56 protein-coding genes and 2 other annotated features (1 of these 58 only partly in view) are annotated in these 57,671 nt (G+C 49.5%); of the genes, 53 read left to right on the top strand and 3 right to left on the bottom strand.

Annotated elements, in window-relative coordinates; genetic code table 11:
- The 10 genes from lon to J7I83_RS01070 form a co-directional block, all read left to right on the top strand.
- Positions 1–824, top strand: partial view of an endopeptidase La gene (gene lon, locus J7I83_RS01115; RefSeq protein WP_215098840.1) — the 3' portion only. The gene continues 1,504 nt to the left of window position 1, outside the view; only the last 824 of its 2,328 coding nucleotides appear in the window; its start codon lies off the left edge, out of view; it ends in the stop codon at positions 822–824.
- Positions 821–1,405 carry a ribosome biogenesis GTP-binding protein YihA/YsxC gene (yihA, locus tag J7I83_RS01110; RefSeq protein WP_215098839.1) on the top strand — a complete coding sequence of 195 codons (585 nt, stop codon included), beginning with the start codon at positions 821–823 and terminating at the stop codon, positions 1,403–1,405. Before lon ends, yihA begins: the two co-directional genes overlap by 4 nt.
- 405 nt (positions 1,406–1,810) lie before the next feature.
- Positions 1,811–3,184: a glutamyl-tRNA reductase gene (gene hemA, locus J7I83_RS01105; RefSeq protein ID WP_215098838.1), complete on the top strand. Its 1,374-nt coding sequence runs from the start codon at positions 1,811–1,813 to the stop codon at positions 3,182–3,184.
- A gap of 84 nt (positions 3,185–3,268) precedes the next feature.
- Entirely contained in the window at positions 3,269–4,099 is an 831-nt protein-coding gene (ccsA, locus tag J7I83_RS01100) for a cytochrome c biogenesis protein CcsA (RefSeq protein ID WP_215098837.1), read from the top strand.
- A 17-nt stretch (positions 4,100–4,116) separates the two neighbouring features.
- Positions 4,117–5,046, top strand: coding sequence for a hydroxymethylbilane synthase (gene hemC / locus J7I83_RS01095; RefSeq protein WP_215098836.1), 930 nt, complete (start codon positions 4,117–4,119; stop codon positions 5,044–5,046).
- Complete coding sequence (locus J7I83_RS01090) at positions 5,039–5,740, top strand: uroporphyrinogen-III synthase (RefSeq protein WP_215098835.1); 702 nt, start codon at positions 5,039–5,041, stop codon at positions 5,738–5,740. Before hemC ends, J7I83_RS01090 begins: the two co-directional genes overlap by 8 nt.
- Positions 5,737–6,720: a porphobilinogen synthase gene (gene hemB, locus J7I83_RS01085; RefSeq protein ID WP_215098834.1), complete on the top strand. Its 984-nt coding sequence runs from the start codon at positions 5,737–5,739 to the stop codon at positions 6,718–6,720. Before J7I83_RS01090 ends, hemB begins: the two co-directional genes overlap by 4 nt.
- The gene (gene hemL / locus J7I83_RS01080) at positions 6,717–8,003 is read left to right on the top strand and encodes a glutamate-1-semialdehyde 2,1-aminomutase (RefSeq protein WP_215098833.1); all 1,287 of its coding nucleotides are present in this window, start codon (positions 6,717–6,719) and stop codon (positions 8,001–8,003) included. Before hemB ends, hemL begins: the two co-directional genes overlap by 4 nt.
- A 307-nt stretch (positions 8,004–8,310) precedes the next feature.
- Positions 8,311–9,354 (top strand): AbrB family transcriptional regulator, encoded by a 1,044-nt coding sequence (locus tag J7I83_RS01075; RefSeq protein ID WP_215098832.1) that lies wholly within the window; start codon positions 8,311–8,313, stop codon positions 9,352–9,354.
- Positions 9,355–9,381: 27 nt separating this feature from the next.
- Positions 9,382–9,603, top strand: a binding site (T-box leader).
- A 50-nt stretch (positions 9,604–9,653) separates the two neighbouring features.
- Positions 9,654–12,287, top strand: coding sequence for a valine--tRNA ligase (locus J7I83_RS01070; protein ID WP_251047372.1), 2,634 nt, complete (start codon positions 9,654–9,656; stop codon positions 12,285–12,287).
- A 243-nt stretch (positions 12,288–12,530) separates the two neighbouring features.
- Here J7I83_RS01070 and J7I83_RS01065 read toward each other — a convergent pair whose 3' ends face one another.
- Together J7I83_RS01065 and J7I83_RS01060 are read right to left on the bottom strand one after the other, a co-directional pair.
- Positions 12,531–13,328 (bottom strand): ATP-grasp domain-containing protein, encoded by a 798-nt coding sequence (locus J7I83_RS01065; RefSeq protein WP_215098831.1) that lies wholly within the window; start codon positions 13,326–13,328, stop codon positions 12,531–12,533.
- Positions 13,325–14,188 carry an ATP-grasp domain-containing protein gene (locus J7I83_RS01060; protein ID WP_215098830.1) on the bottom strand — a complete coding sequence of 288 codons (864 nt, stop codon included), beginning with the start codon at positions 14,186–14,188 and terminating at the stop codon, positions 13,325–13,327. The genes J7I83_RS01065 and J7I83_RS01060 overlap by 4 nt, the downstream gene beginning before the upstream one ends.
- A gap of 71 nt (positions 14,189–14,259) precedes the next feature.
- Here J7I83_RS01060 and J7I83_RS01055 point away from each other — a divergent pair, with 71 nt between their 5' ends.
- The 30 genes from J7I83_RS01055 (at position 14,260) to pheA (ending at position 41,722) form a co-directional block, all read left to right on the top strand.
- Positions 14,260–15,447 carry a bifunctional folylpolyglutamate synthase/dihydrofolate synthase gene (locus J7I83_RS01055; protein ID WP_215098829.1) on the top strand — a complete coding sequence of 396 codons (1,188 nt, stop codon included), beginning with the start codon at positions 14,260–14,262 and terminating at the stop codon, positions 15,445–15,447.
- 49 nt (positions 15,448–15,496) lie between these two features.
- A complete protein-coding gene (locus J7I83_RS01050; protein WP_215098828.1) occupies positions 15,497–17,200 on the top strand; it encodes a sensor domain-containing diguanylate cyclase in 1,704 nt (567 codons plus the stop codon).
- Between the two features lie 218 nt (positions 17,201–17,418).
- Positions 17,419–18,018 (top strand): type IV pilus modification PilV family protein, encoded by a 600-nt coding sequence (locus tag J7I83_RS01045; protein WP_215098827.1) that lies wholly within the window; start codon positions 17,419–17,421, stop codon positions 18,016–18,018.
- Between the two features lies 1 nt (position 18,019).
- A complete protein-coding gene (locus J7I83_RS01040) occupies positions 18,020–18,499 on the top strand; it encodes a type II secretion system protein (RefSeq protein ID WP_215098826.1) in 480 nt (159 codons plus the stop codon).
- 13 nt (positions 18,500–18,512) lie between these two features.
- On the top strand, positions 18,513–20,042 hold the full coding sequence (locus tag J7I83_RS01035; protein ID WP_215098825.1) for a hypothetical protein: 1,530 nt from the start codon (positions 18,513–18,515) through the stop codon (positions 20,040–20,042).
- Positions 20,043–20,070: 28 nt separating this feature from the next.
- On the top strand, positions 20,071–20,481 hold the full coding sequence (locus J7I83_RS01030) for a hypothetical protein (protein ID WP_215098824.1): 411 nt from the start codon (positions 20,071–20,073) through the stop codon (positions 20,479–20,481).
- Positions 20,471–22,057, top strand: coding sequence for a VanW family protein (locus tag J7I83_RS18045; protein WP_215098823.1), 1,587 nt, complete (start codon positions 20,471–20,473; stop codon positions 22,055–22,057). The genes J7I83_RS01030 and J7I83_RS18045 overlap by 11 nt, the downstream gene beginning before the upstream one ends.
- A gap of 22 nt (positions 22,058–22,079) precedes the next feature.
- Entirely contained in the window at positions 22,080–23,738 is a 1,659-nt protein-coding gene (locus J7I83_RS01020) for a GspE/PulE family protein (protein ID WP_215098822.1), read from the top strand.
- Positions 23,739–23,741: 3 nt separating this feature from the next.
- Entirely contained in the window at positions 23,742–24,785 is a 1,044-nt protein-coding gene (locus J7I83_RS01015) for a type IV pilus twitching motility protein PilT (RefSeq protein ID WP_215098821.1), read from the top strand.
- Between the two features lies 1 nt (position 24,786).
- On the top strand, positions 24,787–25,998 hold the full coding sequence (locus tag J7I83_RS01010) for a type II secretion system F family protein (protein ID WP_215098820.1): 1,212 nt from the start codon (positions 24,787–24,789) through the stop codon (positions 25,996–25,998).
- A 133-nt stretch (positions 25,999–26,131) separates the two neighbouring features.
- A complete protein-coding gene (locus J7I83_RS17935; protein WP_285228655.1) occupies positions 26,132–26,638 on the top strand; it encodes a prepilin-type N-terminal cleavage/methylation domain-containing protein in 507 nt (168 codons plus the stop codon).
- Positions 26,639–26,680: 42 nt separating this feature from the next.
- The gene (gene pilM / locus J7I83_RS01000; protein ID WP_215098819.1) at positions 26,681–27,619 is read left to right on the top strand and encodes a type IV pilus biogenesis protein PilM; all 939 of its coding nucleotides are present in this window, start codon (positions 26,681–26,683) and stop codon (positions 27,617–27,619) included.
- A 6-nt stretch (positions 27,620–27,625) separates the two neighbouring features.
- Positions 27,626–28,399, top strand: a complete 774-nt coding sequence (locus tag J7I83_RS00995; protein ID WP_215098818.1) for a PilN domain-containing protein — start codon at positions 27,626–27,628, stop codon at positions 28,397–28,399.
- Positions 28,396–29,154, top strand: coding sequence for a pilus assembly protein PilO (locus J7I83_RS00990; RefSeq protein ID WP_215098817.1), 759 nt, complete (start codon positions 28,396–28,398; stop codon positions 29,152–29,154). The genes J7I83_RS00995 and J7I83_RS00990 overlap by 4 nt, the downstream gene beginning before the upstream one ends.
- 454 nt (positions 29,155–29,608) lie before the next feature.
- Complete coding sequence (locus J7I83_RS00985) at positions 29,609–30,364, top strand: prepilin peptidase (protein WP_215098816.1); 756 nt, start codon at positions 29,609–29,611, stop codon at positions 30,362–30,364.
- Between the two features lie 464 nt (positions 30,365–30,828).
- On the top strand, positions 30,829–31,437 hold the full coding sequence (locus J7I83_RS00980) for a Maf family protein (protein ID WP_215098815.1): 609 nt from the start codon (positions 30,829–30,831) through the stop codon (positions 31,435–31,437).
- Complete coding sequence (gene radC, locus J7I83_RS00975; protein ID WP_285228654.1) at positions 31,431–32,123, top strand: RadC family protein; 693 nt, start codon at positions 31,431–31,433, stop codon at positions 32,121–32,123. Before J7I83_RS00980 ends, radC begins: the two co-directional genes overlap by 7 nt.
- Positions 32,124–32,217: 94 nt before the next feature.
- Positions 32,218–33,246: a rod shape-determining protein gene (locus tag J7I83_RS00970; protein WP_215098814.1), complete on the top strand. Its 1,029-nt coding sequence runs from the start codon at positions 32,218–32,220 to the stop codon at positions 33,244–33,246.
- Positions 33,247–33,259: 13 nt separating this feature from the next.
- Positions 33,260–34,144, top strand: a complete 885-nt coding sequence (gene mreC / locus J7I83_RS00965) for a rod shape-determining protein MreC (RefSeq protein WP_215098813.1) — start codon at positions 33,260–33,262, stop codon at positions 34,142–34,144.
- Positions 34,141–34,671: a rod shape-determining protein MreD gene (gene mreD, locus J7I83_RS00960; protein WP_215098812.1), complete on the top strand. Its 531-nt coding sequence runs from the start codon at positions 34,141–34,143 to the stop codon at positions 34,669–34,671. The genes mreC and mreD overlap by 4 nt, the downstream gene beginning before the upstream one ends.
- Complete coding sequence (gene minC, locus J7I83_RS00955; RefSeq protein WP_215098811.1) at positions 34,671–35,360, top strand: septum site-determining protein MinC; 690 nt, start codon at positions 34,671–34,673, stop codon at positions 35,358–35,360. The genes mreD and minC overlap by 1 nt, the downstream gene beginning before the upstream one ends.
- A gap of 1 nt (position 35,361) precedes the next feature.
- Positions 35,362–36,162: a septum site-determining protein MinD gene (gene minD, locus J7I83_RS00950; RefSeq protein ID WP_215098810.1), complete on the top strand. Its 801-nt coding sequence runs from the start codon at positions 35,362–35,364 to the stop codon at positions 36,160–36,162.
- Positions 36,163–36,207: 45 nt separating this feature from the next.
- The gene (locus J7I83_RS00945) at positions 36,208–37,161 is read left to right on the top strand and encodes a nuclease-related domain-containing protein (protein WP_251047371.1); all 954 of its coding nucleotides are present in this window, start codon (positions 36,208–36,210) and stop codon (positions 37,159–37,161) included.
- A 220-nt stretch (positions 37,162–37,381) separates the two neighbouring features.
- Positions 37,382–37,463 (top strand) — a sequence feature (ribosomal protein L21 leader region).
- Between the two features lie 14 nt (positions 37,464–37,477).
- The gene (rplU, locus tag J7I83_RS00940) at positions 37,478–37,786 is read left to right on the top strand and encodes a 50S ribosomal protein L21 (protein ID WP_215098809.1); all 309 of its coding nucleotides are present in this window, start codon (positions 37,478–37,480) and stop codon (positions 37,784–37,786) included.
- 2 nt (positions 37,787–37,788) lie between these two features.
- Complete coding sequence (locus tag J7I83_RS00935; protein ID WP_215098808.1) at positions 37,789–38,118, top strand: ribosomal-processing cysteine protease Prp; 330 nt, start codon at positions 37,789–37,791, stop codon at positions 38,116–38,118.
- A gap of 13 nt (positions 38,119–38,131) precedes the next feature.
- Positions 38,132–38,422, top strand: a complete 291-nt coding sequence (gene rpmA, locus J7I83_RS00930) for a 50S ribosomal protein L27 (RefSeq protein WP_006828764.1) — start codon at positions 38,132–38,134, stop codon at positions 38,420–38,422.
- A 145-nt stretch (positions 38,423–38,567) separates the two neighbouring features.
- Positions 38,568–39,083, top strand: a complete 516-nt coding sequence (locus tag J7I83_RS00925; protein ID WP_215098807.1) for a Spo0B domain-containing protein — start codon at positions 38,568–38,570, stop codon at positions 39,081–39,083.
- 1 nt (position 39,084) lies between these two features.
- Complete coding sequence (obgE, locus tag J7I83_RS00920) at positions 39,085–40,374, top strand: GTPase ObgE (RefSeq protein WP_215098806.1); 1,290 nt, start codon at positions 39,085–39,087, stop codon at positions 40,372–40,374.
- A gap of 16 nt (positions 40,375–40,390) precedes the next feature.
- Positions 40,391–40,843 carry an ACT domain-containing protein gene (locus J7I83_RS00915; protein WP_251047370.1) on the top strand — a complete coding sequence of 151 codons (453 nt, stop codon included), beginning with the start codon at positions 40,391–40,393 and terminating at the stop codon, positions 40,841–40,843.
- 15 nt (positions 40,844–40,858) lie between these two features.
- Positions 40,859–41,722, top strand: a complete 864-nt coding sequence (gene pheA, locus J7I83_RS00910) for a prephenate dehydratase (RefSeq protein ID WP_215098805.1) — start codon at positions 40,859–40,861, stop codon at positions 41,720–41,722.
- Between the two features lie 235 nt (positions 41,723–41,957).
- On the opposite strand, the gene J7I83_RS00905 is transcribed toward pheA, so the two are convergent.
- Complete coding sequence (locus J7I83_RS00905; protein ID WP_215098804.1) at positions 41,958–42,491, bottom strand: transcription repressor NadR; 534 nt, start codon at positions 42,489–42,491, stop codon at positions 41,958–41,960.
- 125 nt (positions 42,492–42,616) lie between these two features.
- Between J7I83_RS00905 and ruvA the strand changes: the two genes are divergently transcribed.
- From ruvA to J7I83_RS00840, 13 genes are all read left to right on the top strand, one after another.
- Positions 42,617–43,213 carry a Holliday junction branch migration protein RuvA gene (gene ruvA, locus J7I83_RS00900; protein ID WP_215098803.1) on the top strand — a complete coding sequence of 199 codons (597 nt, stop codon included), beginning with the start codon at positions 42,617–42,619 and terminating at the stop codon, positions 43,211–43,213.
- Between the two features lie 18 nt (positions 43,214–43,231).
- Positions 43,232–44,230 (top strand): Holliday junction branch migration DNA helicase RuvB, encoded by a 999-nt coding sequence (gene ruvB, locus J7I83_RS00895; RefSeq protein WP_215098802.1) that lies wholly within the window; start codon positions 43,232–43,234, stop codon positions 44,228–44,230.
- Complete coding sequence (gene queA / locus J7I83_RS00890; protein ID WP_215098801.1) at positions 44,227–45,309, top strand: tRNA preQ1(34) S-adenosylmethionine ribosyltransferase-isomerase QueA; 1,083 nt, start codon at positions 44,227–44,229, stop codon at positions 45,307–45,309. The genes ruvB and queA overlap by 4 nt, the downstream gene beginning before the upstream one ends.
- Positions 45,306–46,448 (top strand): tRNA guanosine(34) transglycosylase Tgt, encoded by a 1,143-nt coding sequence (gene tgt / locus J7I83_RS00885; protein ID WP_215098800.1) that lies wholly within the window; start codon positions 45,306–45,308, stop codon positions 46,446–46,448. The genes queA and tgt overlap by 4 nt, the downstream gene beginning before the upstream one ends.
- A 42-nt stretch (positions 46,449–46,490) precedes the next feature.
- Positions 46,491–46,766 (top strand): preprotein translocase subunit YajC, encoded by a 276-nt coding sequence (yajC, locus tag J7I83_RS00880; RefSeq protein WP_142827736.1) that lies wholly within the window; start codon positions 46,491–46,493, stop codon positions 46,764–46,766.
- Positions 46,767–46,884: 118 nt separating this feature from the next.
- Entirely contained in the window at positions 46,885–47,199 is a 315-nt protein-coding gene (locus J7I83_RS00875; RefSeq protein ID WP_215098799.1) for a post-transcriptional regulator, read from the top strand.
- A 361-nt stretch (positions 47,200–47,560) separates the two neighbouring features.
- Positions 47,561–49,837: a protein translocase subunit SecDF gene (secDF, locus tag J7I83_RS00870; RefSeq protein WP_215098798.1), complete on the top strand. Its 2,277-nt coding sequence runs from the start codon at positions 47,561–47,563 to the stop codon at positions 49,835–49,837.
- Positions 49,838–49,913: 76 nt separating this feature from the next.
- Positions 49,914–50,267: a LapA family protein gene (locus J7I83_RS00865; protein ID WP_215098797.1), complete on the top strand. Its 354-nt coding sequence runs from the start codon at positions 49,914–49,916 to the stop codon at positions 50,265–50,267.
- An 85-nt stretch (positions 50,268–50,352) separates the two neighbouring features.
- The gene (gene recJ, locus J7I83_RS00860) at positions 50,353–52,695 is read left to right on the top strand and encodes a single-stranded-DNA-specific exonuclease RecJ (RefSeq protein ID WP_215098796.1); all 2,343 of its coding nucleotides are present in this window, start codon (positions 50,353–50,355) and stop codon (positions 52,693–52,695) included.
- On the top strand, positions 52,686–53,198 hold the full coding sequence (locus J7I83_RS00855; protein WP_215098795.1) for an adenine phosphoribosyltransferase: 513 nt from the start codon (positions 52,686–52,688) through the stop codon (positions 53,196–53,198). Before recJ ends, J7I83_RS00855 begins: the two co-directional genes overlap by 10 nt.
- A 66-nt stretch (positions 53,199–53,264) precedes the next feature.
- Positions 53,265–54,845 carry a glycoside hydrolase family 55 protein gene (locus J7I83_RS00850; RefSeq protein WP_251047369.1) on the top strand — a complete coding sequence of 527 codons (1,581 nt, stop codon included), beginning with the start codon at positions 53,265–53,267 and terminating at the stop codon, positions 54,843–54,845.
- Between the two features lie 23 nt (positions 54,846–54,868).
- Complete coding sequence (locus J7I83_RS00845; protein WP_215098794.1) at positions 54,869–55,393, top strand: type 1 glutamine amidotransferase domain-containing protein; 525 nt, start codon at positions 54,869–54,871, stop codon at positions 55,391–55,393.
- An 80-nt stretch (positions 55,394–55,473) separates the two neighbouring features.
- Entirely contained in the window at positions 55,474–57,666 is a 2,193-nt protein-coding gene (locus tag J7I83_RS00840; protein WP_215098793.1) for a RelA/SpoT family protein, read from the top strand.
- Positions 57,667–57,671: the final 5 nt, after the last annotated feature.

Raw genomic sequence — 57,671 nt, 5'->3', positions numbered from 1 at the left:
CGAAAAACCATTTAGCGCCGAAGCAATTGAAGGAACACGGATTAACGGAAGAACAGCTGCAGTTTGAAGACGAAGCCTTACTCAATATCGTCCGCTACTATACGCGTGAAGCCGGTGTCCGTGGACTGGAACGCCAGATCGCTTCTATCTGCCGCAAGGTGACCAAACAGATCATTTCGAAAGAAAAAGAGCATGTGGCTGTCGGAGCAGCGGAAGTCGAGTCTTATCTTGGCAAACGCAAATTCCGTTACGGCATGGCAGAGACAGAAAACCAGATCGGCGTTGCGACAGGACTTGCCTATACAACGGTCGGGGGAGATACACTTCAAATCGAAGTTTCGCTGTCTGCCGGTAAAGGAAAACTGCAATTAACAGGTAAATTGGGTGACGTCATGAAGGAATCCGCACAGACGGCGTTGTCGTTTGTCCGTGCCCGTGCTGAATCCCTGGGAATCGATCCGAATTTCCATGAGTCGCACGATATCCACATTCACGTTCCAGAAGGCGCTGTTCCAAAAGACGGCCCTTCAGCGGGTATTACCATTGCAACAGCATTGGTTTCCGCTTTGACCAAACGCCCGATCCGCCGTGAAGTCGGTATGACAGGTGAAATCACACTTCGCGGCCGTGTGTTGCCGATTGGCGGAATCAAAGAGAAAACCTTGAGCGCCCACCGTGCAGGCCTGAAGACCATCATCCTGCCGCTTGATAACGAGCGGGACCTGGAAGATATCCCAGAATCAATCCGCGAAGAACTGACCTTTAAACTGGTTTCTCAAGCGGACGAGGCATTGGAAATTGCCTTAGAAGGAGAAAATGAATGAAAGTTAATAATGTAGAGCTAGTAATCAGTGCCGTCCGCCCGGATCAGTATCCGGAAGACGGCCTGCCGGAATTCGCTTTAGCCGGACGGTCAAACGTCGGCAAATCGTCTTTTATCAATAAAATGATCGGCCGCAAAAGCATGGCCCGCATTTCATCCAAACCCGGCAAGACACAGACCTTGAACTTCTACAAAATCGAAGAAAAACTTTTTTATGTCGATGTTCCTGGATATGGTTATGCCAAAGTATCGAAAAGCGAACGCGAAGCATGGGGCAAGATGATCGAACGCTATATCACGGACCGCGAGCCATTGCGCGCAGTCATCCAGATCGTCGATTTGCGCCATCCGCCAAGCCGAGACGATATCGCCATGTATGACTTTATGAAGCATTTTGAGATTCCATGCATCGTCATCGCGACCAAAGCGGACAAAATTCCTAGAGGCAAATGGGACAAGCACAAGAAGATTGTCCGCACAACTTTGGACATGGACAAATCCGACCCGCTGATCATCTTTTCATCCGAAACCGGACTTGGCAAAGACGAAGCGTGGCAGGAAATTGAAAGCAGAATGGAATAAATTCCAAGCGCAGCCTCCGGGTTGCGCTTTTTTTTGTGAAGAGGGAATTTGATTCTAAATAGGCTATTCCGCTAGTTTGTTACATCTCTTATATAGGGAAATAAGAAGATATGACTTTTTATTAGAAGAATGAGCAGCAAAGAGAAGAGAGCGGCTGAAGCCGTTCCCCCGGAAAGCGTCCACCTGGAGCGAATTCTCTACCCTACGATACCTGGAGTTAACAGGTAATTCTGACTAAGAGCGTTATACTTGTCGATGCGAAATACCTTTGCTAGTATTAGTTTATAATAATTATAAAGAAGCACTATATTCATGTCTTGTTCACAATTTCAAAAGCATATTAAAGCTGATAAGTGTTATACTAAGTTCATATGAAATATTGAACGTGAAAGGTGTTTTGTACCCATGCATACAATAGTCGTTGGGGTGAATTATCGTTCTGCACCCGTGGAAATCCGTGAAAAGCTATCATTTATCGAAAATGAGCTGCCACAGGCGATGCAGGCGTTAAAAGAACAAAAAAGCATATTGGAGAACGTCATCGTTTCCACCTGCAACCGGACGGAAATCTATGCGGTCGTGGATCAGCTTCACACAGGAAAGTATTATGTGAAGCAGTTTCTTGCCGATTATTTTGGCCTCCCGCAAGAAGCGATTTCGCAGTACTTATTTGTCCATGAGCAGGATCAGGCAGTTGAGCACTTATTCCGTGTAACGGCCGGCATCGATTCGATGGTTCTGGGCGAAACGCAGATTCTGGGCCAAGTAAAAAGCAGCTTTCTTGCAGGCCAGGAACACGGAACGACCGGGACAGTGTTCAATCAACTGTTCAAACAAGCCGTAACCTTGGCGAAAAGAGCTCATTCTGAGACAGCCATCGGCGAAAATGCAGTATCTGTATCGTACGCAGCGGTTGAACTTGGCAAGAAGATTTTTGGCACGCTTAAAAACAAGCATGTTGTCATCCTTGGCGCCGGAAAAATGGGCGAATTGGCGATCAAAAACCTGCAAGGCAGCGGCGCTGACCGTGTAACGGTCATTAACCGGACCTTCGAGAAGGCTGAACTGCTCGCCGGCAAATTCGGCGGCAACGCAAAACCTTTAAACCAATTGCAATGCGCATTGCTTGAAGCGGATATCCTGATTTCATCAACGGGATCGGCTGACTTTGTCATCGATCTTGAATTGATGCAGTTTGTGGAGAAGCTTCGCAAAGGCAAGCCCTTGTTTATGGTGGATATAGCAGTACCGCGTGATATGGATCCGCGCATCGGCGATTTGCCGAATGTCTTCTTATATGACATCGATGACATGCAGGGAATTGTGGAAGCGAATTTGGCAGAGCGTGAACGCGCAGCTGGCCAAATCATGACCATGATCGACCAGGAAGCCATTCAGTTTAACGACTGGCTGACAACGCTTGGCGTTGTACCGGTAATTTCTGCGCTTCGCCAAAAAGCACTTGGCATACAGGCTGAGACGATGGCGAGCATTGAAAACAAAATGCCGGATTTAACTGAACGTGAAAAGAAAATTCTCAACAAACATACCAAATCGATCATCAATCAATTACTGAAGGATCCGATTCTGCAGGCGAAGGAAATGGGCGGAGCGCCTAAATCACGTGAGCAATTGGAATTATTCATGCAAATCTTTGGAATCGAAGATGAAGTTGAACAGGAAATTGAAAAACAATCGAAAGCACCACAACAGAAAACGGATAAAGCCGTTCTTCAAACCCAGCAATCAACAACTGAAACTCCCGGATATTCATTTTAAGATTTCTTAAAGAGGCGTTTTCGAATCTATATGTTAAAATGTAGATACGGAACGCCTTTAACTATGGAAACGAAGGGGAATGGGATGGCTGATATAACAATGGCAAGGCTGCACGAAGCTATGGTTATTCTATATGCTGTCAGCCTTGTTTTTTATTTTATAGATTACTTATATAAAGAGAAGAAAGCCAGTCGGATTGCGATGACGCTGCTCGGCATTGTCTGGGTACTGCAAACCATATTCCTGAGCTTATACATTATTGAAACCCAGCGATTCCCGATATTGACCTTGTTTGAAGGCATTTATTTCTATGCCTGGCTGCTGGTGACATTGTCGCTCGTCCTGAGGATTTTTTACCGTTTTGACTTTGCTGTATTTTTCATCAATATCATCGGGTTCATCTTTATGACGATTCATACATTTGCGCCGGTCCAGATCGAACGCTCACCTATCGGGGAAGCACTGGTGTCGGAATTACTGTTTATCCACATCAGCTTCGCGATTTTGTCCTATGTGGCTTTTTCTTTGTCGTTCGTCTTTTCGGTGCTTCATATGATCCTGTACAGGATGTTGAAGCAGAAGAAATGGACAAAACAATGGAGCAGTCTGCCGTCACTCGGCCAAACCCAGCAATTCATGACGATTTCAATTCTTGTCGGCATTTCGCTGCTGTTCGTGTCATTGGTGCTGGGGCTGCAATGGGCGTATATTTCACTTGCTGATTTTTCGTTATTCGACATGAAAATCGTCGGGTCGTTCATCCTGCTGGTGGTATACAGCTTTATACTGTGGTGGCATCGCAAGGGCTCTTTGAACGGCATGAATTATGCCTTGGCCCATGCTTATGCATTTTTATTGCTGCTGATCAATTTCTTTTTGGGCAGCCGATTATCTGAATTTCATTTTTGGTATTAAGGAAAGGTAGGATTCATTTGAGAAAAATTATTGTAGGTTCAAGAAGAAGCAAGCTGGCGTTGACACAAACCAACCAGTTTATCGAGAAACTAAAAGCGGCAGGAGCGCCTTTTGAATTTGAAATCAAGGAAATCGTCACTAAAGGCGACCGCATCGTCGACGTAACGCTATCGAAAGTCGGCGGCAAGGGCTTATTCGTCAAAGAAATCGAACAGGCGCTTGTTGACCATGAAATCGATTTTGCTGTCCACAGCATGAAGGATATGCCATCTGCATTGCCTGAAGGCCTAGCAATCGGCTGTATACCAGATCGTGAAGATCCACGTGACGCATATATTGCAAACGGCCATGTAAAATTAATGGAGCTTCCGGTTGGAGCGGTTGTTGGAACCAGCAGCCTGCGCCGCAGTTCACAACTCCTACTGCTGCGTCCGGACCTTGACATTCAATGGATCCGCGGCAACATCGATACGCGCCTTTCAAAACTGGGAGCGGGCGATTTTGACGCCATCATTTTAGCGGCAGCCGGTTTGAAACGGATGGGTTGGAAAGATGACTTGGTTACCGAATTCATGGAAGTTGATGCATGCCTGCCGGCTATCGGTCAAGGTGCTTTGGCAATCGAATGCCGTGAAGAAGACACGGAACTTTTGGCTGAACTGGCTAAAGTCAATGATGAAAACACCGCATTGGCAGTCAGCGCAGAACGCAAATTCCTTCGGGATATGGATGGCAGCTGCCAAGTGCCGATTGCGGGCTATGCGACGGTCAACGATGGAGAAATCACCTTTACTGGACTGATTTCTTCACCAGAAGCCGATCAAGTATTCAAGGAAATGTCCATCAGCCGAGACCCGATCGAAGCTGGCCGTGTAGTAGCTGAGAAAATCACTGCACAAGGTGGCTATGACCTGATCCAGCGCGTCAAAGCCGAGAGCAATGTCTAAGGAAAAACAGTTGCTCGCAGGCGAAACAATCGTTTTCACCGGCTCCAGAGAACCGGTGGAAGCGTTTCGCCATGCGCAATCGCTGGGAGCGGAAACGCTTTACCTGCCACTTGTTACAACTTCAATCCGCCAGTCGGAAAAGCCCGATTTTAATGGTTACGACTGGCTGATTTTCACGAGCCGCACCAGCGCACAGGCGTTTTGCCAGCTTCATGAAACCATACAGGCGAAAATTGCGGCGGTTGGGGACCAGACAGCTGCTGTTCTGCAGCAGCATGGCTACACCCCCGAGTTTATTCCGCAGATTTTCAGCGCCGACCATTTTATTCAGGAATTTCCTGCTATTGCTGGAAATGCCAAATGCCTCTTCATCAAAGGATCCATGGCGAAAAATACCATCGCCTCGATGCCGATGCAGGTGGATGAATGGACGGTCTACGACACGGTCCTGAATCTGGAAAACGCCGAAAAACTGGTGGGGCTGGAAAACATCATCATTCTTTTTGCCAGCCCTTCTGCTGTGTCGGCTTACCGTCAGGCAGGGGGCAACTGGTCGAATATCCGCACCGCTGCAATTGGCCATGTCACGAAACAAGCCATTTTAGCAAACGGTGGAACGGTGGATTTTACTCCTGAAAAATATACTTATATAGAAGTCATCAACGAAATAGCGAAAGGAAGTTTGTCGAAATGAAAGAATTGAATTTTAACCGTCACCGCCGTTTGCGCGGTTCAGCCAATATCCGGTCAATGGTCCGCGAAACGAGCTTGCATAAAGAGGATTTCATTTATCCGATTTTTGTTGTCGAAGGCGAGAACATCAAACATGAGATTTCGTCGATGCCGGGTGTTTTCCATTTTTCACTGGATAAATTGGGCGAAGAACTGGACGAAGTCGTTGATCTTGGAATTCCTTCCGTCATTCTTTTCGGCGTACCGAACGACAAAGACGCACTCGGCACGCAGGCTTACCACGACCACGGCATCACCCAGGAAGCGATCCGATTCGCAAAAGAACGCCATCCTGAATTGCTGGTCATCGCTGATACCTGCCTATGCCAATACACCGATCACGGCCATTGCGGCGTAATCGAAAACGGCGTCATCCTGAACGACGAATCGCTTGATCTATTGGCGCGCACGGCCGTGTCCCAGGCAAAAGCCGGGGCTGACATCATCGCACCATCGAATATGATGGACGGTTTTGTGGCAGCGATCCGTTACGGACTGGACCAGGCCGGATTTGAAAATACGCCGATCATGTCTTATGGCGTCAAGTATTCATCCGCTTATTACGGACCATTCCGTGAAGCGGCTCACAGCACGCCTCAATTCGGCGACCGCAAAACTTATCAGATGGATCCGGCAAACCGCATGGAAGCCTTGCGTGAAGCAACTTCCGATGTCCAGGAAGGCGCAGATTTCATGATTGTCAAACCGGCGCTGTCGTATTTGGACATCATCCGCGAAGTCCGCGATAATTTCGATATTCCGATTGTCGCCTACAACGTATCAGGCGAGTATGCCATGGTCAAAGCAGCTGCAGCAAACGGCTGGATCGACGAAGAGAAAATCGTTTTGGAAACGCTACTTAGCATGAAGCGCGCAGGAGCGGATATCGTCATGACGTATCACGCAAAAGATGCAGCACGCTGGTTGGAGGGAACCAAATGACATACGAAAAATCATTGGCAGCATTCACTGAAGCAAAAACATTAATGCCGGGCGGCGTCAACAGCCCGGTCCGTGCCTTTAAATCGGTCAATATGGACCCGATTTTCATGCAATCCGGCAGCGGAGCAACCATTACCGACATTGACGGCAACACGTACATCGATTACGTCCTGTCATGGGGGCCGCTGATTTTGGGCCATGCCCATCCGGAAGTGGTGGAAGCGATTCAGGAAACAGCAGCACTCGGCACGTCATTCGGCGCACCGACTGTCCTGGAAAACACCATGGCGAAACTTGTCATGGAACGCGTGCCATCGATTGAAATGGTCCGCATGGTATCGTCCGGAACAGAAGCGACGATGAGCGCATTGCGCGTGGCGCGCGGCTATACCGGACGCGACAAAATCCTGAAATTCGAAGGCTGCTACCACGGCCACGGCGACAGCCTGTTGATCAAAGCAGGTTCAGGCGTTGCGACTTTAGGTTTGCCGGATTCACCGGGCGTTCCAGAGTCGATTGCCAAAAACACCATTACGGTTCCGTACAACGACCTCGAAAGCCTGCGACTGGCTTTCAAGGAATTCGGCGACGACTTGGCTGCAGTTATTGTTGAGCCGGTGGCCGGCAATATGGGCGTTGTGCCGCCAAACGAAGGCTTCTTGCAGGAGCTGCGCAATCTGACAAAAGAAAACGGCACGATTCTGATTTTTGATGAAGTCATGACCGGTTTCCGCGTTGGCTTTAATTGTGCACAGGGCTATTTCGGCGTTACACCGGACATGACTTGCCTCGGCAAAGTTATCGGTGGCGGTTTGCCGGTCGGCGCGTTCGGCGGCAAGCGTGAAATCATGCAGCAGGTCGCACCAAGCGGTTCGATCTACCAGGCAGGCACTTTGTCCGGCAATCCGCTGGCGATGCGCGCAGGTTTTGAAACTTTGTCCCGCTTGACGGAAGAAAGCTACGAATTCTTTATCGAACGCGGCGATCAGCTTGAAAAAGGCTTCCGGGAAGCGGCGACGAAATACAATATCCCGCATACCGTCAACCGTGCCGGTTCGATGATTGGTTTCTTCTTCACCAACAAAGACGTGGTCGATTTTGAAACAGCAAAAACTTCGGACACTGATCTGTTCGCGGATTATTACCGCTTGATGGCGGAAGAAGGCATCTTCCTGCCGCCGTCCCAGTTTGAAGGCATGTTCTTATCGACTGCCCATACGGAAGAGCATATTGCGAAAACCGTGGAAGCATTCCATACCGTGTTTGCTAAATTGGCACGCTAATAAAGTTTAATAGTATTCGTTATTTACGGATATTCCGCTGTGTTGCTCCATATCTTTTATGTAGAAGTAATAAAAGATAGGCTGGCTTCACGGAATAGTTTATGATTTTTCTATAATAGGGAATTTTTTTAATTTAATATATTCAAAAACGCTGAAGCGTCTGGATAATCCGGATGCTTCAGCGTTTTTTTTATTTTCGGGAATTTTTAATGGAATGACTGCATCAAGAAAACGTCCACCGCCCACGCATCCCTTTATTTCGTGTAACATAGAAAGCATCGAGGACACGTGGAAAAGAGGGATGATGATGAGGCCATTAGGAGCGACCGCAATCATTGCGGCTGCAGCGGGAGCGCTGTTTGAAGCGATCGGCATGTTCCTGCCGTGGCTGCTGGGGCCGATGTTCGTCCTGCTGTTGGTCAATCAATTCACCAACATCCCTTTGCACTGGCCCAAAATATTGCGGACAGCGGGTTTGGTGATGCTGGGCATTCAGATCGGGTCGTCGTTTACGCGGGATGCGGTGTTATTGATGGCGGTGGATTTGCCGTATATGGCGTTCATGACGGTTTCGGTCGTGGCGCTGTCGATTGGGCTGGGGCTGTTGTTCAAGCGCATGGTCCATGAAAGCCTGGCGACCAGCCTGCTCGGGTCGATTCCCGGTGGCTTGGCACAGATGGTGGTCCTTGCCGAAGACATCCCTTCAGCGAACATTACCGTCGTGACAATGATGCAGACCATCCGGATTTTCATGGTGGTGACAATTGTGCCGTTCTTGACGATTTTTCTGAACGGCAGAAGCGCAGGGGAAATGGAACAGCGGATATTCGTGTTTTCGCCCTTGTTGTTCCTGTTGGCGTTCGTTGTAGGGATAGTGCTATTCACTGGAATGAAACGGATCGGCTTTCCGGCGGCTGAACTGCTGGCGCCAATTTTGACGCTGGCCGTTGTCCAGACGGTGTCGGGAGATGTCCTGATCGACATGCCGTACTGGCTCATTGCCATCGCGCAAGTTTTCATCGGTGCAAGCCTGGGCCTTCAGATGGAAGGGATCGGCGACAAGCTGACGTTCCGGCTGGGCGCTGCGATTGTCTTGAACAATGTGCTGCTCATCGGGTTTACCGTACTGATTGCGATGGTCCTTGCACAGTGGCTGCCTGAATACCTATTCCTTGATTTTTTCCTGAGCGCAGCACCCGGCGGCATTGCCGAAATGGCGATTACGGCGTTGGCGGTCGGAGGCGATGTGGCACTCATCACCGGCTTCCAGCTGTTCCGCCTGTTTTTCATCTTGCTGGTGGCGGCGCCGGTCGTCGCGTACGTTGTAAAAAAGCTTGACGCTAAAACCTGATATTGAGTACAATGGGAGTAATTAGATATTCATGCGTTGAAGAGGATAGTAGGGTGTGCGTGCATTTCAGAGAGAAGACCGAGTGGTGAGAGGTTTTCATGAACACACATTTGAATGTCACCTCGGAGCAGTTGCCGTGAAACGAGTAGCGGGAACCGGATTTAACATCCGTTATGAAACTTGAGAGCCAGGTGTGCAAGTGGACCTGTGTATAAAGGTGGTACCGCGAAAAACTCCTTCGTCCTTTACAGACGATAGGAGTTTTTTGCGTTTTGCCAGAAATTAGAGGAGGAATTCCAATGACTGAACAAATGTCGACCAAGTATGATCCGCAATCGATTGAAAAAGGGCGTTATGAGTGGTGGGTCAACAACAAATTCTTCGAAGCAAAACCGGAAAGCGGAAAAACGCCGTATACCATTGTGATTCCGCCGCCGAACGTTACCGGCAAGCTGCATTTAGGGCATGCTTGGGACACGACTTTGCAGGACATTATGACACGCATGAAACGCATGCAGGGCTTTGACGCGCTATGGCTTCCAGGGATGGACCATGCCGGCATTGCAACGCAGGCGAAAGTGGAAGGCAAGCTGAAAGAAGAAGGGCGTTCACGCTATGACTTAGGCCGTGAAGCGTTTCTTGAAGAATCATGGAAATGGAAAGACCAGTACGCGGGCCATATCCGTGAGCAATGGGCAAAACTGGGCCTTGGGCTAGACTACTCCCGTGAGCGTTTTACCTTAGATGACGGTTTGTCAAAAGCAGTGCGCGAAGTGTTCGTGAAACTGTATGAGAAAAAACTGATTTACCGCGGCAAATACATCATCAACTGGGATCCGAATACCAAAACCGCCATTTCCGATATTGAAGTTATCTACAAAGACGTACAAGGTGCGTTTTACCATATGCGCTACCCGCTAGCAGACGGCAGCGGGCATATCGAAATCGCGACGACCCGCCCCGAAACGATGCTAGGCGATACAGCGGTTGCGGTACACCCGAAAGACGAGCGCTACCAACATTTGATCGGCAAAAAAGTCATCCTGCCGATTATCGGCCGCGAAATGGAAATTGTTGCGGACGATTACGTGGACATGGAATTCGGAAGCGGCGCCGTGAAAATCACGCCGGCACACGACCCGAATGACTTTGAAATCGGCAATCGCCACAACCTGGAACGCGTATTGATCATGCACGAAGACGGTTCGATGAACGAAAACGCCGGCAAATACGAAGGGCTTGACCGTTTCGAATGCCGCAAACAAATCGTCAAAGACCTGCAGGACATGGATGTTTTGTTCAAAATCGAAGAACACCTGCATTCGGTTGGCCATTCTGAGCGCAGCGGGGCAGTTGTTGAGCCTTACCTGTCCACGCAATGGTTTGTTGACATGAAGCCGCTTGCTGCCGCTTCGGTGGAAGCACAGAAAACGGATGCGGGTGTTAATTTTGTACCGGACCGTTTCGAGAAAACTTACCTGCACTGGATGGAAAACATCCGCGACTGGTGTATTTCACGCCAGCTTTGGTGGGGGCATCAAATTCCGGCCTGGTACCATAACGAAACGGGTGAAATCTACGTAGGCCACGAAGCGCCGGCTGACGCTGAAAACTGGACGCAGGACGAAGACGTTCTCGATACGTGGTTCTCCTCTGCCCTATGGCCGTTCTCGACACTCGGCTGGCCGGAAGAAAACGATGACCTGAGCCGCTACTACCCGACCGATGCGTTGGTGACAGGCTATGACATCATCAATTTCTGGGTATCCCGGATGATTTTCCAGGCACTTGAATTTACGGGTGAAAAACCGTTCAAAGACGTCTTGATCCACGGACTCGTGCGCGACGCAGAAGGACGCAAAATGTCCAAATCGCTCGGCAACGGCGTCGATCCGATGGATGTTATTTCCGAGTACGGAGCGGATTCCCTGCGTTACTTCCTGGCGACGGCTTCGTCTCCTGGACAGGATCTTCGCTACGCGAACGACAAAGTCGAGTCTGTCTGGAACTTTGCCAATAAAATCTGGAATGCTTCCCGTTTTGCGTTGATGAACATGGAAGGCATGACTTACGACCAAATCGATCTTTCCGGCAAAAAATCCGTAGCCGATTCATGGATCCTGACCCGTTTGAATGAAACCATCGAACAGGTGACTGATCTTGCAGAACGCTACGAATTTGGTGAAGTTGGGCGCTCGCTTTATAACTTTATCTGGGATGATTTCTGTGACTGGTACATCGAAATGTCGAAACTGCCATTATACGGTGAAGATGAAGAAGCGAAGAAAATGACGCGTTCGGTTCTTGCGTATGTACTTGATAACACGATGCGTTTGTTGCACCCGTTCATGCCGTTCATCACGGAAGAAATCTGGCAGAATCTGCCGCACCAAGGCGAATCCATTACCATTGCGGCATGGCCGACAGTGGATGATTCTTTGACCGACCAAAGCCAGTCTACGAGCATGAAGCTGTTGATGGACGTGATCCGTTCTGTGCGGACCATCCGCGCAGAAGTGCAGTCGCCGATGAGCAAAAAAGTGCCATTGACGATTTCAGCAAAAGACGCGGGTACGCATGCCGTGCTTGAAGCGAACGCAGCGTATATCGAACGTTTCTGCAACCCCGAAACCTTGACAATCGGCCAAAACATCGAAGCTCCTGAAAAGTCGATGTCTGCTGTTGTGTCCGGTGCTGAATTGTTCATGCCGCTTGAAGGCTTGATCGACATTGATGCAGAGCTTGCGCGTCTGCAGAAAGAACTGGAAAAATGGGCGAAAGAAGTCCAGCTCGTCAGCGGCAAATTGTCGAACGAACGCTTTGTTTCCAAAGCACCAGAAGCCGTTGTTGCAGAAGAACGTGCGAAACAGGCCGATTACGTGGAAAAACACGCAACGGTTGAAAAACGCATTGAAGAATTGCAGAACCTGTAATAGATGCAAAAAACCGCTTTCCCAAATGGGAGAGCGGTTTTTTCGGTTTATAGTGTTTTACAAGCCATTAAGTTGAAGTTAAGAATTATACATGCTACACACCGCTTCGGCCGCTTTGGGCATAGCTCCCGCAAGAAGCCAGGCAAAGAACGCCAGTCTTCTTGCTTCGCTTAGCCCCTGGACGCGCCGGCGCTATGTTGCAGAATATTTACAGGTAAAAAAATCACAAAACTTATCCACGTGTTACTTGGGCCGATCTTCTCTTCGAAATGGTGCGTGTTTTTCCAGCTTACGTACATGCGCCAAGAGCAGTTCTGCAATATTTTCTTCATGTGTTTCGTAAAACGAGCGGGCGCCGACGGGATCTTCGATTTCGTTGAATAGGTGCTGTCCGTCTTCTAGCAGCAGAAAGTCGATGCCGATATAGTCGCTGTTTAAAGCGCGCGCAATCCGCAGGACGTCTTTTTCCTGTGCAGCGGTCAGGACGTATTTCTCGATGCTTCCGCCGAGCGAATAATTGGCTTTGAAAGAGCCATTGGCGCTGCGTTTGACGGCACCTACGATTTCCGTGCCGATCACATAAGCACGAACATCCGCCTGGTGCTGGACAACCGGCTGGAAAATCAGTGGGGAAGAGGTTTCTGGAATTTCTTCAGCACAACCAATAATCCACACTTCAGATCCGCCGTGGCCATCCGCCGTTTTGGCAATGCACGGGAATTCCGTTGCTTCCCGGTAGGTCGGGATGGCCGGAACGCCCAGCAGCAGAAATAGCTTATAGCTTTGCCATTTGTCGTTGGCGATTCGATTGACTTCAGCACGGTTCACGAGGCGGATGCCGCGGTCTTCCAAATGGCGGGCAGCTTCAGGGCGGCGTGCGCGGAACAGGACGCTTTGACCGGCCAGTTTATCGACAAGCGACTCGAGCCCCTGTTCGCTCCAGTCGTCCCACTTAATCAGCTCGAAATCCCCAAAGCGCTGCAGCTCATCGATAAAGCCGCGGTTGCGCTTGGCGTCCGCCGCTTCATAAAGAAGTTTCATGACAAGTCCTCCAATATATAAGCGATCATGGCATCAGCGACATTAACTCCCGTGACATTCAGGATATTGCGGATGTGGGCAGCCGCATTTACTTCGCACACTAAGGGCTGATTGTTTTCGCCGAACAGCAAATCGACTCCGGCAAACCTTGCGCCCACGGCATGAGCGGCAGCCAATGCCAGCTGTTCTTGAGCAAGTGTCAGTTCGATCGGAGAAGCGACACCGCCATTGGTGATGTTGGCGCGAAAATCCGTTTCCGACTGGCGGTACATGGCTGCAACAATCCGGTCGCCGACAATGTTGACGCGAATGTCACGTCCGCGGCTGGTGGCGATAAATTCCTGAAACACAAAATCGACGCCTCGGAGGCTATCGACTTTTTCATAGAACTGCTCTTCGGTTTCGATCAAATAAACCTTCATGCCGAACGAGCCATGGCCTTCTTTGATGATCATCGGCAGGCCCAGCCGGTGGATGACCTCTTCGAAATAACCGGAATCTGCTATAGAGAAATTCGGGTAGACTTTCGGTGCGACGATGGTCCGCGGCATCGGCAAGCCTTGTGCGGCCAATTGGACATATTGTGTGGCTTTGTTGTCGCATAAGTCGATGACGGCGGGATCGTTGTAAACCGGTACGCCTCGGCTTTTCAAAAAATATCCAAGCAAGATGTCTTTATCCAATAATATTGCAAAATCAGGTATACTTAAATTGACTGATAAATCCATCACAGTCTCGTAGTTTTTCAGGATTGTTACGGCGATGCCGGCTCTTTCAGCCGCTTCGGCGACAAGCCTGGCTTGGTCTGCAAATTTATCGGAAACTAGGCTTCCGTTGTAAATAACCCAACAACTCATCATATCCATTCCACCTTCGTGCTATAATCATACTCAAAAAGTGTATCATGTTTACTGGGGAAAAGAGGTTTCTTATGATAATTGGACTTGAACAATACAAAAACAAATGGAATATACATACAGACTCAGCCATCCATCCGGGCTTGGAAGCGATCACAGCTGCCCTGGAGGAGCTTGGGAACCCGCATCAGGGCGGCAGGTTCGTTCACCTGGCCGGAACCAACGGCAAAGGTTCCACGGCTGCTTTTCTGTCGGCCATCCTGCAGGCACATGGCCGAAGCGTCGGAAATTTCTATTCGCCGTGCATTGAGGACCTCCATGACCAAATCCAGCTCGACGGAAAACCCGTCGGTCCGCAAGAGCTCGGATGGGCCATGAAACAATTGAGTAGTGTGGAAACGCCGTTGACTGATTTTGAACTTTTGACTGCTGCGGCATTTGTCATTTTCCAAAAACGCGCCCCTGACTTTGCCATCATTGAAGCGGGTATGGGAGGAGCGCTTGACAGCACTAATGTCATCAGTCCCGATATTGCCATCATTCCTTCCATCTCCATTGACCATACCCATTTCCTCGGAGGGACAATAGAAGAAATCGCCCGGCATAAAGCGGGGATCATCAAGAGATGGAAGCCGGTCGTCGTCGGCGAACTGCCTCAAGAGGCGATGAACATCGTTCAGGAAACTGCGAACCGGCTCCATGCCGAAGTGATCGAGCCGGACGGGCTGATAGGCGCACCATTGAAATTGAAAGGGCTGCATCAGCAAAAAAATGCCAGCCTGGCGCTGGAAGCCGCCAAAGAATTGCTGGGCCTGGATTTCAGCGAAGAAAAGGCGCATGCTGGCCTGGCATCCGCCACACTCGCTTACCGCTTTGAAAGAGTGCTGCCGAGGGTCATTTTTGACGGCGCCCACAACAAAGCGAGCGCCGATGCACTGGTTGCTACCATAAAAGAGACATTTCCTGGACAGCCGATCCACATCGTCATGGGAATTTTCAAGGACAAGGACTATGTATACATCCTGCGCCAGCTGGAAACCGTCAGTGACCACTTTACCTTTGTGGACTTTGACAATGCACGCGCGCTGCCGGCCGAGGTATTATTTAATGAAAGCAGAAGCAAAAGAAAGACAATTACAAATTTATGTGATATATTACCTGTATCTGGTAAAAGGGAAGAGACTATAGTCATGGGTTCACTTTACCTTTTGGCTGTTTTGCGAAACTCTGCGCATTCATTTTTTCAACATTATCAGTCTTGAATACCGTTAATTTCGCAATAGATTCCGTTGTCTGGAAAGGGAAGATGTTATGGGGGAAAAAATCACACGCAAAATGATTCTTTGGGGCTTGTGGACATTGATTGTTCCGGCAGGCTTAATGCTCATCTTTAGGTTTTTTCCACCCACTGTAGCAGATCCCTGGAACTTAGTGGCCTATGTCCTATTTTTTGTCTTAATGAGCCTGATGCCTATGAGCATCAATGGCGCGTCGACATTTTTGGTGCAATGGGTGACGGTGGCGCTGTTCCTGAAATACGGCATCTTTATCGAGATGCTCGTTTCTCAGTTGAGCATGCTGATTGTGCTTTACCGAAGCCGCACGAATGAAGCACAGTCGTTGCGGATTCCCTTCAACTCACTGATGCTTTTCATGGTTTCGCTGTTTGCCGGGCTGGCTTTTCTGGCGGCTGGCGGTGAGATCGGCTCGCTGGAGCTGTCCCATGTTATTTTCTATGGCCTGATTTTTCAGGTGATGTCGGTTTTCAGCAACCAGATCATCTATCAGTTTTATGATTATACGACAGGCAACCGCAACAAGTTTTTCTCAATCGATGCCGTTTGGGATTTTGTGCTGATGCTGGTAATCTTTCCGTATGCCATTGCATTGTATATTTTTGAATCCTATATTGGCATTACAGCACTGGTCCTGCTGGGAGTTCCGTTTTTCATCATGACCGCTGTGCTGAAAATGTACAACAACTCCGAGCAGGTCAATATCGACTTGAAAAAAGCGGGGGCGATCGGCCATCAGCTTGCCACTCGATTAGAACCAGGAGAAGTGCTCGACCAATTTGTCGTGCAGGTCGCCAAGATGTTCAAAGTCGAATACGCTTACGTCATCGATTACCGGGACGAACAACAGCAAATACTGCGCATCTATGAAAACAATAAACTGCAGCCCCGTGAAATTGCATCAATTCCGTACAATAAAGGAATTGCCGGGAAAGTCATCGTCACCAACAGCTCCTATATCTACGATGAAAAAAGCCAGTGGCAGGATTTGGTCACCGGCAACCTTCCAAAAGGCACGGAAAGCCTGATGGCGACCCCGATCGCCCGCAACAACAAAACAGAAGGGGTACTGGTGCTGGCATCGAAAAAGAAGTACGCTTTCGCCAAACACCAGCTGCAGATTTTGGAAATCCTCAGCACCTATTTTGCCGTATCGCTGGAAAAAGCCGGCTATATGCAGAAAGTCATCGCGAAAAGTGAGCGCTGCGGATTGACCAAATTGTACAATTACCGCTATTTGGAAGAAAGCCTGGAAAGTTGCATCGAAGAAATGAACAGAGGGCGTCTAGAAAAATTGTCGCTGATCATGATGGATATCGATCATTTCAAGGGCATCAATGACCGTTACGGGCACCAAAGCGGCAACGACATCCTCGTTCAGTTGGCGGATATCCTCCGGCAAGAAATCGGCGACGAAGGAACCATCGCCCGCTATGGCGGTGAAGAATTTGTCGTGCTGCTTCCGGATTACAGCAAGGACCTGGCCATGCTGCTTGCAGAAAACCTGCGCAAGCACATCGAAAAACATGAGTTCCTGATCGAAAGCGACCTGGCCGCCGACCGGGAGCAACAAATTGTCCACATTACCATGAGCATCGGCGTGTCAACCGCGCCGGAAGACAGCGATGAAGGCATGTCGCTAATCCGCAATGCGGACCGCGCTTTGTATATCGGAGCAAAACAGGCAGGGCGCAACAAAGTTGCAGCATATTCAAAATGAGACTACAGGAGGGCTAATGCCAAACTGTAGTCTTTTTTCCTATTTCAAAATAGGAATTAGTGAAATTTTAGCAAAAAACATTCATCTTCATGAAAAAACACTGTTCAGAGGGACAAGAAGAGTGTAATAATGTAGCTAAGTTAAATTTTAGATAAAAAGATATTTTTAATAGGAATAAAAAGGAATATATTCATGTATGTTTAAGGGGGCAGAAGCTGATGAGCATGAATGACAGAGGATTGACCCTGGTCGAGGTACTGGCTGCAGTGGTTATTTTGGGCATCCTGTTTATCGGCATCATGTCCATCTTCCCTCAAATGACCGCGTTCAATGCCAAGACAGAAACAAAGCTGGACACCATGAACCTGGCCCGGCAGGAAATGGCGGAAATAGTGGCTGCAGATAAATGGAAAAAGCAATTGGTCTCAAGTGCAGTAACACCAAATACTGGCATACCAGACTATTTAGCGGAAACAAAGATAATAGCTGAAATGGGAGCGCTCAACTATTTGCTGGAACCGGTCAGTGCGCCAGAGTCTGATAATTTATTGAGATTCCATAAGAAAGATAACTATTTATACGAAGCGGATATTTATGTGAAATGCTTGCCATTTTTGAATCCAGCTTTGATCGGCGGGGAAGAGCCTGCGCCTGAAACATGCAGCAAGATGGAAAAGAAAAAGCTTTATAAGATTCACTTGAAAGTGTTTAAAGAAAGTGAAACTGCAAGTGGAACATACCGGTTAAGCAGCGAGACATTTTCGTTTATTCCTTATACAGCTTATAAAGAAGAAACTCCACCGAGCGGAGGTGGGTAAGTTGAAAAAAAACCAAAAAGGAGTCACCCTGATTGAAGTTTTGACGGCTCTGGTTCTTGTCTCAGTCATTGCAGTGGTTGCTTGGACTTCATTGTCTATTGGATTTAAGCATACGGCAGTTGAAACGCGTAAAACACTGATTCAGCAAGACGCTAATCTGATTATTAGTACTTTAACGGGTGTGCATCGCCAAAGTGCCAGTTACTCATTAATTTTTGAAGCGAATAAATTAAAGGTAGTTTCTTGTGTTGACGCTGTAGCCTGCAATGACAATGTGATTGAAAAATCCTATGATTTTACAGGTACCATGGTAAACAATATAGTTATCGATTCACATGATAGCGTACCGGACGTCATCTCTGATTTGGAGCCTGAAAAAAACCATACGGTGGTGAAGCTGGTCCTGACAGATTTGAATAACCCTAAAAATACAATTACTGTCGAAACCACATTAACCAGAATATTAACCAGTATGAATTAAAGGGGGCGAGGGGATGGGCTCTGTGAAAAACCAACAAGGTTATGCGCTTCTTATCGTGTTATTGATGGTTGTACTATTTCTTGGTTTCTCTGCCACATTTATTGCCGGTTCACTCAGCAATGCAGCACAGGAAAAGACTGTTGATACATCCAATCAATCGATTGCATCAGCGGAGATGGGTGCCAGATATTTCAGTACGGATTTTGAAAGAGAACTTGAATTGATTAAAATGAAAATTTCGTCCGATACGCAAGAAAGAGTAAACCAGCTGATTGCATGTATACAGGCCAAAACAGACAGCAGTTGCGACAACGAAACTAAAATCACTGCCATAGAAAATAACATTGATAAAGACATGCGAACACTTTATATGCAGAAAATCCTGACGAAAGTAACAGAACTGAATGCCATGAGCGGAAACGAAATCGTTCCTTTTTCAGCAGATCAGATAAAATACACAGTTGTATCTGCGACAGCGACTAAACTGGATAGCGCTGGACAAATGATTACAGATCCGGCTACGCCCGAAGAAAAAGTCAAATCCATAAAAGTCGGAATGGAGATGAAAGGTACTTCTAAGGAAATAAGCAAAAAACTGAAAGCGTTCTTTACAATCGAAGTGCCAGCCACATTTTTGAATGCATCAGAGCCGTTGATCATTGAAACTGAAATTTCAGTGGAAAAAGAAGGTGTTACCTATGAGGATATCTTTAGTAAGGCCCTTCCCACAGTAGACTGTAACGAATTGGTCACTCAACTTACAGTTGCAGGAAATGGTATTATTTCTCCTTACGAATGCCAGCTGGCAGATGGGGGAAGTCTCCAAAGTTTAATCGGATTGATTGTAGAAGAAGGGTTGGACCCTGAACAATTCAAAGTGTATACCAGTAGCTTCTCAAATAATATATGCACCACCAATTGCAATTCCTTGGACTTTAAAGGGATTACGGTCGTAGTCAATCCAGGCGATCTAGACGCATTCAATAATATGAACAACTTAATCAATGCCAACCTGCAGGTGAATGGTGAACTGGGAGTAGGAAATAATTTGATTAACTTAGGTAAAAACGGCAACAAGCAAACGATTATTGTGGAAGAACTGAATGTAAGTAACAATATTCAAAATATGTACTATACCAATTTTCTGATTCTCGGAAAAGAAGTGCCGGCGGGTACATCTGAAAATATATCGAGGATCCATTGGGGCCAAAACTTTGAAGTCGACAATTATTCAAAACTTTGCATCGACATTGACAAAATTTTACCCGCTGATCTTACAAGGCTGGCTGAAGAAATTAAATTCACCAACAGTGGAATCCTGATTTACTATACGAAATCGCTTGAAAAAACCTTCGAATTGACTGGAAAGCATAATGCAGGCAAGGGTGTTGATGGAACGGAACTATACGTCCAAAGAATGGATGACTATACAACGTTTCTTAATGCTTGCGGAGTAAGTTTAAAAGATACCGTTACGGAGTCGACAGAAGTAGCCGTTCCAATTGTCTTAGACCCTGAGTTTGATTTCGAAGTGGAATACTAACACCAGCCAGACCAACAGGAGGATTTACATGATACGCATACTGATTTTCGTCATTCTTGCGGCAGTGGTTTTGCCGCTTGCCTATTACTTTTTCAAACAGGTGCCGTTTGCCAAACGGATGGCCATTGCCGGAGGCGGACTGGCTGCGGCGGCGATTGCCCTTGTCATGCAGGGAAGCTATGCCTGGTATATGGTGGCTTTGGCTTTGCTCGGGGTGTCATTTCTGGCCGCGTTCATCTACATGAAGCTGGTTGAAAAAGAGCAAAAGGAAAAGCTGCGCCTTGCGGAAGAACGCCGAGAACTCAAGCAGCAAAAAACGAAAACGTATTTAGCGACAACTGAAGAAACGCCAGCAGCGCCAGTATCCACTGAAAAGCCGAAACCGTTCGGCATGCAGTCGATCGATGCTGAGCGAGAGGAGACTACCCGTGGACAATAAATTATTTGGAATGGTTTTTGCAGCCATATTCGGCTTAGCGTTTTCTGTATTTGGAGCGGCCAATGCCGGCGCTTACGCTGTAGACAACTGGCTGTTTCCGACAGAAGAATTCGGCGACAACACCTATATCGGCACGACCGATGTTTCCAATATGGAAGTGGAATCGGCCAAGATGATGTTCGCCGGCCAGTCGGAGACGTGGCGCGCAGATGCGGAACTCCATGTCACCTACCAGGATGCAACAGCCACCTACCCGCTTGAAAACGCCGAAATCCTGTTGGATGAAACTGTCCGCAATGCCGAAACCGGCTCACAGAACAGCTTTGTCTTCCAGCTGTCCACTGATACAACGCGGGCGTTTTTAGCTGAATATTTCCCGGTTGCTGATTTTTCCGAAGCGGATGTCGAAGCGATCAACGGAAAACTGGAAACAGCACTTCAAGGCGGGCAGACCAAGACGCAAGTTTCTATCAGCGACGATAGCCTGAGCCTCGATCGTGAAAAAGTGGCAGATGTAGTATTCCCGACCGCATTTTCAAGCATGGATAGTTCCATGGTCATTGATGCCTTGAACGGTGTTCAATTGGCACCCGGAAGCCGATTTTCCTTTCTTGAATTTATTGCGGAGCTTCCGCTGACCGGTGTCAGCGATGGGGAGCTGACGCAAATCGCTTCTGCGGTCTACGGCGCATTGCTGCAGACCAATTTCCTGGTGGATGAGCGGAGTATCGGTTCGCAGGTGCCTGCTTCTATTCCGCTCGGGCAGGAAGCGGCGATCAACCGCCAGCTCGACATTGATTTTGTGTTTACCAATCCAAACGACAGTTCGTTCACTTTGGGGCTGTCGCAGACCAGCGATTCCCTGAATGCGTCCATCACCGGCTATCCGTTGGTGTATGCCTATGCGATCGGCATTACGGAAGAAACGGACATCGAACCGCGTTTGATCAAGCAATACAGCGCGTTTGTCACGAGCGGCAATCAAATTGATGAAAAAGGCGTTTCCGGTAAACGCCTGAATGTGATCCGAACTGTTTTCGAAGGCAACGAGGCATTGGAAGTCCAGACGGTCTCGAACGATTTCTACCCGCCTGTCCACCGCGTTGAAGTTTATCCATTGACGCAGCCGGCAGCAGCGGAAGTTACAGTGCCGGTCGCCGGTGAACCCGGCTTTATCGACGCCAATGGCGATGGCATCCACGACGGCACGACAACCGTACCGACAGCTGGCCAACCGGGCTTTGTGGATGCCGATGGCGACGGTATTCATGACGGGCCAATCACTGTTCCGACAAGCGGCCAGCCAGGCTTTATTGACGCGGATGGCGATGGTATCCATGACGGCACGCCAGCTGCTACCGTACCGACAGCCGGCCAACCAGGCTTTGTGGATGTCAACGGAGACGGCATTCATGACGGGACAACTACTGTTCCAACAGAAGGCCAGCCAGGCTTTATAGACACCAATGGAGACGGCATCCATGATGTGCCGGCACCAACAACTCCAAACGAAGATGAAAACGAAACAGACAGAACACCTGTCTATGATAAAGGCGGCAAGCCCGTCATCAAGTAACTGTAAGAAAGGAGAGATCAGATTGGCGATAGTCAGAAGAAGGTTAGGCGATATATTGGTCGAACAAGGGTTGTTGACCCAAGCGGATTTGCAGGAAACGCTGAATGGCAAACAGAATGATCAAAAGCTGGGCGATGCCCTGCTTCAACGCGGTATCATCACCGAGCAGCAATTGATCGAGACGCTGGAAGTCCAGCTCGGCATTCCGCATGTCTCGCTGTTCCGCTATCCGTTCGATCCGATGCTGTTCAATGTGGTGCCGAAGGAGTTTGCCAAACGCAAATTGCTGGTGCCGCTCAAGACAGAAGGCGACCGGCTGTTTATTGCCATGAACGACCCGACGGATTTCATCACCATTGATGATCTTCGGCTGACGACCGGCTTCCAGATCGAACCGACGATCGCTTCAAAAGAAGATATCGTTAGGACCATTGCGAAATACTATGACGAGGAATCCTATGACGAGCTGCTGGAGGAATTGCCGCAGGCGGCAGAAGAACAGCAAAGCGATTTGAATGATCTGGATGCGCCGATTGTCCGGTTGGTCAACCAAATCCTATCGAACGCCGTTTCGCAAAAAGCCAGCGATGTCCATTTTGACCCGCAGGAAAACCGCATTCTGGTGCGTTACCGGATTGACGGCACACTCCGCACCGAGCGGATCCTGCCAAAGACCATGCAAGGGATGATCACCGCACGCATCAAGATCCTGGCGAATTTGGACATTACCGAAAACCGCATTCCGCAGGATGGCCGCATCAAGACCACGGTCGACTTCCGTGCCATCGATTTGCGCGTGTCGTCTTTGCCGACCGTTTTCGGTGAGAAAATCGTTATGCGGATTTTGGACTTGAGCCAAAACCTCACCGATATTTCCAAGCTCGGCTTTAATGATTTGAACATGGAACGTTTTATGCACGAAATCGATAAACCGAACGGCATCATCCTCATTTCCGGTCCGACGGGATCCGGGAAATCGTCGACGCTGTATGCGGCGCTGAACAAGCTCAATTCCGAAGAAGTCAATATCATCACCGTCGAAGACCCGGTCGAGTACCAGCTCGAAGGCATCAACCAAATCCAAGTGAACGCCAATGTCGGGCTGACCTTTGCGGCCGGGCTGCGGTCGATCTTGCGGCAAGATCCGGACATTGTCATGGTCGGGGAAATCCGCGACAAGGAAACGGCCGACATTTCTATACGGGCTTCTTTGACCGGGCATTTGGTGCTCAGTACCATCCATACCAACGATTCGATTGCGTCGATCACCCGCCTGATGGATATGGGCATCGAGCCGTTTCTCGTAACGGCTTCCTTGAACGCCGTCGTAGCGCAGCGTTTGATTCGCCGGGTTTGCCGGGACTGCCGGGAAATCCAGTCGGCCACCGTGCGCGAAAAAGCGATTTTTGCCAAACGCGGCATTTCCATCGAGACCATTGCGCGCGGCACAGGCTGTCCGCAATGCAATATGAGCGGCTATAAAGGCCGCATGGCGATCCACGAAGTGCTGGTGGTGGACGAAGCCATCAAAGATATCATCAACCGCGGCGGCACCGCAGCGGAAATCCGTGAAATCGCCATCCGGAATAAAACCATCTTCCTTATCGACGACGGATTATTAAAAGTAAAGGAGGGCATGACAACGACGGAAGAAGTACTTCGCGTTGCCATGACAGACTAGCCTATGCCTACTACAACATTTATCGATCACGTATTGACCGAAGCCAAAGAACGCAATGTTTCCGATATCCACATGACCACCGGCATCCCGCCGATTTTCCGGATGAACGGCACCTTGATCCAGTTTGGCGACAAAAAGCTGATGCCGGATGACACCATGGCCATCGCCAAAGCGTTGATGCCGGAATCCTTATGGGACACGTTCCTGGAAAAAGGCGAGATGGATTATTCCTACTCGATCGCCGGCGTGGCACGTTACCGCGTCAACTCGTTCCATCAGCGCGGCTCGATTTCGCACGCCTTCCGGACGATCCCTTCCAAAATTCCGTCAATCGACGACCTCCAGATGCCGGATACTTTGAAAAAGCTTGCCGATACGCATCAAGGGCTGATCCTTGTGACGGGTCCTACGGGATCTGGTAAGTCGACAACGCTCGCTGCCATGATCCGTTATATGAATGAACACATGACCAAACACATCATCACCTTGGAAGATCCGATCGAGTATATGCACAAACACGGCACATCGGTCATCGACCAGCGCGAAGTCGGCTTTGATACCAATTCATTCGCCAACGGCTTGCGTGCAGCACTTCGACAGGATCCCGATGTGATTCTGGTGGGTGAGATGCGTGATTTGGAAACGATCACCACCGCCATCACTGCAGCAGAAACCGGCCACTTGGTCATGGGGACGCTGCATACGTCGAGTGCTGCCTCGACCATCGAGCGGATCATCGACGTTTTCCCGCACGAACAGCATGCGCAGATCCGGACGCAGCTCGGCGGTATCGTCAAAGCCGTCATTTCCCAGCGCCTATTGCCGACGGCTGACGGCAAAGGACGGGTCGCCGCAACTGAAATTATGATTTCCAATCCGGCCATCGCCAACTTGATCCGTTCCGAGAAAGTCCACCAAATCCCGAACGTCATCCTGACCAACCGGGCGTCCGGCATGCACATGATGGAAACGTCTGTGCAGGAGCTGCTGAAAAAAGGCAAGATCACGCGTGAAATCGCTCAGCCATACTTGAAAGGGGCGGAATAACGTGGCCCGTTACAAATATGAAGGCCGCGACCGCAAAAAGATCCGCACCGGCATCGCTGTTGCTAACAGCCGGAAAGAAGCTGTGGCAAAACTGCGCGATGAAGGCATCCGTGTCATCGAAATCCGTGAAATGCCGGCGACTACTTTGCAAAAAGACATCACATTCGGCAATCCGGTCAAACGCGACCAGTTTATCATGTTCCTGCGCCAGTTTTCGACCTTGATGCGTGCAGGGGTGACCATCGTCGATTCGATCCACATCCTGTCCCAGCAAGTCGAATCCAAAGCGCTGCGAAAAGCCCTTTCGGAAATCGCCGAAGAACTGCGAAAAGGCAATTCCTTGTCCGACTCGCTGGCGAAATACCCGAAAATCTTCGAACCTTTGACCATCAACCTGGTCAAAGCGGGGGAGATGTCAGGGAACATCGACGACTCGCTGGAAAGTTTGGCGACGCATTACGACAAAGCCTACCAAACCAAACAAAAAGTGGTTTCGGCCATGTCCTATCCAGTGGTCGTCGGTGTCTTGGCGATTGGCGTCGTTATTTTCCTGCTGTCTTCTATCGTTCCGATGTTTGCTGATATGTTCGAAGGCTTTGGCGGCGAACTGCCGATGATCACGCAGATTGTTATGGCCGCAAGTGACTTTGTCATGGGCTATTGGTATTTGCTGGTGCTCGGCGGATTTGCGATTGCCGCCGTCATTTGGCTGATGCGCAAAGATCCACGAGGCAATATGATCCTGGACACCATGCTGCTGAAGATTCCGATTTTCGGCAAGATCCTCCAGAAGTCGGCACTCGCCCGTTTGACCAGAACTTTAAGTTCCTTGTTCTCCAGTTCCGTGCCGATCCTGCAATGCTTGACGATGACCGAGAAAGTCGTCGGCAACGCGGTCATGTCGAAAGTCATCCTGGCGTCACGTGATTCACTCGAACGCGGCGGTTCCTTGACCGAGCCCATGCGCGTGCATTGGGCGTTCCCGCCACTTATTCCGCATATGATCTCCATCGGGGAACAAACCGGTTCACTCGATCACATGCTCAGCAAAGTAGCGGAATTTTACGAGAAAGAAGTCGACGCCGAGACCGATCGTTTGAAAGCCTTGATCGAACCGTTAATGATCGTATTCCTTGCAGCATTAGTTGGGACTATAGTACTGGCAATCATGATGCCAATGTTCGAAATGTTCCAGAATGTAGACAATTTGTAGGTATATACATACATTCTGTTTAAAATATTTTGCAATAAAACAAGAAAAGGCTATTGCTATAATTGGTACTATTGTTATAATTGAGGTGTACTCAAAGTAGTATATAAAAGTAAAAAAATAGGGGGAAAGAAAAATGAAAAAATACTTGCAGAAGAAATTGAACAACGAAAAAGGGATGACATTGATCGAGCTTTTGGCAGTCATCGTTATCATCGCGATTATCGCGGCGATTGCTATTCCGGCGATTTCTAACATTATTGAAAATAGTCGTGTAGGAGCTGCCAAATCAGATGCTTTAAGTGCTTTTTCTGCTGCTGAGTTATACTTGGCTGAAAATGGAGATGCATTTACCGCAACTGGTCAAGATGGTATTACTGGTGCAGAATTAGTGACAGGGGGATACCTAGATGATTTAGGCAGCTTCGAAGCAACCGGTGGAGCTAATACTTTAACAGGCTTTACGATAAATACAGATGGAGATTTATTGATATCTGGTACAGCAACTATCAGTGGAGTACAATTGGTGTTTGCTGAGGCTACGCAAGATCAAGTTTCAGAAATGCCTAATGGAACTGGTGACGAAGCACCAGGAGAAGATTTCCCTGCTGCAGGTACTGCTACTATTACTGTAACTCGTTAAGCAATACCGCTAATATAGCAAACAATTTTAGGAGCTGAAAACATGGCCTTATCGTTTTTATCGAGAAAAGCACGCGTCGTCACGATTACAATAGAAGAAGACGCGATCCGTCATGTCGACTTGAAATCCTCCCTGCCGATCGAGCTGAATTGTGCGGAAGAAACCTTTCTTCCTGCAGGCATCATCGAAGAGGGCAAGATCGTCGACGCGGAAGCGCTGGCCTCGGAACTCGGTAAGGCTGTCAATCAGTGGGGTCTCTCTAAGAAGTCAGTCCGCTTCCTCGCCCCTGACGAATTCGTTATTATCCGCAAAGTACCATACCCCGAAGATGTCGAAGCCGATGAACTAAAAGGCCATTTCTTCATTGAAATCGGTTCGACGCTTTACCTGCCCTTTGAAGATCCCGTCTTTGATGTGGTGCCGTACCACCCGGAAGAAGAACAGCCGGAAGCGATCATCATCGCTTCCAAGGAATCGGTCATGCAATCCTACGAGGATGTTTTTGACGAAGTGAAATTAAAAGCGGTCGTTGCAGACATTACACCGCTCGCTTTATACCGCTTAGGCTATTTGCAGCACGATTTCCAGGAAGACGAGCACATCATGCTCATCGACCTGCAGTCGAAAAAAATAACCGTGTCCATTTTCCACGAACATTTCCCAATGTTCATGCGGCCAGTCGATCTGGAAGTCCAAGATCCAGATTCAGCAGACCGGACAGCTGTGATGGAGACGATTGAAATTGAAGCCGAGAAACTGGCGAACTTTTACCGCTACAATATGAACAGCGGGGAAATCGGCATTACGAAAATCATCTGCAACGGTGAATTCTACGACTGGCAGACCTTCCAGCAAAGCCTGGAAACACGCTTTCAAATTCCGGTCCTGCCGCTGGTCATCGATGTTATTCCGTGCGGCGACAGAAAAGATGTTTCAAGACGCTTTAACCGGGCCATCGGTCTCGCGCTGAAAGAGGTGTAAGAGTTCATGTTAGTAGATATTAACCTATTGCCGCAAAAAGAACGGGACCGTCCCGCTTTTCTGATTGTGGCGATTTCGATTTTATTGGCAGCCGTCATTGTCTGGGCGGTTTTGGCATTTCTGGCAGGCTCCCACGAAAAGGAACAAGCGGTCCTTGCCGCAGAATCCGTGCAGGTTGCCGCTGAACAAGAAACGATCCGCAGCCAGTTGGAAGCGGCGCAAGGCCTGAACGAAGAACAGCAGTTAAAAGCCACTGTCGACTGGGCAGAGGGTTATCAATTTGATACCGTTCCGTTATTGGAAGAACTGGTATCCATCTTGCCGGAACGCGGCTACTTTGAAAGCTTTTCCTATACGGGTTTGGACCAGGCAATCTTGTCGGTCCAGTTTGATACCGCACGCCAAGCGGCTTATTATTTGGCGCAGCTAAAAGCGTCTGGACTGATCGAGTCAGCGACGCTTGACAGTATTGCGCAAAACGAAATTGAGCCTGCTGAAACCGAAGAAGGCGTGGTTGTCCAAGAAGCCGTTATCCAGGAAATGCCCCGTTACATCGCAAGTTACACAATCATCTTTGTTGATGAGCGCATTCCGACAGACGATACGGCAGTTCCTGTAGAAGGCGAAGCTGTCGTCGAGGAACCCGCAGAAGAAGTTGTGGAAGAACCTGCGGAAGACGTCGAAGTGGATGTTGAAGTCAATACCGAAACCAGAGCACCTGCCGAAACAGTCGAACCGGCTGAAACCGCTCCAGCAGAAACAGGGGGCGATGGCCAATGAGCAGTTTATCAAAGAGCCAAAAAGAAAAAGGCCTGATCTTCTTATCCGTCATCTTCCTGTTGGCGCTCGCAGCGTATTCGTATTTTTTCCTGTATGCACCAGCAAAAGAAGCTCGGCTGCAGGCTGAACAGACCTTGAGTTCTGAACGCGACGTTTTGATCGGGTTACAGACACAGCTGAAGGAATTGCCGGAAGGCGAGAGGATTAGCACCAGCGACCTGCAGCAAAAAGTTTCCGTCGAATCCTTGACCGAGCAAATAGTTCTGCAGATCGAACAGGCAGAATTGATTTCCGGCACATTGATCGACAATATCGGCATCACAGAAGGCCTCGTTGAAATGCCGGTGCCGGTTGAAGGGCTTGAAAACCTTCAGGAAGTGCTGACGACCGTCACCATTAAAGCCGATGACTACCAGGAAATCACCACCTTCATCACAGAAGTTGAAGCGATGGAGCGCATCATGATCGTCGAAGCCGTCGATTTCGGTTCCAATGAAGAAATCACGTCGGCTGACCAAGTGGGCGAACCCCTCGATGTCAACGTGACCTTCTCGGCGTATTTCCGCCCGGATCTCTTCGCCCTGGCAGACACCTTGCCAAAAATCGACGCTCCTGCCCCGGCAGGCAAGATCAATCCATTGCCGCAAAACGATGGAACGGACTTGGCTGAAGAGGAAGAATCCGAAGAAGACGCAGATGTCGACATAAACGTTGAAGCCAATGTGGAAGAAAACGCAGACGCTGCAGACGAGTAATAAAAGTAAGAGAGAAATCACTGCGATTTCTCTCTTTTGCTAGAGTCGGGGTGGAGGCCTCCCTTAGCGGAAGCCGGAGAGCGTTCTGCAAACAAACCAGCGTATTCTGCAAACAAACTAGGTTATTCCGCAAATAAAACCGGTATTCCGCAAACAAAAGCGCTGCCCCTCGCTTTTCGCCTGCGAAAAGCATCCGTTCAGTACTGTTTCTCCAGCATTGTGTCGTGGGTTGGACGCGGTGGTGCTAGGATATTTGTTTATAATAAGTCTGAGTTTTTTATTTCCACGTTACTCATTAAGGTATGGAGTAAAACAACGGAGACTCCCGCGGGATAGCGCGAGCCCTGGGCAGTTGGCGCGCCAACTGCATGACCCACATCCTGTGGGCCCGAAAGCGGAGTTGTTTTACGGAATATCAATAATAAACTAAAAAACTATAGCAAAGAGGGTTCTTATGGTACTGACTTATTCTATTTTCTTCTCGCTGTTCGGGCTCGTCTTTGGCTCGTTCTTCAACGTCGTCGGCTTGCGTGTCCCGAAAAAAGAATCGATCGCCTATCCGCCTTCGCATTGCACCAACTGCGAGCGGCGCTTGACGGCACTCGACCTGGTGCCGGTATTTTCATACCTGTTCTTGAAAGGCCAATGCCGGACATGCGGCTCGAAGATCCACTGGGTTTATCCCTTGATGGAAGCGGTCACCGCAGTTTTATTCGTCGCATCCTACTTGGTGTTCGGCTTTACGCCTGAGCTGATCGTGGCGATCCTGTTCGTTTCGCTGTTGGTCATCATTACCGTGTCGGACATCGCCTATATGCTGATACCCGACAAAGTGTTGTTGCCGTTTGCGGTCGTGCTGCTCGGGCTTCGCATCGCGATTCCGCTTGACCCGTGGTGGGACAGCCTGCTCGGCGCTGCCGTCGGCTTTTCCTTGTTGTTCCTGATTGCCGTCGTTTCCAAAGGCGGCATGGGGGGCGGCGACATCAAGCTGTTTTTCGTCATCGGGCTGGTGCTCGGTACGGCCGGCACCTTGATGACCTTGTTTTTCGCGTCGTTTATCGGCGCCATCGTCGGCATCATCCAATTGCGCGTCACGAAAAAAGGACGCAAGACTCCGATTCCGTTCGGCCCATCGATTGCGGCCGCAGCCGTCATCGTCTATTTCTGGGGCGATCGTCTGCTCGCATGGTATATGAATTTTCTGGGGTGAAGCTGAGGCTTCATCTTTTTTTTGCCAACTGCATAATCCATATCCTGCGGGCTTGCGCCGAACGGACTCGGGCTAAACGCCCGAGTGGATTTCTCTTAGGTTGCTGCGCTGCTCCCTTGGAAGTCTCCGCTGATTTGCTCCAACTCTTAGCGCCGGCGCGTCCAGGGGCTAGGCAGAGCAAGAAGACTGGCGTTTTTTGCCTGGCTTCTTGCGGGAGCCATGCCCAAAGCGGCAGAAGCGTTGTGTAAAAGCTGTTTTCTTTAGTTCAACTTAAATAGTTTGTGGAATATCAACCCAAACTATCGCAAATTAGAATTGCAAACAGCTCTACGCAGCGCTTTGCAGGGAGCGAACCCTCCAAATCTCATTTTTCGATCCCTGCATCCTGGCAAAATTCATTTATTGCCATTTGTTTCCGTGTTTCTGGAGATGGTATGATTCTTGAAAAAGGAGAGATTCCATCTATGAAATTCAAATCCGAATTCCCCATCATCTTAGCTTCACAGTCGCCGCGCCGCCAGGAACTGCTTGGCATGTTGGGCGTGGACTTTCAGGTCGTCCCGAGCACAAAGGACGAACCCGATCCAGCCAGATTCCAAACCGCACTCGGCTATGTGCTGGCCTGCGCCGCGCAAAAAGCGCAGGAAGTCGCAGAGGGGCACCCGGAAGCCGTCGTCATCGGCTCTGATACGATCGTCGTGCTCGACGGTGAGATTTTGCTGAAGCCGAAAAATAAAGATCAGGCGAAGGGCTATCTGCAGAAATTATCCGGTCGCACGCACAGAGTGATCACTGCTGTGACGGTCATTCAAGGACAGAGCGAGCTGTCATTTCATGAAGCGGTCAACGTGACGTTCTACGACTTGCCCGAAGCCTGGATCGAAGCCTATGTCACAACCGAAGATCCATACGACAAAGCGGGCGCTTATGGCATCCAGACGGTATCGGGCTTGTTCGTCAAAGAGATCCAGGGCGATTACAACGCCGTGGTCGGCTTGCCGGTTGCGGGGCTGACGCAAAAGTTAGCGTCAGCCGGTTTTATTTCTTTGGAAGGGAGCGGTGTCCGATGCTGAACGAAGCGCCGTTGATGATCCGTGACGTCCATATCGCCGACCGCCCCCGTGAACGCATGGTCAACCAGGGGGCGGCAGCTTTGTCCAATCAGGAGTTGATCGCGATCCTGCTGCGCACCGGCAGCAAGCAGGAGTCGGTGCTGCATCTGGCCAACCGCGTGCTGACCCATTTTGAACAGATCCAGGAAATGAAAAACGCCACCATCGAAGAGATGGTGGCGATCAACGGCATCGGCCAGGCAAAAGCCGTGCAGCTGCTTGCCGCTGTGGAGCTGGGCCGCCGCTTGTCTTCGAAACAGACCGATACGAAATTCACCATCCGCTCCCCGAAAGATGCGGCTTCTTATTTAATGGCCGACATGACCTCTCTCAAGCAGGAACATTTTGTCGTCCTGTTTCTCAATGTCAAGAACCAGGTCATGCACCGGCAGACCATTTTTGTCGGCAGCCTGAATGCCTCCATCGTCCATCCCCGTGAAATTTTCCGTGAAGCAGTACGCCGTTCTTCAGCTTCGATCGTCTGTGCCCATAACCACCCTTCCGGCAATCCGGCGCCTTCGCCGGAAGACATCGACGTGACCAAACGCCTCGTCGAAGCCGGCAGCATCATCGGCATCGAACTGCTCGATCACGTCATCATCGGAGACCACCAATTCATTTCCCTGAAAGAAAAGGGGTTCATGTAGCACTGTTTATTTTTTTCCTTTTCGTCTATAATGAGTGGTATTGTGTCAATGCAATTGCCGAAATACCGGCTTGTTACAGAAAGGAAGAAAACCTGTGTTTGGATTTGGCTCAAAAGATGTTGGAATTGACTTAGGTACTGCAAATACATTGGTGTATATCAAAGGCAAAGGAATCGTTCTTCGCGAGCCTTCCGTTGTCGTTAAAAATAAAAAGACCGGCGAAATCGTCGCAGTCGGCAGCCAGGCCAAAAATATGATGGGGCGCACCGCAAGCTCCATCATCGCCATCCGTCCGATGCGCGACGGCGTCATCGCCGATTACGATACGACGTTGACGATGATCAAGCATTACCTTGTCGAAGCTTCAAAAGCGGCCGGCAGCAAATGGAAAAGCGGAACGGTCATGATCTGTGTCCCGTACGGCATCACATCTGTCGAGCGTCGTGCCGTTTTGAACGCTGCCCGGGCAGCCGGTGCAGCAGAAGCGTTCACGATCGAAGAGCCTTTCGCAGCGGCTATTGGAGCCGATTTGCCGGTATGGGAACCTATGGGCAGCATGGTCGTCGATATTGGGGGCGGAACAACTGAAGTAGCGGTCATTTCGCTGGGCGGCATCGTTTCAAGCGAATCGATCCGTGTTGCCGGTGACGCACTGGATATGGAAATCACCCAGTATATCCGCAAAACCTATAATGTGTTGATTGGCGAACGGACAGCGGAAGCGCTGAAAGTCGGCATCGGTTCGGCGCGCATCATGGAGGCTTCTGAACAGGGAGTCACCATGGAAATCCGCGGACGCGACCTGTTGACAGGTTTCCCGAAAACACTGGAAGTCACTTCCGATGAAATTGCGGAAGCTTTGAGTGAATCGGTATCCGCCATTGTTGCAGGCGTCAAAGCGACACTGGAACAGACGCCGCCTGAGTTGAGCGCGGACGTCATGGAAAACGGCATCGTCCTGACAGGTGGAGGGGCATTGCTTAAGAACCTCGACCGCGTCATTTCAGCTGAAACGTCCATGCCGGTGTTTATCGCCGAAAATCCATTGGACTGTGTCGCACTCGGCACGGGCAAGGCGTTGGAGAACATGGACCAATTCCGCCGCCAGTTATCAATCAAATAAGGAGGATGGCGATATGCCACAGCTTTTAACGAACAAGCGGCTGATTTTGCTGCTGTTGGGAGTCATCCTGCTCGTTGCACTTATTTCTTTCTCGCTCCGTGACCGCAGCAATGTATCGCTGCCGGAACAAATCATAAAAGATGCTGTTGGAGCCGGGCAGTCGGTATTTTCACGCCCTGCTCATTTTGTCACTGGAATTTTCGATAATGTCGATTCGTTATTAAATACATTTGAGGAAAACCAGCATCTGAAAACGCGCTTAGAGGAATTTGCGGGCGTGCAGGCTGAAGTCAAAGACTTGCGTTCTGAAAACGAAGAACTGAAACAAATCGTCGGGAAAGAAAAAGACCTCCGCGAATACAATCCCATCCAGGCGACCGTCATTGCGCGGAATCCGGATCAATGGGAAGAAAAAGTCATTTTGAACCGCGGCTCGAATCAGGGAGTGACGGAAAACATGGCCGTCATGACCGCCAGTGGCCTGATCGGCAAAGTGATATTGACGACGCCGACCACATCCACTGTGGAACTGATTTCCACGCTCAACCCGAACTACCGCGTTTCCGCGATGGTCGTCGGCGGGGATAAAGATGTCTTCGGGCTGATCGAAGGCTATGACGCCGAACGCCGCGAGCTGTTGCTGAAACGAATTGACGCTGATATTGAGCTGAAAGAAGGCGACCAGGTCATTTCCAGCGGACTGGGCGGCATTTTCCCGAAAGGCATTTTAATCGGCACCATTACCGAAATCACCATCGATGAATTCGGTTTGACAAAGCTTGCCTACGTCAAACCGGCGGCGGACTTTTCCTTATTGAACCATGTCATCATAGCGGACCGCGTAATGCCGGAAGTGGACGGTGAAGACAATGGCGTGACAGGAGACGATGAATCATGATCCGTTTTCTTATCCCGTTGGTCTGTCTCGTCCTGTTTTTCATGGAACCGGTTTTCGGCCTTTTTTCGCCGCTGAACATTGGCGGGGAGCTGAATTATGTCGTGCCGCGTTTCCTCATTATGTTCCTGATTTTCCTGGCGCTTTACTATGATTTAAAGCACGCTATGTTCTATGGATTATTTTTCGGGCTCTTGTATGATGTCTTTTACATTGATATTATTGGATTATATTCTTTTTTGTATCCCGCCATTTGCCTGGCAGCATCGTTTGCCTTTAAAAGAATTCCTCGGAATTTAGTATCAGCGACCGTATTGACAATCGTTTTATTGGCCGTGTTTGAATTTGTGCTTTACCAGTTTTTCCTGCTGATTTCATTGACGGAAATGCCGCTCGGCACATTTTTATCGACACGGCTTTGGCCGACGATGGTCGCCAACTCCATTTTCCTGGTGATGCTCGGCTGGATGTTCAAATCGGTGATCATCACGCAATTATCAGAGCGTGACAATAAGATAGGGTTATATTAATGAAAGCGCAGGTGACACATTTTTTGAAGAATCTCGTCAATATTAAAGGGAAAAATAAAGGGCTTGTGCTGTATCTTGATGACCAGTGTGCATATACTGATCTACTGGCCGAGCTGAAAGCAAAGGTGTCGGATCCTGCGCTTGATAGTGATACCGAAGTGACGGTGCATCTGAATAAACGCTATTGCACCGATAGCCAGATTCAGGAATTGAGCAAAGTGGTCCAAACCAACCCTCATTTGAAGGTGGTTGCAACGACCAGTGACATCCTGACAGTCGAAGCAAGCGATCAGATGATCCGCGAACGCCAGTCGGAAACGTACGTCGGCATTGTGCGGTCCGGACAGGTCATCAAAGCTGAAGGCGACTTGGTCGTCATTGGCGATGTCAATCCGAACGGCCGCGTGGAAGCAGGCGGCAGCGTTTACGTGCTGGGCCGGCTGAAAGGCGCGGCGCATGCCGGAACAAAAGGCAATCGCGAAGCCGTGATTGCGGCGTCGTGGTTGGAAGCGACACAATTGAAGATCGACGACGAATTGGAAACGATGACGGACGAATTGTCCAGTTTATCAGAGCAACCGGAAATGGAATGTGCTTATTTACATACAAACGGCACCATTATCATTGACCGTTTGCAGGAATTGCGGTTTATCCGTCCGCAAATTTCAACGTTTAAAGGAGGAAGCTAGTGTGGGAGAAGCTATCGTAATTACATCAGGCAAGGGAGGCGTCGGTAAAACGACGACAACCGCCAACCTCGGCACTGCATTGGCTCTTCAAGGGAAAAAAGTATGCCTGATCGACACCGACATCGGATTGCGCAACCTCGATGTCATCCTCGGTCTGGAAAATCGCATCATCTATGATTTGATCGACGTGCTGGAAGGCCGCTGCAAAGTGCATCAGGCACTCGTCAAAGACAAGCGTTTTGAAGACATGCTGTATCTTTTGCCGGCTGCGCAAACTGCCGACAAAAACGACGTCAACCCGGAACAGATGAAAGAATTGGTGACGGAACTGAAGAAAGACTATGATTTCGTCATCATCGACTGCCCGGCCGGAATCGAGCAGGGCTACAAAAATGCGGTCGCTGGAGCAGACCATGCGATTGTCGTGACGACACCTGAAATTTCAGCTGTCCGTGACGCTGACCGCATCATCGGTTTGCTTGAGCTGGAAGAAAACATCGACGCACCGCGTTTGATCATCAACCGTATCCGTCCACATTTGATGAAAGCGGGAGAAGCGCTGGATGTCAATGAAATCACCACTCACTTGTCGATCGACTTGTTGGGCATTATCGCAGACGACGAACGCGTCATCTCAAGCTCGAACAAAGGCGAACCGATCGTCATGGATCCATCCAACCCGGCTGCGCTCGGTTACCGCAATATTGCGCGCCGCCTGCTCGGGGAATCGGTTCCACTCATGAGCATGGAAAAAGCACCGCCAAGCCTGTTCACAAAAATCAAAGCCGTATTCACAAAATAAAATTATTCCAGCCTCCGCTTTCCAAGCGGGGGCTTTTTTAAAACTTTGGGGAGGTGTAGAATGAACGATTTTTTATTGGCGGGGATGGTGGCAGCAGAACGATTGCCGGCCGCGCATAGTTCCAAACCTAATGTTTTGTCTGAACTGAAAAATTCTCTGGCGGGTGCCAATGGGGAGCAGCGTACGGCGGCGTTGCTGAAAAGAGAGCTGGATCTGCCGGGAAAAGCGATTTTTTTGAATGATGTGCATATCCCGTATAAAGATGGCACGGCACAAATCGATTTGCTGCTGGTTCATGAGGAGTTGGTCTGTGTGCTGGAAGTCAAGAACATGGTCGGCGAATTTTATTTTGATTCGGTAAATTTCCAGTTTCACCGAATCGTCGACGGCCGCAGGGAAGGGATGCGCAATCCGGAAGCGCAGCTCCACCGGGCAGTGCGGGCAGCCAGCGGGTTTCTCGGCGTGCCGGTGCATGGCGTCATCGTCCTCGCGAGCCGGTCGGGAAAAGTGGTGGAAGCCCCCAAGCATTATCCAGTCGTCTCGCTCGACTACCTGCCGTTTCATCTCGAAGGGCTGGCACAGGGATCAAAGCTTTTCGACGCGCCGGCGCTGGCCAGTAAGCTGGAAGCGCTGCCGGTACACAATTCCAGCCGCCACTGGCTCGAACGCCACAACATCACTTTCGATTCATTGCGCCTCGGCGTCACCTGTCCAACCTGCCGCACTCGTTCGTTGGAATGGCAGGAGCGCAAATGGTGTTGTGCCGGCTGCGGATTTTATTCGCGGGATGCGCATAGAGTGACGCTGCAGGAATATGCCTTGCTGTTTGGTGGCGAACTCGATACGGGGACAGCTTACCGTTTGCTCGGAATCAAGAATAAATACATTCTCTACCGGCTGCTGGAAAAGACGGCTCTTCAAAGTGGTAAGCGCGGAACGCGCCGAATTGTAGAGGACCGGGACTTGCTGCGCGATTATTTCGGCCGCGTTTATCGGTGACCGCACCTCGAGAGGCGAAAACCGCACCTCAAACGCCCAAGACCGCACCTCAAGAGGCAAAGACCGCACCTCGCAACACGAAAACCGCACCTCAAGAGGCAAAAACCGCACCTCAACAGGGAAAACTCCGCACCCCATAACCGAATTCCCGAAACCTGATATTTTCTATTGACGCGGCATGTTCTGGCGTGGTATTATTTTAATGTTATGTTTGTAGCGTACCGTGCTGCAACCGCTCGAATCAGGTTGCCTTAAGAATTCGCTCCGGCGAGTCACCTGAATAGGCGAGTCTTAATCTAAGAGGAGGTGCAAGGATATGTACGCGATTATTGAAACTGGTGGAAAACAAATCAAAGTTGAAGCAGGCCAAGAGATCTACGTTGAGAAATTGAACGGAGAAGCTGGGGATGTTATCACATTTGACAAAGTTCTATTTGTAGGTGGAGACAATACTAAAGTAGGTGTTCCTTTTGTTGAAGGAGCTACCGTTACTGCTAAAGTTGTAAAAAACGGCAAGCAGAAAAAAATCACAGTATTCACATACAAAGCTAAAAAGAACTATCACAAAAAACAAGGTCACCGTCAGCCATATACAAAATTGACTGTCGATGCGATCAACCTGTAAGAATGATACGAGTAATTGTAAAAGAAACGTCGAAACGCATTTCGTCATTTGAAATGTCAGGCCATGCGGATTATGCTGAACACGGGCAAGACCTCGTATGTGCTGGAGCGTCCGCTGTCTCATTTGGAGCGGTGAACGCCATCATGGAGCTGACGGGAATCGAACCTGACATTCAGCAGGCAAACAGCGGCTTTTTAAAAGTCAGTTTTCCGGAGAACCTGGATGATAAGACGGACGAGCAGGTTCAACTGCTGGTACGCGCAATGATTGTTTCATTGAAAACGATTGAACAAGACTATGAAGAATATATTAAAATAACCTTCACAGCTTAGGAGGTGGGACAGAATGTTAAGATTAGATCTTCAGTTTTTTGCATCTAAAAAAGGTGTAGGTTCAACGAGAAACGGACGTGACTCAGAATCTAAACGCCTTGGCGCAAAACGTGCAGACGGCCAAGAAGTTACTGGTGGTTCGATTTTATACCGTCAACGCGGGACTAAAATTTATCCAGGTGAGAACGTTGGACGCGGCGGAGACGATACACTATTTTCTAAAATCGACGGAGTCGTACGTTTCGAACGTTACGGACGCGATAAGAAAAAAGTTAGCGTATATCCAGTTGCACAAGAAGCTTAATACAAAACGAAAAGGGCTGCTTTCGCAGTCCTTTTTCTTTTGAACATAATAAGTGCGGTTCCTGGGACGGCTGTACGCATTATTTTAGGAATTTACTGCACACTCTTGGTATACTAGAATAAGAAGCTGAATCGGGACGTGACTTATGGGGAAAAAAATCACAGTGGCACAATCGCTTCGGCATGCGCGCCATGATTATTTAAATGAACTGCAATTGATCAAAATGAATTTGGATCTTGGCCGTCTCCAGGAGGCACAGGCGATAATTCGTTCGCATGCCGAAGCGGCTATGCATGCTAGCCGGCTGTCCGACATCGGGCTGCCGCTGACTGAGGAATGGCTGTTGACTGCCAATTGGCGCTTTCCTGGATTTCACTTTCATTTGGAATGTCCGGCGGTTAAAGCGCCCGCGCATTTGGATGCAGTGTTTCGGGATTTTCTGGAGAAGTTTGTGGAAGCGGCCAAAGAGCGCCTGGATCCATATCAGGCTTTCGACTGTGCCATCCTATTGGTTTCCAGTGCCGCATCTTTTGAAATGAACATCACATGTCCAGGAAATTGGCTGGACTTGGAACTATTGGAAACACAAGGATTTACGGTACGAAAAGAGTGCAGCGAAGATAGCACATTGATAGCTGTTCGCGCACAGATGGAGGGATAATATGTTTGTCGATCACGTAAAAGTTTATGTTAGAGGTGGCGACGGCGGAGATGGCATGGTTGCATTCCGACGCGAAAAATATGTACCGAACGGCGGACCTGCCGGCGGAGATGGCGGGAAAGGCGGAAATATCGTCTTTATCGTCGAAGAAGGATTGCGGACGCTGATGGATTTCCGTTACAAGCGGATCTTTAAAGCAGATCGCGGAACACACGGCATGAGTTCCAATAAACACGGTGCCAAAGCTGAGGATACTTTTATCAAAGTTCCACCGGGCACAGTTGTTAAAGACGTCGACACTGGCGAAACGATTGCCGATTTGGTCGAGCATGGCCAAACAGCAGTCATCGCAAAAGGTGGACGCGGAGGCCGAGGAAACTCACGTTTCGCGACGCCTGCAAACCCTGCACCGGAGCTGTCTGAAAAAGGCGAACCGGGCTTTGAACGCAACGTCATCCTGGAATTGAAAGTGTTGGCGGATGCCGGACTTGTCGGATTCCCAAGTGTCGGAAAATCAACCTTGTTGTCAGTTGTGTCAGCTGCAAAACCGAAAATTGCTGAATATCATTTTACGACAATCGTTCCGAACCTCGGAATGGTTGAAACAGAAGATCAGCGCAGCTTTGTCATGGCCGACCTTCCAGGATTGATCGAAGGCGCTCATGAAGGAATCGGCCTTGGCCATCAATTCCTTCGCCATATCGAACGGACGCGCGTAATCATCCACGTCATCGATATGTCCGGTCTTGAAGGACGCGACCCTTACGAGGATTATGTCACTATTAATGAAGAATTAAAGCAATACAATATGCGTTTGACAGAACGTCCGCAATTGATCGTGGCGAACAAAATGGATATGCCGGATTCTGAAGAGAACTTGGCAAAATTCCGTGAAAAGTTGCCGGAAGATGCCCGCATTTTCCCAATCTCTGCATTGTCGCGCAAAGGCTTGAACAATTTATTGTTCGCGATTGCCGACGTGATCGAAGTGACACCGGAATTCCCATTGATCGACGATACGGAAGAAGATTCAGAAAGCACGGTTCTTTACAAGCACGAAACCGATGCAGATGGCTTCAGCATCACGCGTGAGTCTGATGGAGCATTCGTTTTGTCCGGTTATGCGATAGAACGGATGTTCAAGATGACCGACTTCTCGCGTGAAGATTCGATTCGCCGATTTGCCCGCCAAATGCGCGGCATGGGAATTGACGATGCACTTCGTGAACGCGGAGCGGAAAACGGCGACACGGTTCGCCTGCTTGAGTTCGAATTCGAATTTATGGATTGATGCGGAGGTAGCTTGAATGAAGGATATTTCGGAACAACGGTATTATTTAGTGCGTGAAGACGTTTTGACGGAAGCGATGCAAAAAACGCTCGAAGTGAAAAAAATGCTGCAGAATGACCGCATTTCCATTATGGATGCAGTCAACAAGACAGGTCTTTCGCGCTCTGCGTTTTATAAATATCGGGACGCTGTATTTCCGTTCCATTCGATTGTCAAAGAACGGATCCTGACGGTTTTCCTGCAATTGGAGGACCGCTCGGGAACGCTCGCGACGCTTTTGCAGACAGTCGCCGAAAACGGCTGCAATATTTTGACCATCCACCAGACCATTCCAATCCAGGGACGGGCGAATGTTACCTTGTCCCTTGACGTAACTGCGATGGAAGGGGATTTGGATGTATTTTTGCAGCAGCTGAAAAAGCTCGATTTTGTCGAGTCGGCTGATGTGGTATCAAGCGGATCATCTTAATGGAGGAATGTTTAAATGACTGGACAAGCTGTTAAAAAACGAATTTCATATTTGGGGCCGGAAGCGTCATTTACTCACCTTGCGGCAAAAAAAGTTTTCTCTGAAGAGACCCTTGTACCATTTACAACCATCCCCGAATGCATAGAAGCAGTAGCAGAAGGCAGCGTGGACTACGCTGTCGTGCCGTTGGAAAATGCGTTGGAAGGATCAGTTCCATTAACGGTGGATTATTTATTCCACGAAGCGCAATTGTATGTGACGGCGGAAGTCCTTTCGCCGATCGAACAGCATTTGCTGGTACACCCTGAAAACCGCAACGCGGAATCGTTTGAAGCGATTTATTCGCATCCGCATGCATTGGCGCAATGCCATAAATACCTTTTTTACACGTATAAGAGCACGCCTTTGGAGCAGTACAGCTCGACGGCTGCTGCGGCGAAAATGGTTTCCGAGTTGCCGGAACGCAATATCGCGGCCATCGGCAATGAATTTTCGGCCCATAAATACGGGCTGGACATTCTGCAACGCGATATCCACGATTTCCATTTTAACCACACGCGCTTTTTCGTGTTGTCGAAATCTGATCATAAGCTGACAGATCCGACCCATGACGATCAAATCAAAACGACCTTGATGATCACGCCGCCGGATGATGACCGTTCGGGTGTCCTGCACCAGATCCTGTCCGTCTTTGCGTGGCGCCGGCTGAACTTGAGCAAGATCGAGTCGCGTCCGCTGAAAACCGGCCTCGGCGATTATTTCTTTATCGCGGATGTGCTGGCTGACGAAAAGGACACCATGATGCGCGGTGCGTTCGAAGAGCTCGCAGCAATTGGCTGTACAGTGAAAACTTTAGGCTCGTATTATACGTATAAATAAAAAATAAAAAGTCCCGCAGCGTTTTCGCTGCGGGACTTTTTTATGTGGCTAGTGCGTCCCCGGGCTGAGCGAAGCAAGAAGACAGGCGGTTTTCATGACTTCTTGCGGAATCCATGCCCAAAGCGGCCAGAGCGTTGGGTAAAAGTTGTTTCCTTAGCTCAACTTATTCAAACTACTTAAATAAACAAAAAGCCCACAACCCGCAAAATGCGGATTCATGGGCTCTATCAATCACTTAATCTGTTTCCATCAGCAAAAATCCGTTGTCCCGCATCCGGCTGACGGCTTTTTCAAGTGTCGCGTTGTCGGGGGCGGTGATGGTATGGAGGTGCGTGCCGTCGGTCAGCTCCAGCAGGTAGCTGGCCCCGGTGTCACGGACGCGCTTCATGAATGCTTCGACTTCCTTAACATTCGAGACATGGATGCCAGCTGTCAGTTCTCCGTAGACCGGATGCTCAATCGATACATCTTTGACGGTGACGCCTGCTTCAACAAGCAGCTTTAATTCGCGTTCGGTGTCTTCGGGCTGGTGGCGGCAGGCGATGCGCCGGCTGGCTTCTGCGGTCACGCGGTCAGCGAGGAACAGGTAGCCTTGGCTGGTGGCGATGATGGGCTCGCCTTTGGCTTTTAGCAGCGTCATGTCGCCGACGATGACCTGGCGTGATACGCTCGCAAGTGCAGCCAAATCGCTGCCGGTCATCGGCTGTGCTGAAGCTTTTATTGTTTCCAGCAGAAATTGGCGCCGCTGTTCGCCGAGTAATTTTTTCATGTGGATCCCTCACTTATCGAATCGTTATCTCCATCTTATCATGTGCCGAACAGCAACGGGTTTATTTCGTCTAAAGCAGCCGAATATGGTATAATCAATAAGTTGAATTAAAGGAGAGACTGTCCATGTACGATTACATAAAAGGCAAGGTTACACGCGTAACGCCCGAATATTTAGTGATAGAACAGCAGGGGATCGGCTGGCAGATTTTTGCGCCGAATCCTTATTCGTTCGGTTCGGACGACCTGCAGGTATTTCTGCATTACCATGTCCGTGAAGACGCGCATCTGTTGTTCGGATTTCCGACACTAGAGCAGCGGGAGTTGTTCCGCAAACTGATTTCGGTATCCGGCATCGGTCCGAAAGGCGCGCTGGCAATACTCGCAAGCGGACAGCCGCAGCACGTCATCGAAGCAATCGAACGGGAAGATGAATCCTATTTGGTGAAATTCCCGGGCGTCGGCAAAAAGACGGCCCGCCAGATGATTCTGGACTTGAAAGGCAAGCTGGCCGAGTTTTTCGGCGATCCTTTCGATCCGGAAGAAACGAACATCCTGCTGTCGAACGATCAGGCAGAGCTGGAAGAAGCGATGCTGGCGCTGGGTGCACTGGGCTACTCGGAACGTGAAATCACGAAAGTTAAACCGCAGCTGCGGGATTTGGATTTGGATACAGAAGGCTTCATGAAAAAAGCTTTGCAGCTGCTGCTTAAACAAAACTGATGAAAGGAGGCGAACGGCATGGAAGAACGCATCATAGACAGTGAGATTTCGGAGTTTGATGAACGCTTTGAGCAATCGCTTCGCCCGCAATTGCTGTCTCAATACATCGGACAGCAAACAGTAAAGCGCAATCTGCAGATCTTCATCGAAGCCGCAAAAATGCGTCAGGAAAGTTTGGACCATGTGCTGTTGTATGGGCCTCCTGGACTTGGGAAAACGACCTTGGCTGCTGTCATCGCCAATGAAATGGAAGTCAATGTCAAAATGACCAGTGGGCCGGCCATCGAACGCCCGGGTGACTTGGCGGCCATCGTGTCGTCGCTGGAGCCTGGAGATGTCTTGTTTATTGATGAAATTCACCGCTTGAACCGTTCGATCGAAGAAGTGCTGTATCCGGCGATGGAGGATTTCTGTCTGGACATCGTCGTCGGCAAAGGGCCGACCGCGCGATCTGTCCGGCTGGATCTGCCGCCGTTTACCTTGATCGGGGCGACAACGCGTGCAGGAGCCTTATCGGCACCGCTGCGCGACCGTTTCGGCGTGCTTTCACGGCTTGATTATTACGACACAGAAGCTTTGACGGAAATCGTTGTCCGCAGCTCGAAACTATTCGAAGCGGACATCGACCCGAACGCCGCTGTTGAAATCGCCCGACGCTCCCGTGGAACTCCGCGTATCGCCAACCGTCTGCTGAAGCGGGTGCGCGATTATGCGCAGGTGCGCGGAACCGGCTCTATCACGATGGATATGGCAGAGCAGGCACTGGAAATGCTGCAGGTCGATCCGCTTGGATTGGACCATATTGACCATAAATTATTGACGGGCATGATCGAGCGTTTCAGAGGCGGTCCAGTGGGCCTGGATACCATTGCTGCGAGCATCGGGGAAGAGTCGACGACGATTGAAGACGTCTATGAACCGTATTTGCTGCAGATCGGGTTTATCCAGCGTACACCGAGAGGCCGCACCGTTACGCAACTTGCCTATGAACACTTTAAAATGGAGATGCCTGAATGACTAAATTAAACACACCACCCACAACGTTAAATGTACAGGATTTTGATTTTGAACTGCCGGAGGAATTGATTGCCCAAACACCGTTGCTTGACCGTACGTCGAGCCGGCTGTTGGTCATGAATAAAGTCACCGGAGCTATCGAGCACCGCCATTTCCGTGACATTACGGATTATCTGCATAGCGGCGACACGCTCGTTTTGAACGACACGCGTGTGCTGCCCGCCCGCCTCATGGGCATCAAGGAAGATACCGGTGCCAACATCGAATTGCTGCTGTTGAAAGGGATCGAAGATGATGTCTGGGAGACTTTGGTCAAACCGGCGAAAAAAGTCAAAGTTGGCACCATTGTTGCTTTTGGCGAAGGCTTGCTGCGTGCAGAATGCATCGGCATCCTCGACCATGGCGGACGCCATTTCAAGATGATTTACGACGGCATTTTCTACGAGATTTTGGACCAATTGGGCGAAATGCCTCTGCCACCTTATATCCGTGAAAAGCTGGAGGATCAGGACCGCTACCAGACCGTTTTCGCTAAAGAACGGGGAAGCGCTGCAGCACCGACAGCCGGGCTTCATTTCACCGATGAGCTTCTGGAGAAAATCCGTGCCAAAGGCGTCAATATCGCGTTTATCACGCTTCACGTCGGACTCGGAACGTTCCGTCCGGTATCGGTCGATTCCATCGAAGACCATGAAATGCATTCAGAGTTTTACCGCATTACCCGGGAAACCGCCGATTTGATCAACAAAACAAGAAAACAGGGCGGCCGCATCGTGTCAGTAGGCACGACGTCGACGCGCACCTTGGAATCCGTTGCCCAGAAATTTGGCGGCGAGCTGCAGGAAGACAGCGGCTGGACCGACATTTTCATTTTCCCGGGCTACGAATTCAAAGCAATCGATGGGCTGATCACCAATTTCCATTTGCCGAAATCTACTTTGGTCATGCTGGTCAGTGCATTGTCGAACCGCGACCACATTTTAAACGCCTATCAACAAGCCGTTGATGAACGCTACCGTTTCTTCAGTTTCGGGGATGCGATGTTCATTGAACCACAGAAAAAGGAGACTCACCAATGACTCAAGCAGTAACGTATGAACACATCAAGACCTGTAAACAGACCGGCGCGCGCCTGGGCATCGTCCACACGCCTCACGGTTCGTTTGAAACACCGGCATTCATGCCCGTCGGCACGCAGGCGACGGTCAAGACCATGTCACCTGAAGAACTAAAGGCTATGAACGCTGGCATCATCTTGAGCAATACTTATCATCTATGGCTGCGCCCCGGCAATGACGTTATCAAAGAAGCGGGTGGCTTGCATAAATTCATGAACTGGGACCGTCCGATTCTTACCGATTCCGGCGGATTCCAAGTGTTTTCTTTGAGCGAATTCCGCAACATCAAAGAAGAAGGCGTCCATTTCCGCAACCACATGAACGGCGACAAGCTGTTCCTCAGCCCGGAAAAAGCGATGCAGATCCAGAACGACCTCGGCTCTGATATCATGATGGCTTTTGACGAATGCCCACCGTTCCCAGCGACGCATGAATACATGAAATCCAGTGTTGAGCGGACATCCCGCTGGGCAGAACGCTGCCTCGAAGCGCATGAACGCAAAGCGGATCAGGGACTGTTCGGCATCATCCAGGGCGGCGAGTTTGAAGACCTGCGCAAGCAAAGTGCACAAGACCTTGTATCGCTTGATTTTCCGGGCTACGCAATCGGCGGCTTATCGGTCGGCGAACCGAAAGACGTCATGAACCGCGCACTCGAATTCACGACACCGTTGATGCCTGCCGACAAGCCGCGTTACCTGATGGGCGTCGGTTCACCCGATTCCCTGATCGATGGCTCGATCCGCGGCATTGACATGTTTGACTGTGTTCTGCCGACGCGCATTGCCCGAAACGGCACCTTGATGACGAGCACCGGCCGATTGAACATCAAAAATGCCGCATTCAAACGTGATTTCGGACCAATCGACGACAAATGCAATTGCTATACATGCACAAATTATTCGCGTGCCTATGTCCATCACTTGATCCGTGCAGACGAAACCTTCGGAATTCGACTTACTAGTTATCATAACCTGCAGTTTCTGTTAAACTTAATGGAACAGGTGCGACAAGCGATTCGCGAAGACCGCCTGGGAGATTTCCGCGAAGAATTTTTTGAAGCTTACGGTTTCAATAAACCCAATGCTAAAAATTTCTGAGTATGTATTAGAATAGAGAAAGTGAAAGGGGGAAAATGAATAATGGAAACTTTAATTGCGTTATCACCTTTACTATTAATGTTCTTGCTAATGTGGTTTTTCATCATCCGTCCTGCCCAAAAGCGCCAGAAAGCAACGAAGAACATGCAGACGGAACTGAGACGCGGCGACCGTATCGTTACAATCGGCGGATTGCACGGCCTTGTCGATGCAGTTGACGATGCAACCATCTACATCACTGTAGCCGATGGCACGCGCATGCAGTTTGAGCGCCAAGCAATTGCACGTGTAGTGGAATCTGCAAAATCAACAATCTAAAAATGTGAAAGCCGCCTTCGATTTTGAAGGCGTTTTTTTAATGAAAAATAATGTCCTTATTCTAAATTTTCCAGTTACAAGGTACAATGGATACAGAACAACGGAAAGGAGAACATGCATGACGAGTTATCCAGACCATTTTGAACTCGTATTGCCGGCGCTTCAAAGCAAATGCAGCGAATTTCATCACTTTCAATACGATACCTTTACCGAACAAGACCTATGGGATTTTTGCATCAAGAAAAAATGGCGAAAAAAAGATATAAGCGCGATGCACCTGTATGAAATGATCAATGACATCATGGACATGACCGCTTCCGACTTTTTGGCCTACCATCAGGTCGAAGCGTTAAAAAAGGCACGCTGGAACGACGATAGTACACTCGAAAACATCGAACATCTCTTGCGCCCGTCCCCGAAAAAAACGATGTAAGTTGAGATTGGGAACTTAGCTTTTACCCGCCGCTTCGGCCGCTTCGGGCATGGCTCCGCCTAGCCCATGGACGCGCCGGCGCTAAGAAATTTAGTGAATTCAAATCGAGCCCATATTTTTTCGCTGTATTCGTTGGATAATGTGCGCTAAGTTCTTAACAAATAATTGATTTGTAGCACCACGACCCCTGGAAGAATGAACGAAAGGCGGCGACTCTCCCAGGATGCGTCCGCCTGGAGCGAATTCTTCATATAATGAAAACTGATTTTTATTCAACTTATCCAGTCCGATTTGACAGCAATCAGCGGCTGTTTCATAATGATAGTGCTATGTTTTACGCACCCGAGGAGGAAATTTACATATGAAAGCAAGAGGTCGCATCATCGCCTTTTTCTTACTGGTTATTGTACTGATAGGAATTATTGGCACCACAAGTTTACCCATTGCTAAAGACATAAGATTAGGCCTTGACCTGCAAGGCGGCTTTGAAGTGCTCTACCAAGTGGAAGCTTTGGAAGATGGCCAGGAAATTACGGAAGATGTGCTGACGGATACGACGGATGCGTTGATGAACCGGATCAATGTGCTCGGTGTCAGCGAGCCGGTTATCCAGATTGAAGGCGATAACCGCATCCGGGTCCAACTGGCGGGAGTGGAGGATCAGTCGTCGGCGCGTGAATTGCTGTCGACTGAAGCCAATCTGACCTTCCGTGATGCAGAAGACAATCTGCTGCTTGCCGGAAATGATCTGAAACAAGGCGGCGCAACCGGAACATTCGATCAGAATGGCAACCCGATTGTCACGCTGGAATTGAACGATCCCGGCAAATTTGCTGAAGTGACAGAAGAGGTCGCTCAAATGCCGGCACCGAATAATGTGCTGGTCATTTGGCTTGATTTTGAAGAAGGCGTGGATTCTTTCGCGGAAGAACGCTTGAAGGCGGATCCGAAATTTGTATCGGCACCAAGTGTAGATCAACGAATCTCGTCGCCGTCCGTCGAGATTTCGGGATCATTCACGGTTGAAGAAACGCAAAGCCTGGCAGGTATCCTGAACGCTGGCGCCTTGCCGGTAAGTTTGGAAGAAATCTATTCGACTTCTGTCGGTGCCCAGTTTGGTGAACAGGCGCTTGACCAGACAATGGTCGCTGCAGCTGTCGGTATTGCTTTGGTTCTGTTGTTCATGCTGGTTTATTACCGCTTGCCGGGAATGGTCGCAGTCGTTACCTTATCGGCTTATGTCTACCTGATCCTGCTGGTGTTCGAATGGATCGGCGGCGTTCTGACGCTTCCGGGAATCGCAGCGATTATGCTGGGTGTGGGTATGGCAGTAGATGCCAACATCATCACCTACGAGCGGATCCGTGAAGAAATGCGTGTCGGCAAGTCCGTCAAAGACGCTTTCCGTGTGGGCGCACGCTCATCGTTTTCTGCAATTGTCGATGCCAATATCACAACATTGCTGGCCGCAATTGTACTGTTCTATTTTGGAACAAGCTCTGTCAAAGGATTTGCGACGCTGTTGATCATTTCCATTTTGGCCAGCTTCCTGACAGCTGTCTGGGGTTCACGCCTGCTGCTTGGCCTGTGGGTCCACAGTGGTGCGCTTGACAATAAATTCGGTTTGTTCGGATTGAAAGAATCGATGATCCATGAAAAAGAAGAAGAGTTGGAAATCACGGACCTTACCACACGTTTTGACCGTTTTAATTTTACGAAACACCGCAATAAATTCTTTTTGGCTTCGATTGTCCTGATTGTGGCGGGTATGGCCGTCATTGGCGTGTTCCGCCTGAATCTCGGCATCGACTTCTCGAGCGGTACCCGAGTTGAAATCGCTTCAGAAGCGGCGTTGACCAAAGAGGAAGTGCAAAGCTTCCTGGACGGCGCAGGCTATGAAACAGATGACATCGTCATTTCGGGTGATGCGTCCAATCTCGGGGTAGCCCGTTTCAACGAAGAATTCAGCCAGGAAGATATCAACAACCTGAAAGCGGTGGCCGAAGAAGAGTTTGGTGCAGAGCCGAACGTCTCGACCGTATCGCCGACAGTCGGCGAGGAACTGGCGAAAAACGCGCTGTACGCCTTGTCGATTGCCGCTATCGGCATCATCATCTATGTAGCCTTCCGGTTTGAATGGCGCATGGGTGTGGCGTCCGTCGTTGCATTGATCCACGATGCGTTCTTCATCGTTGCCATTTTCAGCCTGCTGCGCCTTGAAGTGGACATCACCTTTATCGCAGCTGTCCTGACCATTATCGGGTATTCGATCAATGACACCATCGTGACTTTTGACCGGATCCGTGAAAACATGAAGCGTAAGAAGAAAATCGATTCCGTGGAGCAGTTGGAGAACGTGGTCAATGGATCGCTTCGCCAAACGCTCGGCCGTTCCGTCAATACAGTGCTGACAGTGCTGCTGGTGGTCGTTGCGCTATTGATCTTCGGTGCACCATCGATCACCAACTTCTCCATCGCGTTATTGATTGGCTTGATTGCCGGTACCTATTCGTCCATCTTCATTGCTGCACAGCTATGGCTGGTCTTGAAAAAAGGCGAGCTGAAGAAGAAAGGGCCAATCGATATCGAGAAGAAAGACCAGGAAAACAAATGGGGTTCTGACGAGCCTGTCGTATAAGTTTAGAATAGAAATGGAACAGGGTATAGATAAGATGACCTTGTTCCATTTTTTTATTTTGAAAGGGGGAACCACAATGAAATCACAATGGCTTATTTTACTTGGACTTGTTTTTGCAGTAATTATTGCAGTATTTGCCGTTGTCAACGTTGATGAAGTGCTGGTCAACTATGTATTCGGTGAAGCCGAATGGCCGTTGATCCTGGTCATTCTAGCGTCCGCTTTGCTCGGATTTTTACTGAGCGGGGTGCTGGCAATCATGCGCCAATACCAGATGCAGCGCAAAATCAAAGCATTGCAGAAAGAGATGGCGGTCAAAGAAAACTTGATCGCAACTCAGCAGAACGAAATTGGCGAGTACCAGAAAGCTGGCGTTGTACCGGATGCCCAAATCGTTACCAGCGAACAACTGAAAAAAGAAGAAATCTGAAAAAATGAACCTTTCGGTGCAGTTGCCGAAAGGTTTTTGTCTGCGATTTTTTGCTGTATAATGAACCGGTGAGGAAGTGATACTGATGATTGAATCCAAAAAAAGATGGCGTTTGACGACGCCGGACGAAAAAACAGTTGAAGAAATTCAGAACGAATTGAAAATATCATCCGTATTGGCGAAAATCTTGGTGACGCGCGGTTTGGATACTGCAGAAGCAGCCCGTACGTTTATGGAAATGGACGTCAGCGGCATACATAATCCCTATCTGATGAAAGATATGGATGTGGCAGTGGAGCGCATTCGCGCAGCCATCGACAGACAGGAAAAAATTGTGGTCTATGGGGATTACGATGCGGATGGTGTCACCAGCACCACCGTTATGATGACCGTTTTACAGGATCTTGGGGCTGATGTGTCCTTTATGATACCGAACCGCTTCAAGCATGGTTACGGGCCGAACACCGAGTTGTTCCAGCAGGCATTCGACAACGGGGCAAAACTGATCGTTACCGTCGATAACGGCATCTCCGGCATTGAGCAAGTCGATTTTGCCAATGGGCTGGGGATGGATGTCATCATCAGCGACCACCACGACATCGGCGACCAAATGCCGAATGCATTGGCGGTTATCCACCCACGCCATCCCGAAGGCAACTATCCTTTTGGTGAGCTGGCGGGCGTCGGCGTGGCGTTTAAAATGGCGCACGCCTTGTACGAAGAACTTCCGGATCATCTGATTGAACTGACCGCCATCGGCACAGTCGCCGATCTGGTTCCGCTGCATGGCGAAAACCGGTTGTTTGTTAAAGAAGGACTTGCGGCATTGATCGATTCGCCGAGCCCGGCAATTGCGGCATTGTGTGAAGTGGCGGGCGTCAAGCAGCAGGACATTACGGAAGAGACCATCGGCTTTATGTTCGGCCCACGCATCAATGCGATCGGCCGCCTGCAGGATGCCGATCCCGCTGTTCAGATGTTTTTGACAGAAGACCCGGCAGAAGCCCGTTCTTTGGCTTCAGGACTGGACGTTCTGAACAAAGAGCGGCAGGCCATCGTCAAACAGATTTCAGAAGAGGCGATGCAGCAAGTGGAGCAGCGCTATCCGGACGGTTCGCCGCATGTGATTGTGGTGGCTCAGGAAGGCTGGAATCCAGGCGTTGTCGGCATCGTAGCATCAAAACTGACAGAAAAATTCTATCGTCCATCGATCGTTTTGTCGCTGGATCCTGAAACCGGCAAAGCCAAGGGTTCTGCCCGCAGCATCGAAGGGTTTCATTTGTACAACGAGCTGGCCAAGAACCGGGACATCCTGCCTCATTTTGGGGGACACCCGATGGCCGCCGGCATGACACTCGAGGCCAGCGATGTGGATGATCTGCGTGACCGGCTGAACAAGCAGGCTGAAACCAGCTTGACGGAAGAAGACCTGTTGCCTGTTGTGGAAATCGACATCCCGCTGCGTCTGGATGAAATCGATATCACGGCCATTGAATCTATGCGCCTCCTGGCACCATTTGGTATGGGATTCGCCAAACCGAAGTTTTATCTTGAAGGCGTTAAAGTGGCATCCATCCGCAAAATTGGAGCGGCGCAGAACCATTTGAAAATGGAGCTGACGCAGCATGCCGCAACACTTGATGCTGTCGGTTTCGGCATCGGGCCGATTGGAGACGAATTGACGCCGGATGTCAAAATCGATGTTATCGGTGATTTGCAGATCAATGAATGGAACGGCCGTAAAAAACCACAATTGATGGTGGAAGATGTCCGTACCGATCAATGGCAATTATTTGATATCCGTGGCATTCGCCAAGTGTCGCGCTGGTCAAAGCTGATCCCTCAGGAAAATCAGGTGTTCCTGGCTTTTAAAGAGGATACGCCAGCCTTGTTCCAATCGTTCCTGTCGCAGCCGATCTGCACAGTTGCACAATTGGATGCATTGCCAGGCAATAAAGACTATCTTGTGCTGCTCGACCTGCCGGAATCGGAAGAGCAATTGGCGTCCGTCTTGGCAGCATTAAAACCGAAACGGATTTATGCCCATTTCCATGCCAAGGATTCGCAGTATTTCGAGCAGATCCCAACGCGTGAGCAATTCAAATGGCTCTTCGCGTTCGTCAAGAAACGCGGATCCTTCGACTTCAATAAGCATTGCGACGAGCTGGCAAAACACAAGGGCTGGACGCGTGAATCATTATTTTTCATGCTGCAGGTGTTTTTTGAACTCGGTTTTGTTACACTTAACAATGGTATTACCGAGATTGCCCAATCGCCAAGCAAACAGGATTTGTCGGAAGCGCCGATCTACAAGGAGCGCGAGCAGCAGATTGCCTTGGAGCAGAAGCTTTTGTATGCATCTTATAAAGATTTAAAAGAGTGGTTCGATGCGAAAGTGTCTGCCAAGGAGGAAGAAATATGGATTTGAAAAAGTACATCACCATTGTTGAAGATTGGCCAAAACCAGGAATCCGTTTTAAAGACATCACTTCGTTGATGGATGACGGAACTGCTTATAAGTATGCAACAGACCAGATTGTTGAATACGCAAAAACAGTCAATGCCGAAATTATTGTAGGGCCTGAAGCACGCGGATTCATTATCGGCTGCCCGGTTGCCTATGCGCTTGAACTTGGCTTTGCCCCAGTCCGCAAAGAAGGCAAATTACCACGCGATGTGATTCGTGCGCAATATGGCCTTGAATACGGAACGGACGTGTTAACGATGCACAAAGACGCCATCAAACCGGGACAGCGTGTGCTGATTACTGATGATTTGCTTGCTACTGGCGGAACAATCGGCGCGACCATCAATTTGGTGGAACAGCTTGGCGGGATTGTTGTCGGCTGCGCATTTTTAATCGAATTGACTTATTTGGATGGCCGCAAGAATTTGGATGGCTATGATGTAACGACCTTAATGCAATACTGATAATAAATCTCTCTGCCTTTTGGGGCGGAGGGATTTTTTTCTAGCATCAAGGGTATGGACACAGTAATGACTTTGAATGGAGGTGATTGGAAGTTGAAGCTGGAAAAAGAGCACGACCCCCGCAGAAATGCTGCATGGATTGACCAATGCCTGGACGATCGCACACCTCTTGAAAAAATCACCCGTGAGACCGAACAATTCTTCACCGCCATCAAAAAAGACTTTGCAGTCAGCAAGCACGCGAAGCGGAAAAAGAACTTCACTGAACGGCTATGGTCATTATTCGCAGAAGAATTTTCCCCGGAAGATGAACACAGTTTTGAAACGCGAGTAGCCGGACGGCAGCTGTTTCCGGCTTGGAAAGAGCGGCTGGACGCCGAATACCGAAAACTCGAATCGACCATCCAGCGCCGCGTCAATGTCCGGGATTACGGTGCTGTGGGTGACGGGGAAACCGATTGCACGGCAGCTTTTAAAAAAGCGTTCGGCAAAGGGGGGGTGGAAGTCAAGGTGCCGGCGGGCGTCTATTTGGTGGACGGTTTGCGGCTCCCTTCGTGGACGCGGCTGGTCGGTGCAGGCAAAGGGCGGACCGTATTAAAGCTGCAAGCAAAAGCGCCGCGGAAGGCCCGTCTGTTGACCAACAGCAATTACTTGTCCGGCAACCGCAATATTTCCGTGGAAGGGCTGACCTTGGACTGGCATGTCGAACGCCTTGGGGATACCGAAAACACCAGCGCAGGCGGCAACCATTCCAGCTGTCTGACCTACGCACACGTCACCTACGGCTGGGTCAAAGACGTGGAGGCGCTCAATCCAGGGCTTCATTGCTTCGACATCACCGGGCCTCTCTATAATTACTCCGGAGATGGCCAGCGTGGTAAAGGCGGCAGCCGCTTTGTCTGGCTCGATGGCGTCAGCGGCTCGGGTTTCGGTGATGATGGACTGACGACGCATCACAGCGACTATATTTTTGTCTCCAATTCGCATTTCAGCGATCCGAGCGGACGGGCGCACGACAAGGGCTTTTCCAATTCCAACGGCTTTGAGGTGGATGACGGATCCCGCCATGTCTGGCTCGTCAACAATTCGAGCACCCGCTGTTTTGGCGGCATCGAGATCAAAGCGCATGCCAATTCCTCGGCAGCATCAGGTATCCATATCTCGGGGCATTTATCGGTCCATGACAACCGTTCGTTTAATTTCCGCCATATTGGCCATCATAAAAAAGACGATCCGGAATCACGGTCGGCGTTCAATATCCGGGCGCAGCGCCTCGTATCGATTGAACCCATCGAAACTCCCTTATACGAAGGTTCCACGCCTCGCTGTCTGGTGGTGTCCGGCTACCGCAACGTCGCCATCAACCGGTTTTTGTTTGTGGGCAATCCGGACTATGATTACAAGCAGCAGCCTGCTGCCGCCATTCAGTACCGGGCCGGCTGTGTTTCCCTGACCAACGGGGTCATCCGTGATTTTACGACGGCAGGAGCTGACGTATCGATTGCTGGCGGCGAGCAAAGCGCCCGCAATGTCCGGGTGCAAAACCTGGTCAGCATCGGCTCGGCCGAACAGGCTGTCGCTGTCGGAAAAGGCAGCGAGCTGGTCTATCTGGAAGGTATCAGAAAGCGAAGCGCCCATCTGCTTTAAAAGTATAAAAAGGAGGCAATAAAATGAGATTGACTGGAAAAAAGGTGCTGAGTTATGTTCACCATGAATTCGAGGATCTGGAACTGTGGTATCCCATTTTAAGGTTGCGTGAAGAAGGGGCTGAAGTAGACATTGCAGGAGAAGAGGCAGGCGTCGATTACATCGGCAAATATGGCGTTCCCGCGACTTCTAATTTGTCCTACGGGGAAGCACTCGCCAAGGAATATGATGCAATTCTCGTTCCTGGAGGGTGGGCACCCGACAAAATCCGCCGATTCCCCGAAGTTCTGGAGCTGGTTTGCCATATGGATGACCAGAAAAAACCCATTGGCCAAATCTGCCACGCCGGTTGGGTGCTCGTTTCCGCCAATATTTTAAATGGCCGAAAAGTCACCAGTACGCCGGGCATAAAAGACGATATGATCAATGCCGGTGCGGAGTGGCTGGATGAGCCTGTAGTGGTCGATGGCCACTTGGTATCGAGCCGCCGTCCACCGGATTTGCCGGATTATCTCCGGGAATTTATTAAAGTGATGGAGAAGGGCTAACAAAGCTTTACATTTAGCCCCTTTGTTTTTTATAATAGAAAGATATACTTTTGGAAAAATTTAAAGCAAGGTGGGCAATTATGGCTAAAGATCAAGTGAGAACAGCTGAAGATGTATTCGAAATGGTTGCGTCTTATATGAATGCCGATCATGTGAAAACGATTAAAAAGGCGTATCAGGTGGCGTACGATGCCCACATGGGACAATTCCGGAAATCGGGGGAACCGTATATCGTCCATCCGGTGCAGGTGGCCGGGATCCTTGCAGAATTGCAGATGGATCCAGCCACTGTGGCAGCGGGCTTTTTGCATGATGTGGTAGAAGATACAGAAGTCAGCCGCGAAGACATCGTCCGTGATTTCGACGAGGAAGTTGCCATGCTGGTCGACGGCGTGACCAAATTGAGCAAGATCAAGTATTTGTCTAAAGAAGAGCAGCAGGCGGAAAATCACCGCAAAATGTTTGTGGCGATGGCACAGGACATCCGTGTCATTCTGATCAAACTGGCTGACCGTCTGCACAATCTCCGGACCTTGAAATACCAGACCGTTGAAAAGCAGCGCATCAAAGCCAATGAGACGCTGGAGATCTTTGCCCCGATTGCGCACCGGCTTGGAATCAATACCATCAAATGGGAACTGGAAGATACAGCCTTGCGTTATTTGAACCCGCAGCAGTATTACCGGATCGTCAATTTGATGAAAAAGAAACGGACCGAACGGGAAGAGTATTTGAATAATGTCATGAGTGAGATCCGCACACAGCTCGACGAAGTCGACATCAAGGCGGATCTTTTCGGCCGCCCAAAACACATTTACAGTATTTACCGGAAAATGGCGGTACAAAACAAGCAGTTCAACGAAATCTATGATTTATTGGCAGTGCGCATTACCGTAGAAAGCATCAAGGATTGCTACGCGGTACTTGGCATCATCCATTCCACATGGAAGCCGATGCCGGGCCGTTTCAAGGATTATATCGCCATGCCGAAACAGAACCTGTATCAATCGCTTCATACGACCGTAATCGGTCCGCAAGGCGATCCGCTCGAAGTGCAGATCCGCACGGAAGAAATGCACCGCATCGCCGAATACGGAGTGGCGGCGCATTGGGCGTATAAAGAAGGCAAAACCATCGACAAGCCAAAAAGCTCGGTCGATTCACGCCTGTCCTGGTTCCGTGAAATCCTGGATTTCCAAAACGAATCCGACAATGCCGAGGAGTTTATGGAGTCTTTAAAATACGATCTGTTTTCTGATATGGTCTACGTCTTTTCACCAAAAGGCGACGTCATCGAAATGCCGGCAGGCTCCTGCCCAATCGATTTCGCTTACCGTGTCCATTCGGAAATCGGCAATAAAACCATCGGCGCCAAAATAAACGGCAAGATGGCACCGCTCGATACGGAGTTGCATACGGGTGACATTGTGGAAATCCTGACGTCCAAGCAGTCATTCGGACCAAGCCGTGATTGGCTGAAAATCGCCAAGTCGACTCAGACCAAAAACAAAATCAAGCAATTCTTCAAAAAGCAATTGCGTGAAGACAATGTCCAAAAAGGGCGGGACATGATCGAAAAAGAGATCAAGTCCCAGGACTTCCCGATTAAAGAAGTGTTGACGAACGAAAACATCAAGCGCGTCTGTGAAAAGTTCAATTTTGCAGGCGAAGATGATATGTATGCGGCCGTCGGCTTTACCGGCATCACTGCCCAGCAGGTCGTCAATCGCCTGGCTGAAAAGATGCGCAAAAAGCGCGAGCAAGAAGAAGCACTTGAAAAAATCACCGTTGAAATGAAGTCCAATGTGCCGAAAAAGCAAACCGAATCAGGTGTCATCGTCAGAGGCATCGACAATATGATGATTCGTCTGTCGAAATGCTGCAACCCGGTACCAGGCGACAACATCATCGGATTTATTACAAAAGGGCGTGGGGTTTCGGTCCATCGCACCGATTGCCCGAATATCCACTCCGAGGAAAATGACCGGTTGATCCCGGTCGAATGGGAAAACGAAGGTTCGCCTGATAACAAGTCGTACCAGATCGATATCGAAGTGCAGGCATACGACCGCACCGGTTTGATCAATGAAGTGATGCACATGGTCAGCGAAACGAAAACCACCATTACCGCAGTGAGCGGCCGTGCGGATAAAGACAAGATCGCAACCATCAATCTGTCCATTATGATCCCGCACATCTCACACTTGAACCGTGTTGTCGAACGGATCAAATCGATTTCAGATGTCTATTCGGTCCAGCGTGTGACGAATTAAGGAGG

Source organism: Planococcus sp. ISL-110, from assembly GCF_018613575.1.
In the GTDB taxonomy this organism is placed as follows: Bacteria; Bacillota; Bacilli; order Bacillales_A; family Planococcaceae; genus Planococcus.
This window is presented reverse-complemented; position numbering and strand designations above follow the sequence as displayed.

Bases quoted from the DNA above. Each gene is read 5' to 3' on its own strand.
- yihA (WP_215098839.1), top strand. From the start codon at position 821: ATGAAAGTTAATAATGTAGAGCTAGTAATCAGTGCCGTCCGCCCGGAT.
- hemA (WP_215098838.1), top strand. From the start codon at position 1,811: ATGCATACAATAGTCGTTGGGGTGAATTATCGTTCTGCACCCGTGGAA.
- ccsA (WP_215098837.1), top strand. From the start codon at position 3,269: ATGGCTGATATAACAATGGCAAGGCTGCACGAAGCTATGGTTATTCTA.
- J7I83_RS01090 (WP_215098835.1), top strand. From the start codon at position 5,039: ATGTCTAAGGAAAAACAGTTGCTCGCAGGCGAAACAATCGTTTTCACC.
- hemB (WP_215098834.1), top strand. From the start codon at position 5,737: ATGAAAGAATTGAATTTTAACCGTCACCGCCGTTTGCGCGGTTCAGCC.
- hemL (WP_215098833.1), top strand. From the start codon at position 6,717: ATGACATACGAAAAATCATTGGCAGCATTCACTGAAGCAAAAACATTA.
- J7I83_RS01075 (WP_215098832.1), top strand. From the start codon at position 8,311: ATGAGGCCATTAGGAGCGACCGCAATCATTGCGGCTGCAGCGGGAGCG.
- J7I83_RS01070 (WP_251047372.1), top strand. From the start codon at position 9,654: ATGACTGAACAAATGTCGACCAAGTATGATCCGCAATCGATTGAAAAA.
- J7I83_RS01065 (WP_215098831.1), bottom strand. From the start codon at position 13,328: ATGAAACTTCTTTATGAAGCGGCGGACGCCAAGCGCAACCGCGGCTTT.
- J7I83_RS01060 (WP_215098830.1), bottom strand. From the start codon at position 14,188: ATGATGAGTTGTTGGGTTATTTACAACGGAAGCCTAGTTTCCGATAAA.
- J7I83_RS01055 (WP_215098829.1), top strand. From the start codon at position 14,260: ATGATAATTGGACTTGAACAATACAAAAACAAATGGAATATACATACA.
- J7I83_RS01050 (WP_215098828.1), top strand. From the start codon at position 15,497: ATGGGGGAAAAAATCACACGCAAAATGATTCTTTGGGGCTTGTGGACA.
- J7I83_RS01045 (WP_215098827.1), top strand. From the start codon at position 17,419: ATGAGCATGAATGACAGAGGATTGACCCTGGTCGAGGTACTGGCTGCA.
- J7I83_RS01035 (WP_215098825.1), top strand. From the start codon at position 18,513: ATGGGCTCTGTGAAAAACCAACAAGGTTATGCGCTTCTTATCGTGTTA.
- J7I83_RS01030 (WP_215098824.1), top strand. From the start codon at position 20,071: ATGATACGCATACTGATTTTCGTCATTCTTGCGGCAGTGGTTTTGCCG.
- J7I83_RS01015 (WP_215098821.1), top strand. From the start codon at position 23,742: ATGCCTACTACAACATTTATCGATCACGTATTGACCGAAGCCAAAGAA.
- J7I83_RS17935 (WP_285228655.1), top strand. From the start codon at position 26,132: ATGAAAAAATACTTGCAGAAGAAATTGAACAACGAAAAAGGGATGACA.
- pilM (WP_215098819.1), top strand. From the start codon at position 26,681: ATGGCCTTATCGTTTTTATCGAGAAAAGCACGCGTCGTCACGATTACA.
- J7I83_RS00995 (WP_215098818.1), top strand. From the start codon at position 27,626: ATGTTAGTAGATATTAACCTATTGCCGCAAAAAGAACGGGACCGTCCC.
- J7I83_RS00990 (WP_215098817.1), top strand. From the start codon at position 28,396: ATGAGCAGTTTATCAAAGAGCCAAAAAGAAAAAGGCCTGATCTTCTTA.
- J7I83_RS00985 (WP_215098816.1), top strand. From the start codon at position 29,609: ATGGTACTGACTTATTCTATTTTCTTCTCGCTGTTCGGGCTCGTCTTT.
- J7I83_RS00980 (WP_215098815.1), top strand. From the start codon at position 30,829: ATGAAATTCAAATCCGAATTCCCCATCATCTTAGCTTCACAGTCGCCG.
- radC (WP_285228654.1), top strand. From the start codon at position 31,431: ATGCTGAACGAAGCGCCGTTGATGATCCGTGACGTCCATATCGCCGAC.
- mreC (WP_215098813.1), top strand. From the start codon at position 33,260: ATGCCACAGCTTTTAACGAACAAGCGGCTGATTTTGCTGCTGTTGGGA.
- mreD (WP_215098812.1), top strand. From the start codon at position 34,141: ATGATCCGTTTTCTTATCCCGTTGGTCTGTCTCGTCCTGTTTTTCATG.
- minC (WP_215098811.1), top strand. From the start codon at position 34,671: ATGAAAGCGCAGGTGACACATTTTTTGAAGAATCTCGTCAATATTAAA.
- rplU (WP_215098809.1), top strand. From the start codon at position 37,478: ATGTACGCGATTATTGAAACTGGTGGAAAACAAATCAAAGTTGAAGCA.
- J7I83_RS00935 (WP_215098808.1), top strand. From the start codon at position 37,789: ATGATACGAGTAATTGTAAAAGAAACGTCGAAACGCATTTCGTCATTT.
- rpmA (WP_006828764.1), top strand. From the start codon at position 38,132: ATGTTAAGATTAGATCTTCAGTTTTTTGCATCTAAAAAAGGTGTAGGT.
- J7I83_RS00925 (WP_215098807.1), top strand. From the start codon at position 38,568: ATGGGGAAAAAAATCACAGTGGCACAATCGCTTCGGCATGCGCGCCAT.
- obgE (WP_215098806.1), top strand. From the start codon at position 39,085: ATGTTTGTCGATCACGTAAAAGTTTATGTTAGAGGTGGCGACGGCGGA.
- J7I83_RS00915 (WP_251047370.1), top strand. From the start codon at position 40,391: ATGAAGGATATTTCGGAACAACGGTATTATTTAGTGCGTGAAGACGTT.
- pheA (WP_215098805.1), top strand. From the start codon at position 40,859: ATGACTGGACAAGCTGTTAAAAAACGAATTTCATATTTGGGGCCGGAA.
- J7I83_RS00905 (WP_215098804.1), bottom strand. From the start codon at position 42,491: ATGAAAAAATTACTCGGCGAACAGCGGCGCCAATTTCTGCTGGAAACA.
- ruvA (WP_215098803.1), top strand. From the start codon at position 42,617: ATGTACGATTACATAAAAGGCAAGGTTACACGCGTAACGCCCGAATAT.
- ruvB (WP_215098802.1), top strand. From the start codon at position 43,232: ATGGAAGAACGCATCATAGACAGTGAGATTTCGGAGTTTGATGAACGC.
- queA (WP_215098801.1), top strand. From the start codon at position 44,227: ATGACTAAATTAAACACACCACCCACAACGTTAAATGTACAGGATTTT.
- tgt (WP_215098800.1), top strand. From the start codon at position 45,306: ATGACTCAAGCAGTAACGTATGAACACATCAAGACCTGTAAACAGACC.
- yajC (WP_142827736.1), top strand. From the start codon at position 46,491: ATGGAAACTTTAATTGCGTTATCACCTTTACTATTAATGTTCTTGCTA.
- J7I83_RS00875 (WP_215098799.1), top strand. From the start codon at position 46,885: ATGACGAGTTATCCAGACCATTTTGAACTCGTATTGCCGGCGCTTCAA.
- secDF (WP_215098798.1), top strand. From the start codon at position 47,561: ATGAAAGCAAGAGGTCGCATCATCGCCTTTTTCTTACTGGTTATTGTA.
- J7I83_RS00865 (WP_215098797.1), top strand. From the start codon at position 49,914: ATGAAATCACAATGGCTTATTTTACTTGGACTTGTTTTTGCAGTAATT.
- recJ (WP_215098796.1), top strand. From the start codon at position 50,353: ATGATTGAATCCAAAAAAAGATGGCGTTTGACGACGCCGGACGAAAAA.
- J7I83_RS00855 (WP_215098795.1), top strand. From the start codon at position 52,686: ATGGATTTGAAAAAGTACATCACCATTGTTGAAGATTGGCCAAAACCA.
- J7I83_RS00850 (WP_251047369.1), top strand. From the start codon at position 53,265: ATGACTTTGAATGGAGGTGATTGGAAGTTGAAGCTGGAAAAAGAGCAC.
- J7I83_RS00845 (WP_215098794.1), top strand. From the start codon at position 54,869: ATGAGATTGACTGGAAAAAAGGTGCTGAGTTATGTTCACCATGAATTC.
- J7I83_RS00840 (WP_215098793.1), top strand. From the start codon at position 55,474: ATGGCTAAAGATCAAGTGAGAACAGCTGAAGATGTATTCGAAATGGTT.